Genomic DNA, 57671 nt, shown 5'->3' with positions numbered 1-57671 from the left:
GACCGGTCGGACCGCTCGAGCTCGTGCAGTGCGGTGGTGAGGAGGCGGGCACCGGTCGACCCGACGGCGTGACCGAGGGCGATGGCGCCACCGTTGACGTTGACCTTGGACATGTCGGCGTCGAGCACCTGCGCCCACGACAGCACGACCGAGGCGAACGCCTCGTTGATCTCGACGAGATCGATGTCGTCCAGCGTCATCCCGGCCTTGCCGAGCACGTGGCGGGTGGCGTCGATCGGGCCGTCGAGGTGGTAGTACGGGTCCGACCCGACCATGCCCGAGGCAACGATCCGGGCACGGGGCCGCAGGCCCAGCTCCCGGGCGCGCTCGGCGCTGGTGAGCAGGACCGCGGCGGCGCCGTCGCTGATCTGCGACGCGGAGCCCGCGGTGTGGATGCCGCCCTCGACGACCGGCTTCAGCGCGGCCAGGCCTTCGGCGGTGGTCTCGCGCAGGCCGCCGTCGCGGCTGACGACGGTGGTCTCGCCGGTGGGCACGCCGTCGACGAGGACGGGCGCCTCGGTGGGGACGATCTCGCGGTCGAACCGGCCCTCGGCCCAGGCGGCGGCGGCGCGGCGCTGCGACTCGAGGCCGAAGGCGTCGGTGTCGCCGCGCTTGATGCCGCGGTTGGCGGCGATGCGCTCGGCGGAGGTGAACTGGTCGCCCATGTCGATGGTCCAGTCGTCCGGGTAGGGATTGCCGGTCTCGGGGGTGAGGGCCTGGCCGAGGAACACCCGGCTCATGGATTCGACGCCGCAGCCGATGCCGGCGGTGATCTGGCCGGAGGCGATGAGGCCGGCGACGATGTGAACGGCCTGCTGGGAGGAGCCGCACGCGCAGTCGATCGACGTGGCGGCCGTCGTGTAGGGCAGGCCGGCGTGCAGCCACGCCTGCCGGGTGATGTTGTTGGACTGTTCCCCGGCCTGGGTGACACATCCGCCGACGACCTGGCCCACCTGGTCGGCGGCGAGGCCGGCGCGCTCGAGGACGGCGCGCTGCGCGGTGCCGAGCAGGGTGGCCGGGTGCAGACCGGACAGGACGCCCCGGCGGCGGCCGACGGGGGTACGGGCCGCGTCGACGATGACTACGTCGGTCATGAGCTGGCTCCTCGGAACATGAGTGCTGGGCAGGTGTCGATGGGACGCGCCGGTGCACAGAACCGGAACGCGTTCACTTTTGGAATGTATTCCATTTCTTACGCCACGGCAATGGCCCATTTCGGACCCGATGCAGGTCTACGCCACACAGACAGAATAAGAATTCATTCCAGTTCTGGAGGCATGCCACGGTTCGAGACACGGGTGCGCGACCGGGGAGGTCAGACGGAGGGTGCCGGGCTCGCGTTCGCCGGGCTCGCGTTCGACAGGCCCGCGAGCAGCAGCTCACACGCCACCCGCAGGTCGGACTCCGCGTCGGGAACCGAGATCCGGCCGTTGAGACTCGACTGGATGATCCCGAACCACGCCTGCTCGAGGACCCGCACGAGCGTCGCGTCCCGTTCGGTGACGTACTCGAGCCCGGCCGCCCGATAGAGCACCTCGCGGAAGCGGTGGTCGATCTTCGCGACGTCGGGAATGGAGGTGGCCTTGGCGGTGCTCGTGGACTGAATCATCGCCGTCGCCAGCAACGGCCGTCGCCGCAGCGCCCGCGTCGCCCGCACGAGCGCCTCGTAGACGGCCTCCTGCGGGGTGGCGTCCGGGTTGGTGCGCTGGGCCATCCGCTCGCTCATCTGATCGATCTGATCGACCATGACCGCCACGAACAGGTGCGTCTTGGACGGGAAGTACCGGTACAGGGTGCCGATGGCGACGCCGGCCATCTTCGCGACCTCGTGCATCTGCACCCGTTCGAGTTCCTTCTCGGTCGCCAGGCTCGCAGCGGCGTCGAGGATGCGCCCGAACCGCGCGCGTTGCTCGGCGGACGTCGGCTCCGCGGCGTCCCGCGCTTCGGCAACTCTGGGCACGGGGGTCCTCCTCCGTCGTCTCGTCTCTGCGGCGATGCCGCGCCGCCCAGCATCCCGCGTTCCGCGCCGAGCCGCCGGAGATCTTCCGCTCAGTGGGACGCGCGCGTGCTCGGCGCACGAGAGGGAGGATACAGCGATCCCGGGCACCCCTCGTTCCAGCAGGTGGCGGCTCAGATCAGGTTGTCCTCCACCGGCAGGCCGAATGCGCCCCGTCCGTACATCGCGAGGGCGCGTTCGGGATCGTTGGCGACGTGCACGCTGCCCGCGTGTGCGTCACGCCACGCCCGCTCGACGGGGGTCCCCCGGCCGAGCGAGTTGCCGCCCGAGGTCTTGAACAGCAGATCGATCGCCTCGACGGCCCGCTCGGTGCCCCGCACCTGGTCTCGGCGCAGCCGCAGCCGCAGCCGCGTCGGCAGCGGCTGCCCCGCCACCGCCAGCTCGTACAACTCCCGGATGTTGCGGTCCGTCTGGAGGATCGCCGCGTCGATCTCCGAGGCGGCCCGGGCGACGGCGACCTGCGCGAACTGGTCCTCGGCGAACCGGCCCCCGCCCAGGCTCAACCGCACCCGGCTCCGCATCGCGCCCAGATACTGCTCGTAGCACCCGGCGACCGTTCCGATCACCGGCGCGGCGACGGCGGTGGTGAAGATCGCGGCGAACGGCAGCCGGAACAACGGTCCCGGGTTCACCGCGTGGCCGGGGGCCCGCAGCTGCGCCAGGTCGTAGTTGCGCACCGTGCGGTGGTGCGGCACGAACGCCTTGTCGACGGAGATCTCGTTGCTGGCGGTTCCGCGCATGCCCACGACGTCCCACACGTCCAGGATCCGGTAGTCGCTGCGCGGCACCAGGACGGTCATGAAGTCCACCGGCCGGCCCTCGGCACCGACGACGAGTGCCCCGAGCAACGCCCAGGTCGCATGCTCGCACCCGGACGAGAACCGCCAGTTGCCCGACAGCCGGAATCCGCCGTCGACCGGGACGAGTTCGCCGACCGGCGCGTACGACGAGGACAGCAGCGTCGAATCGTCCTGCTCCCACACGTCGTCCTGGGCCTGCGGGTCGAACAGGCCCAGGTGCCAGGAGTGGACCCCGAGGATCGACGTCACCCAGCCCGTCGACCCGCAGGCCCCCGAGATCTCCCGCACCACCTCGTAGAAGCGCACGGGGTCGCATTCGAGACCGCCGTACCGGGCGGGCTGCAACATCCGGAACACCCCCGCCGCGGCCAGGTCCTGCACGGTCTGGTCCGGCACCCGGCGCGAGTCGTCGACCGTCTGCGCGCGCTCCGCGATGGACGGCAGCAGTTCGCGCACCTTCGTCAGCACGTCGTCGGGCATCGGCGTCACTCCTTCGTGACCGGGGCGGGTACGGGCTCCCCATCGTGCGGCGCCGTCGCCGCGGCCCGCCGGAACGTGTCCCGGACAGTGGGATCGCCGCACCCCCGGTGACCGGCCTCACCTAGCGTCGATCCCACAGGTCGCAGGCGGCTGCCGTCCCCCGGCCCACCCGCGCACAGCACCGAGGTGCTCCATCCGATACGACATTTCCTCCGAAAGGACGGACGACAGTGAGCTCCAGCAAGTCCGACGACGTCGAAGTTCGCGAGATCGTGGCCGGTGCCGCGCCCACCCGGTTCGCCCGGGGCTGGCACTGCCTGGGCCTGTCCGAATCCTTCAAGGACGGCAAGCCGCATTCGGTCCACGCCTTCGGCACCAAGCTCGTGGTCTTCGCCGACAGCAACGGCAACCTGAAGATCCTCGACGCGTACTGCCGGCACATGGGCGGCGACCTCAGCCAGGGCACGATCAAGGGCGACTCGGTGGCCTGCCCCTTCCACGACTGGCGCTGGGGCGGCAACGGCCGGTGCACGTCGATCCCCTACGCGCGGCGCGTTCCGCCGATCGCGAAGACCCGCGCGTGGCACACCCTCGACCAGGACGGAATGCTGTTCGTCTGGCACGATCCCGAGGGCAACCCGCCGCCCGCCGACGTCACCATCCCCCGCATCGAGGGCGCGACGAGCGACGAGTGGACCGACTGGGTCTGGTACACCACCGAGGTCGACACCAACTGCCGCGAGATCATCGACAACATCGTCGACATGGCGCACTTCTTCTACGTGCACTACTCGTTCCCCACGTACTTCAAGAACATCTTCGAGGGCCACGTCGCGACGCAGATCATGCACGGTCAGGCGCGGGAGGACATGCGGCCGCACGCCGACGGCCAGCCGAAGCTCGTCGGCAGCCGCTCCGAGGCGGCGTACTTCGGTCCGTCGTTCATGATCGACGACCTGCAGTACAAGTACGAGGGCTACGACATCGACTCGGTGCTGCTCAACTGCCACTACCCCGTCACCGAGAACAAGTTCGTCCTGATGTACGGGATCATCGTGAAGAAGTCGGACGCCCTCGGCGACTCGGCCGACGAGACGGCCCGCAAGTTCGGTGACTTCATCGCCCGAGGCTTCGAGCAGGACGTCGAGATCTGGAAGAACAAGACGCGCATCGAGAATCCGCTGCTGTGCGACGAGGACGGCCCCGTCTACCAGCTGCGCCGCTGGTACGAGCAGTTCTACGTGGACGTTGCGGACGTCAAGCCGGAGATGACCGAGCGGTTCGAGTTCGAGATGGACACCACCCGCCCGGTGGCGGCGTGGATGAAGGAGGTCGAGGAGAACCTCGCCCGCAAGACGGCAACCGAGGAGGCGGCGACCAGCGATGCAGCCCCTGCAGTGCACTGAGTGCGGCGCCCGGGTTCTCGTCGCCAAGAACAGCTGGGAGCACACCTCCGTCCAGTGGAACGAGCAGGCGCGGTCCCGGTGCCCGGAGATGCGTGAGCAGGGTGGGCAGGACTCCCGGCCCGGGGCGCCGCGCCGCGGTTGCGCGAAACTCGCCGAGACGATCACGTGGGCCGCGACCGAAGGCCGCCTCACCGTCCTCGACGACACCCCGGTCCCGGGACCGATCGTCCAGTAAGTCAGCCGGAAAGGAACTTTCGTGATCGACGTCAAGCAGTACGGCCCCTGGGCCGTCATCGCCGGCGGCTCCGAGGGCGTCGGTGCCGCGTTCGCCGACGAGCTGAGCAAGGCGGGGCTGAACCTGGTGCTCGTCGCCCGCAAGCCCGGCCCGCTCGAGGAGACCGCCGAGAAGGTCCGCGGCAACGGGGTCGAGGTGCGCACCCTCGCGCTCGATCTGCTCGCAGACGACGCGGTCGAGCAGCTCCGTCAGGCGACCGCCGACGTCGAGGCGGGTCTGCTCATCTTCAACGCCGGCGCCAACAGTTACGGTCACGAGTTCGTCTCCGGCGACCTCGACGGCTTCCGGGGCGTGATCACCCTCAACATCGACCGGCAGCTGGAACTTTCGCACCTGTTCGGGTCGAAGATGAAGGAGCGCGGACGCGGCGGCATCATGCTGCTCGGCTCGCTCGCCGGCTACATGGGGTCCGAGCACCAGAGCATCTACGCGGCGTCGAAGGCGTTCAGCCGGGTCTTCGCCGAGAGCCTGTGGCTCGAACTCGCCCCGCACGGGGTGCATGTCGTCGAACTCGTCCTCGGTGTGACCCGCACCCCGGCGATGATCCGCGCCGGGCTGAACTTCGACATCCCCGGCATGCTCGTCGCCGAACCGGAGGAGGTGGCCCGGGAGGGCCTCGAACACCTCACCGACGGGCCGGTGTGGGTGGCCGGCGGCAACTACGACGCCGCGGTCAAGCGCAGCGGGTTCCCCCGCGACAAGCTCGTCCGGGGCGCGGCCGAGGCGATGCGCAAGCTGCTGAACAGGAGCTGACCGAACGGATTTCCGGGGCGTCGGTGTGAAAGCACCGCCGCGGGGGTACCTTACACACGATCGGGTCGGCCGGACTGCGCACATTCCATGACAGTCGGTCCACCGTCGACTTGCTGCGCAGGACGGCCGGCCCGATCGGTTCTCGTATCCGCACTGCCCACCCGCCGAGCACGGCGGGTGGGCAGTTCGTTTCTGTGCGGGTCGAGCGCCGGCCGGGTCGACGGCCGCGCCGGCGGGACCTGCGAGCTCGGTGCGTCGTCGGTAGGCGCGGACCGCCACTGCGTTCCGAGCAGAGCGCCGACGATCCTGTCCTGCAGGCGCACCGGGGTCATGGCGCAGCCGTAGCCGACGATCACCACGAGCCATGGCAGGTCGCGGCGGGCGCACCGCCGGGCAACAGCACCGACAGGTGCGTCACGAGCAGCGTCTCGACGACGCCGAGCAGCACGGCGGGAACCATGCGAGCGGGTGCGGCCCTCCCGCGGTTTCGATTGCGATGCCTAGTCGAATCTAACGCCCCGGGAGAGACCACTGTGAAGTCTGACGGAGAACTCATGGACATACACAATGCCTACGATCTGACCGGCTCGTACCGTGCCGCCGCGCAGCTGTGCGGCTGCTCGCACAACACCCTCAAGAAGGCCGTCGAGGACCGGGCTGTGGGTTTGCCGCCGACAGTGCGGCGCGCCCGGTTGATCGACGACTGGCACAACGTGCTGGAGGGGTGGGTGGCCGAGTCCCCAGCAGGATCCGCGGCGACGTCTCGCGCCGGCGGTTGCAGGCGCTCGGCTATACCGGCACCGACCGTACTCCCGGGCGAGCTGGCAGAGATCAAAACCCGATGGTGACTCGGCGATACACGGGTGCACCGCCCGTGGGTGACCGAACCGGGGTGGTGGCTGCAGTACGACTTCGGGGGACGGCCCGGTCGTGGACGACCGCAAACTGGTCCTGCTCGTCGCGTAGCTGGTGTGGTGGCAGTTCCGGGTGGTGCTCGTGTTGCGGGACCGGACCGCGGACTCACCGAGGCCGCAGAGCACCGAGCGGCAATTGCGGTGGCGATCGCCGAATTGGACCGTACCGATGCGCTGTTGACCGCCGTCGACGAACGCGTCGAGGAACTGGGTTCGCTGCTGAAATCGGTGGCCGGCAAAACGGTCGCGGCGCTCGATCTGCTCGAGTCCGAACCGCTCGACCCGCAGGCACACGCCTCCCGCCTCCAGCAGGCCCTGACACTGGTCGTCGCCGTTCGCGACATCGCCGCGACCCCGGTGGTCGACGAATCCGGCGAGCTGACCGAGCACAGCGCGACCCTGACCGTGCGCCACCGACCGATGACCAAGGAGACTCCCCATGCCTGAACCCAAGAAAGTGCCCGGACCGACCGTGCATGTCGGGGAAATGCTCGATCCCGCGCGGGGGCACTGTCGGCCGTCGACGGTTTCGCCGCCTTGAACCAGATGGTCACCGCCGCGCAGGACTGCCTCCGCCTCCACGCCCTCGAAACCACCAAACGGGCCCGGCTCAAGGCCTACGCCGACACGGAAGTCGCGCGGATCAAGGCAGCCGAGTCCATCCTCAAGGACTACTTCGAGCACGCGTTCGCGGACCGGCGTGCCACCTTCGACGGCCTGTTCACCCGACTCGACCAGGCTCTCGAGCAGGAGAACGCCGACGCCGTCAACGCGGTCCTGCGCGGCATCGTCGACGTCGCCCGCACCTCCCCACTGGCCGATCTCGGGGACCTCAGCCAGATCCGGGCCGCGCTCGACGACCCGGACCAGGTGTGGGAGCTGTAATCTTGATTCAGCATTCTGGTCCAGACTCGGGGCCCTGCGCCGCCTCCGACGTCGGAGCGGATTCGACCGTCCCCGATTCGCTGTCCATGCCTCGGGGCTGGGCGTCCTTGCGCGGCAGAGAGCAGTAGGTGAAGGTACCGCCGTACAAGCCGACCGAACATGATGGATAAGCACGATTATCCATCAAGATCGCGTCGGGAAGGGATGTGGAGGTAGGTCGCGTGTACGGGTGTCCGGCGCCGACGTGCTTCCGGTGCGGCCGCTACCTGAAACGACAACCACTCCGAGCGGAACCCGCACATGGGTGTGCACGGCATAAGACACAGGACCACGGTGCGCGTACTCCACCCGGCACCGCGCGTCGCCGATGCCGCCGTCGGAGCGACAGTCCGGCCGTCGACGGGAGCTTGGTGGACGGCCCGAGGGCGATGCCCCAGCCACGGATCGAGCGGCCGCATCGATCGGTGATATCGATGTGCAGGACATTGACAATGTGCGGATGGCCGGTCAGTCTGCGCGGCTGCGCGCTGTTCCCGAAGGAACCGCGCCCGATACTGCTCGTCGAGGTCGGCGTGAGGACCTTCACCGCCACCGTCCGGTCCAGCGAGGTCTGCGTGCAGCGGTAGACGACGCCGAAACCACCCCGGCCGATCTCGTGGGCATCCTCGAACCCGGCCGCCGCGAGCTCCGCCACGACCGAACCTGACACCTCACGCTGCGTCGCGGACGGATCGACATCGGCCATCGCTATGCCAATTCATCCGGACCGGGCACTACCGAGGAAGGCACGGCTGCTTACCTTTCGATGAGGTACCCCTACAGTATCGTCGACAGCGGGCACCCGACCGACGTCTCCATCAGATTGCATGACACCGGGAAATCAGATCGACCCTCGCGCGGCTCGCCCCTGCGGCCACGAGCCGGAGCCCGGCAGTGCCTCCGCGAAGCTCTAAGCCCCATCGCGCGCTAAAACGATGCGCCAGAAAAGGCCCCAATACTCCCGGCAATCCTCTCGTACACCTCAGGTATGGAGGTCGTCGAGCTTGGTGAGAACTTGCAGCATCACTTCGTCGGCACCACCGCCGATGGACGTCAGGGCCATGTCCCGAAGGAAACGGGCAGTCCAGGTTTCCTCCATGTAGCCGAGACCACCGTGGTACTGCAGACAGGTCGCGGCCACCTCCCGGGAGAGCCGGCCGATCTCGAGCTTGGCCACCGTCGCATAGCGGGTCGTATCCTCGCCACGCATGTAGGCCTCGGCGCAGGCGTAGTTGTACTGCCGCAGCATATCGAGACGGGCATACAGCTCGGCGAGCCGGAACGCGAGGTGCTGGTTGTCGATGAGCGCCTTGCCGAACGCAGTCCGGTGCTTGAGGTAGTCGCGGGTCCGGTCGAGGGCTTGCTGCAGGCCGCCGACCCGGTCGTAGGCCGCGCTCATGCGTTCGTTCTGGAACTGGGTCATCTGCTGTTGGAAGCCACGCCCGATCTCACCGATGGTATTGGCTACGGGGACCCGCACATCCGTGAACGTCAGCTCGGCGGTGTCGGAAGACCGCATTCCCAACTTGTCGAGCTTGCGGGACACCGCGAAGCCCGGAAGGTCGGTCGGTACCACTATTTGAGAGAAACCCTTCGCGCCGGGCTCGTCGGAGGTCCGGGCGAGCAAGCAGATCCAGTCCGCCTGGGTTCCGTTCGTGATGTACAGCTTCGACCCGTTGATTACCCAGTCGTCGCCGTCACGCACTGCGCGGGTGCGAAGCCGTGCGACGTCCGATCCGGCGTCGGCTTCGGTCACGGCGATCGAACACACCGCCGTGCCGGCGATTGCGGGCGCGAGATACGTTTGTTTGAGTTCTTCGCTTCCGAAGCGGTGCAGCGACGGGGTGGCCATATCGGTCTGGACTCCGATCGCCATGGCGACTCCGCCGGCGTCGATCCGGCCGAGTTCTTCACGCAGGACGACCGTGTACAGGTGATCGGCGTCCTGCCCGCCGTAGGCGCTGTCGTATTCGAGACCGAGCAGGCCGAGGGCGCCGAGTTTGGAGAACAGCTCGTGTGCCGGGAAACCGCCGGCTGCTTCCCACTCGTCGACGTACGGCTGGATTTCCTTGTCCACGAACTGGCGGACCATCTTGCGGAACGCGATGTGTTCCTCGGTGAACATCACCATGTGGGTGATTCCTCTCTGTCTGCGTCGATCACTGATCGACTACCAGCAGGTGCCCGGCGTGGCGGAAGGCGGCAGCCGAGCAGGGGCCGGTCGAGCCTGCCGGCCGTTCGTCCGGCCCCTGCTGCGGTCGTCTAACTCGTCAGGCCGAGCCGATCGCGGAGCCACCGACCCGCGCGGGCGATCGTGGTGTCGGCTTCGGCGGATTTGCCGGCCATGAAGAGGTAGACGTGCTGTTGGCCGGATTGAATCTCCAGCGTCACGTCGACACCCGCGTCGCGTGCCTTGTCATGAAACCGTTCGGCATTGTCCTGCAGCGTTTCCGCGTCACCCGCGCTGACGAAGACGGGCGGCAACCCGTCCAGATCGGCGTACAACGGGTTGGCGAGCGGTTCGGTCCGCGGGGTTTCACCAAGGTAGAGCGAGACCATCAGCTCACTGACGTCACGGGAGACCAGGGCCTCACTGTCGGCGTTACTCTCCATCGTCTTGCCCAGGTTTTCCATATCCAGCCATGGGGAGAAGCCGATTATGGCGGCCGGCAGCGGTTCGCCGAGCTCGCGCAGCTTCAGGACGGTAGTGATAGCAAGGTTTCCCCCCGCCGAGTCGCCCGCGGTAGCGGTGTTCTCCGGCCGGTAGCCCTGCGCACGCAACCACTTGTGCACGGCGATGAGGTCGTCGATTTGGGCGGGAAAAGGGAACTCCGGCGCCAGTCGATAGTCCGGAATGATCGCTTGGACTCCGGCGGCCTTGGCGACGTGCGCGGCAAGCTTGCGGTGGCTGGCTGCGGACCCGGTCACGCAGCCTCCACCATGGGCGTACACCAGGATGTGGTCCTTGCTTGCGCCAGCTGGCCTGGCGAGGATGGCGGACACGCCTCCGGCGTCGATGCTCTCGTACGTGACATCGGTTGGCTCGGCCGAGAGGGACTCCAGGCTGTCGAGCATATTGCGGAGCGTCGCGATGTCCATCTCCGGATTGGCTGCCATGCGAGCGGACATCGCGGTGTAGCTGTCCTTCAACGCATTAGGAAGAGCGGTACCCATGCTGTTCTCCTGTTGCTCGGTCACGATGTCTTGGTCAGAGTGAAGCCTTCGAAGCCCTCGTCGATGCAGGCTTGGCATTCCTGTCGATAGGCTCCGGCGCCAGCGAAGTAGAACAACACCGCGTGCGGCTTTCCGGGAATGTTGTCTCCGAGCCACCAGATGCGCTCGGCCCTGACCAGAACTGTCGCGTTGACGATGTCGTCGAGGTGTTTGCGCCATTGTTCGACCGCGCCGGGTTCGGCCTCCATCCGTTCGATCCCATTGTCGTGCATGTGCTGCAGGGCAGTCCCGATCCACTCGACGATCCCCTCGGCCACAACGGGGATATTGGCGAAAGGTGTCTGTGGTCCGCATACCATGAACATGTTGGGAAAACCGTCCACACCGATCCCGAGGTGCGTGCGCGGTCCGCGCTCCCACTTGGAGCGCAGCTCCACGCCGTCGCGGCCCCGGATGTCGATCTGATTCAAGGTCCCGGTCACCGCGTCGAATCCGGTGGCGAAGATGATGATGTCAGCCTCGTACTCGTCGTCACCGACCCGGATCCCCTTGGGCGTGATCCGACTGATCGGGGTCGTGCTCACGTCCACGAGTCGCACATTGTCGCGATTGTAAGTCTCGTAGTAGTAGTGCCCGAGCGGGGGCCGCTTGCTGCCGATCGGATGGTCTTTCGGGCAGAGCAGTTCGGCGGTGGCCGGATCCTCGACGACCGTACGGATCTTGTTCCGGACAAAATCCGAGACGATCTTGTTCGTTTCGTCGTTGACGAGGATGTCGTCGAAAGTCTCGAAGAGGAATCCGAACCCCCCGATCTCCCAAGCGCGTTCCAGAATCCGCTGCTGCTCTTCCGGGGTAACGTCGGACCCGGTACGCCCGGCGAGGTCCATGGGGAAGCCGTAGAAGTGCTGGCGCGCCTGCTCCCAGATGGCGTCGTAGTTGGCCTTGATCGCGCGGTCCTCGAAGTCGGTGAGGATGTCGTTGCGTGCGGGTAGGGCCCAGCTCGGGGTGCGCTGGAAGACGGTGAGCTGTGCAGCCTCACGCGCGACCAGGGGAATGATCTGCACCGCCGTGGCCCCGGTACCGACGACGGCGACCCGCTTGCCGGCGAAGTCGACGCCCTCCTTCGGCCACCGTCCGGTCAGGAGCCACTGGCCCTCGAAATCGGCGAGCCCGTCGAAATCGGGCAGGTAGGGCTGCGACAGCGGTCCCGTGGCCGTGATGAAGTATCGGCAGGTGTAACTCTGCCCCCGGTCGGTGGTGACGGTCCAGGTGGTGCTGGCGTCGTCGAAGACGGCCGACTCGACCCTCGTGTCGAATTCGATGTCGCGCCGCATGTCGAACCGGTCGGCCACGTGTTCGAAATACGACAAGGTTTCGGGCTGGGTCGGATACCGCTCGCGCCACCGCCAGTCCTGCTGCAACTCCTCGGAGAAAGAGTAAGCGTAAACCCAGCTTTGACTGTCGGTGCGGGCTCCGGGGTAGCGGTTCCAGTACCACGTTCCGCCGACGTCGGAGCCGGCTTCGATCACTCGTGCCGACAGGTCCAGGCCACGCAGCTCCTGCAACATCCGCAACCCGCTGAAACCTGCGCCGACGACCACCGCATCGAAGTCGGTAGACCTCGGCTGGGTGGCATCTCGGTGCGGGTCGGTCTGTATCGACATGTCTGGCTCCGTTTCCGTCCGTGCTCGCGGCGCAGGCGCCTAAGAATGACTGTGTTCCGGGGATCAAATCGACCCCAGCAATTTTCGGGGGTGTCAGCTCGCGGCTGAATGTGCTGTTGACGCTGCCCGCTGAGCACTGTGCGCGTCAATAACGCAGAGGTCGTTGGGTGATAGGAAACCCAGATCGGGTGCTACTCAAATGATGTCTAGCTTCGGTAACTCTCGGACACGAGACTTCGGATGAGGGCCCGGTCAATCGAGCCTCCCTGACGAATAGGAGTGAGAACGATGTCCCTGCGTCCGGAACTCGGTGGTGTCGCGCCCTTGACCATCAATCTCGTGCAGCGCGTCTGCCTCGGTGATCTGCCGACACGCGCGACGCAGCAGTTCCCGCACCGACCAGCGGTCGTCGACGGTAACGCCGTGCTGACCTACAGCGAACTGGAGGCCCGGTCGAACGCCGCCGCCGCTGGACTGCTCGACCTCGGTCTACACAGGGGCGACGTGGTGGCGATAATGATGCCCAACTGCTGGGAGTTCCTGGTGACGTTCTTCGGCTGCGCGAAGATCGGCGCGGTGTGCATGCCGGTCAATACCGGTCTCACGGCCGAGGGCGTGGCATTTCAGTTCGACGACGCCCGTCCGGCCGTGGTTGTCGTCGAGGAATCGCTCGTGGCACTGCTCGAAACGGCCCTTGCCGCGTTCCCGACGACATCGTCGGTACAACGCGTCGTGACGGCACGTGCGGACAGTCCGCGCTCCGAGCTCGCCGGCATCCCGGTGATGCCGTTCGCGGCGCTGATAGACGCGACGGTTCCCCCGGTCGAGGTCATAGTTGAGGACCGAGATATCGCCCAGTGCCTGTACACCTCCGGTACTACCTCGCGTCCCAAGGCCGTCCTGACCAGCCATGTTGCAGTGATGATGGCCGCGCTGAGTACTTGCGTGCAATTTCGACACGAACGGGGAAATAGTTGCTCGGTTTTCCCCATCGTGCTGCCTCTATTTCACGTCACTGCCCTGAACTGTCTGACGTTGCCGGTGCTGCTTACGGGTGGGACCGTGGTGCTCCATCGCAGCTTCGATCCGAATGCACTTCTGCATGATCTCGCCACCAGACAAGTCACTCATTTGATGCTGCTGCCGGTCATGTGGGGTCAGCTGGTGGACGCGGCGGGCAAGGGAGCGCCCGGCAGGGAGAACGTACGGATGGCGATCTATGCCATGGCTCCGATGAGTCAGCAGCGTCTGGATGAGGTGCGCGAGGTGTTCCCGAACGCCGATGTCGTGCTCGGATCTGGCCAGACCGAGTTCATCCCGCCGTCGGTGATGCAGTGGCCGTCGCACCAGTGGGACAAGAATGTCTCATGGGGCACCGCCGTCATCACAACCGACGTGCGCATCATGGGGCCGAACGGCGAGCTGCTGCCGCGCGGGCAGGAAGGCGAGATTGTCTACCGCGGCCCGCAGGCGATGCAAGGCTACGGCAACAATGAGGCGGCCAATACGGCTGCCTTCACGCACGGGTGGTTTCACAGCGGCGACGTCGGCTACCTCGACGACGAAGGCGTCTTGTGGTTTACCGACCGGATCAAAGACATCGTCAAGTCCGGAGGGGAGAACGTCTCCTCTGTGGAGGTCGAGCGAGCCCTGCTGGGCCATCCGGACGTGGCCGATTGTGCGGTCGTCGGGATGCCGGATGACCGGTGGGGCGAGAGCGTGACAGCAGTAGTGGTCCCGGTCCCCGGGCGAACAATCGCCGACGACGCGATCCGCAGCTTCGCGAAAGAGCACCTGGCCGGATACAAGGTACCGAAACGCGTTGTCGTGGTCGACGGACTGCCCAAGACCAGCACCGGCAAGATCCAGAAGCACCGAGTGCGCACGCAGCTCGAGTCTCGGTCTCAGTCGTAAAGGCAGAGTCTGCTGACTTCCTCGAGATAACCGGAGATCGCCAGAAGGTGCGGCACGTCTCGCTCGGACGCGGCTCATCGGGCGAACGATCGAATCGGTTCACCGCTAAACGATTCCGCTGTCTTCTGCTGAACCAGACTTCATCGCAGCCGCTGACCACCCTTGTCAGGCATCGGCTCTCGCGCGAACCGCAGAAGATCCGCCCGGCTATGAAGAAGCCTTCGGGGACGCGGCGACGGGACGAGTGCGTAACACGACCCTTGAACCGTAACTGCCGTCAAGGTCGAACGCATTCGGTCACCGATGCGCCGACAGATCACCTCGGCGTTCTCGGCAAATGCGATCTCATCATGTCGTGTCTGGCCAGGCTGACTGGCGACGGTGATCGTTGACGGCGCCCACGCCGGTCAATGGCACGATCCTTGGGGCAGGGTCCCCGAGAACCATCAAGCGCTCCGCGCGGCGGCATCACCACCTCCTCGAACCCCGCCGTGAACTCCTATCTGTCCACGGTTTCCACCGGCGGGGGACGCACATACGACCCGACCCGTTCGTCGCTGAGGCGCCAGAAATCCATCGTACCGCGGCCGGCAAGTTCGACAATCGGCTCGTCGCGCCGATTGCATCAGCTTGAGAGATGTGGCCTCCGCCAGGCGATGGTTGCGACCGGCACACAACACTCATCGATCATCGAGCAGAGGCTTGATGTCCAGCGGTCATCGGATGCAGGTGGGCGAACGAGTGGCCCGTCCATCTCACCGTCGTCGGGCACGCTTAGGGGATGTCTCATTTGGGGAGCTTCTTCCAGCAGGTCAGCGCGGCGGCGAGTTGGAGGAAACCGGCGAAGTGCTCGCCGTGACGTTCGTAGCGGATCGTCAGCCGGCGGTAGCCGGTCAGCCACGCCAGGGTGCGTTCGATCTTCCACGAAACTTGATCGACGATGCCGCATGTGTGTCGCGGAAGGGGCTTAGCGGCGGCTCGAACAGCTTCCCGGTGGCATGTCACCCCCCGGAGGAGCCCCACCGTGATTGCGCGGCCGGCCTCAGCGGCCATGTGAACCAGCTGGACCGCCTGCGCCAAATCGCGAATGACGTTCAGGGCTTCTCAATAAACATGTGTTCGACCGGCTGAATTCGAACTCACGCGGCGAGCGGTTCGGCAGAATCGCACCGACGTCACGTCCAGTCGGGAGGATCTGCGACAGCTGCGGCTGCAGATGTAGAGCTTCGGCGCTGCGCGACAGAGACGCCTTCTTCGGCGGCGGCAACAAAGATCCGCTGTGACCGCGGACCAGGTAAGTCGACACGGTTACCGCGGTGAACCAGAGCATACGGAGCGGACCGCACCTGAGGAATAGGCTTGAATTGCTCATTCGTAACCCGATTGAATGAGACGAAATCCCAATAGCCCGATATGAATTCGAGCACTGGCATGACTCGGCAGGCGACATAGCATCGTTGTATCAATCGATACGACGACAATGAGGTCACTGATGAGTCGAATGGATGGAAAAGTCGCTTTCATTACTGGTGCCGGCCGGGGGCAGGGCCGAGCACACGCGCTACGACTCGCTGAGGAGGGGGCCGACATCATCGCCCTCGACTGCCCGAGCCAGGGCGCAATCCCCCACCCCCTGGCGACCGAAGACGACCTGAACGAGACCGTGAGATTGGTCGAAAAGCTCGACCGGCGCATCCTGGGCGTCGTGGGAGACGTTCGAAATCAGGCCGATCTCGACTCAGCAGTCGAATCCGGCTTGGCCGAGTTCGGTCGGATCGACGTTGTGGTGGCCAACGCCGGAGCATGGAGCACCGGCCCGTTCTGGGAGATTCCCGAAGAGCAGTGGAGGGACGTTGTCGACATCGATCTGCTCGGTGTGATGCGCACCTTGAAGGCGGTGACCCCGCACATGATCGAGCGCGGCGCCGGTTCCATGATCGTTATCGCGTCGGTGAACGGCCGGGAGGCGGGGACGAACTACGCGCACTACGTCAGCGCCAAGCACGGCGTCCTCGGCCTGATGAAGGCTGTGGCGCTTGAACTCGGACCGCACGGCATCCGCTGCAACGCGGTGCTGCCCGGTGTCGTCAGAACGCCGATTCTGGACTGGCAGGGCGGGTGGGACCTGATGGCGGGCGGTCCCGGACTGGGAACCAGGGAAAGCATGGAATCCGGCGGCAAGGCGTATGCCCTACTGAAGGACGTCGGAATGCTCCCTCCGGAGGCGACCAGCGAGGGTGTGCTCTGGCTGGCCTCCGACGAGTCGCGCTATGTCTCGGGTCACGAGCTGGTGATCGACGGTGGACACATGCTTCTGCCGGGACTGAACATGGCCAATATCGCTGCAGCGGCCGCCGAGCAGAGCTGACGCCTGGGCGCAAAAGGTCGTCCGGTGTGGGCTCATCGCTACCGACGAGCCCACACCGGTTATCAGTGGCGGGCCCACGGATTCCATGATCTGATCGACATGTACCGGTAACTGTCTATTCACTCGCTTCGAGACCGAATCCGAGCAGTTCCTGCTCGCTCGCCGGGCGATGCTCGACGCCCTCGCTTAACCCGATGCCACCGCCAAGCAGGTGCGTGCCCTCGACATCGCCGAGCGCAACGGCTGCCCACGATCACGCTCGTCGAATCCGGTGGCGCAAATCTTCCCCGTTAGATCGACATCTTCGTGCCCGGCGCACGGACCTTCCTTGAACTCACCCGCCTCACGGCCGCCGGAATCCCGACCGTTTCCCTCGCCTTCGGCAGTTCCACCGGCGATGCGTACGTGCCGAGGATGAGTCAGTACACCGTGCTGGTCAACCTCTGCTGACTCGGAAGTGCCTTCGCACGCTCAGCAGTCGTGTGCCGGCTCCGTTGAAAAACATACTTACCGAGAAAGTTCGCAGAGATTGCCGCCGGGAATACGATCGATCATGAGGCGGCTGATTTCCTGTGCGCAGGCTGCGAAGGCACGAAGTTCGGGCCTCGTCTCCTCCTGATTGAATGCCACAGCGATCTCGGATGGCGTGGCATCGCGGAGCGGAATCGCCCTGAGCGATGGGTCTTCAAGGCCCATACGCCAAGTGCTCCCCGCAATCGGCATGAGAACATGCTCGAACATCAGTGTGAATTTCAGTTCAGCGACCGTCACCGCGGGTGTGCTGCAGGTCTGACCGGGCTCCTGACGAATGTCGTTCAGAAGCCAGAAATCAATCCAGCTACGAGGAACATTGACAAGATCAATCATGGGTTCGTAGAGGATGTCTTCGACAGACAAGCTGCTGGCGTCCGCTAGGGGGTGAGCTTTACTCATGCACACCATTCGGGGTTCGCTGAAAAGCGGCAGAACAGTAAGACGATCGTCGGAGCACGGTGGGCGCACAAGCGCGATGTCAACATTGCCATCCGCCAGCCCGCTGAACTGTTCGTCGAATGTGCACTCATGAATTTTGATTGGTACGCCAGGATGTGCGTCCTTGAATGCCCTCACGATGGGCACGGTCAGTTCTGCTGCTGCAATCTGTCCAGCCATCAGACCAACGACTAGCGGACGCGTTACCGCAGTGTCCCGCACTTTCTCGACCGCGTGATCGAATCTGCGAATAAGGTGCCGCGCTTGATCGAGCAGAACGAGGCCGGCGGGGGTCAGCTCAACTCCGCGGTGCGAACGTTCGAAGAGGTCCACACCGATCTCTCGTTCCAGCCTACGAATGACCTGCGAAACTTGAGGTTGGGCGGTGAAGCACTTCTGAGCCGCGCGGCGAATGCTGCCTTCTTCAGCTACGGCAACGAACATCCTCAGGTGCCGTACGTCCATGTCCATCTACGTGTACTCCTGACTGCCTGGACGACCGTGGCGCTAGCGACAATCATCCCGTCTATGTGACCTATCTTACGGACAGCCGCTTGGGTCAAGCGTGAGGTGGGCCGCGCATCAGTCGGGGTTGCGTCCATGAAGATGGCGTACGAACCGGACCGGAACGAACTGGCCGGCGTGTCGTAACCGGACGAAAGACGGTCACCGCGTGATTTGTGAGTGTGTGTCGTAGCGATTCGATAGGGAATCGCTGTCAGGATCGGTGCCGATGTCTGGAACTGACTCACGCGTGATTTGGCCACCCGTCTGGGTGTGCCGTGCGAAGGACCCGTCGTTCCGGGCGTCGGCACCGGCCCGCTCCGCCTGCTGGCCTGATCAGAAGCCTGTCCGTGCCGAACCGCACGTGACCCATCACAGATATGCCGTCGGGTGGTTCGCCCCGGGCCGGTGCCGCCCCTGACCCACGCACCCGAAGGAGCGCGAAGGCCCATGACCATGCTGGCAGAAAGTGTGGACGCCGTCATCGGCGGCGACACCCACCGCGACACCCATGCACTGGAGATGACCGCACCGAACGGCACAACACTCGCGACACTGATGATCACCAACGACACCGCGGGATTCGCCAATGCGCTGGCCTGGACCGCCGAACATGCACCGGGCCCACGAATCGTAGTGGGGCTCGAAGGCACCCGAAGCTACGGGATCGGGCTCGCGCGGGCATTGAGCACCGCCGGGATCACGGTCGTCGAGGTCGAATGCCCGCGCCGCCGCACCCGGCGACGCGGCAAATCCGATCCAGGCGATGCCCGCCTGGCCGCACTCGGAGTCCTGCGCATGCCAGAACACCGGAAAGCCCTGCCTCGCAGTGACGGGGATCGGGAAGCAATCCGCATCCTGCTCGGTGCGCGACACGAGCTGACCGTCACGCGCACTGCTCAGATCAACCGACTGCGGGCTCTGCTGCTCACCGGCACCGACGAGGACCGGCAGTGGGCGCGGGCCTCGATGTGTGAACGCACTCTGAGTGCGATCAGACGCCGCCGCGGACGCACCGGCGACGACGTCGAAGCGCAGGTTCGGCGACAGGAGGCGCGCCGCCTGGCTCTCGCCATCGGTGAGGGCACACGAGCCCTGGCGGCGAACACACAACAGCTGGCCCGGCTCGTCGAGACCTTCGCCCCGGGACTCCAGGACGTTCTCGGTGTCGGTCCGGTCAGCGGCGGCCAGTTGATCGCGTCGTGGTCCCATCACGGCCGATGCCGGCACGAGGCTGCCTTCGCGGCCCTCGCCGGAGTCAGTCCGGTCCCGGCGAGCAGCGGTCGCACCCACCGTCACCGTCTCAACCACGGCGGCGATCGACAGCTCAATCGGGCACTGCACGACATCCTGCTCACACGGTGGCGGATGTGTCCGCGTACCCACGCCTACATCACCGCAAGCCGTGCACGAGGCAAATCCGACCCGGAGATCCGCCGCTGCCTCAAGCGCTACATCGCCCGGGAGCTCTTTCGTGTTCTGAACGCCTGTGCTGCCCATTGACATACATAGAAGCGTCCTTCGAGAGAGCTACCAACTCGACTCGACGAAAGAGCACGCGATGACCACTGCCCACGATATCGACCTCCGCCAGCTTGTCGAAGACCGACTCACCGGCGCCAGCCCCGACCTGCTGCGCGAGCTGCTGACGATGTTCATCCACGCCCTGATGGGCGCCGAGGCCGACGCCCTGTGCGGCGCGGGCTACGGCCAACGCTCCGACGAACGCACCAACAGCCGCAACGGCTACCGGCACCGCGACTTCGACACCCGCGTCGGCACCCTCGACGTGGCCATCCCCAAGCTGCGGCAAGGTTCGTACTTCCCGGACTGGCTGCTCGAGCGGCGCAAGCGGGCCGAACGTGCCCTGACCTCGGTCGTTGCGACCTGCTACCTGCTCGGCGTCTCGACCCGCCGGATGGAAAAACTCGTCGATACCCTCGGGATCACCTCGCTGTCGAAGTCCCAGGTCAGCGTGATGGCGAAAGATCTCGACGCCCAGGTCGAGGCCTTCCGGAACCGACCCCTCGATCAGGGACCGTACACCTTCGTCGCCGCCGACGCCCTGGTGCTCAAGGTCCGCGAGAACGGGCGGGTGGTGAACGTGCACGCCCTGGTCGCGGTCGGGGTCAACGCCGACGGCTACCGCGAGATCCTGGGGCTGGACGTCACCTCCGCCGAGGACGGCGCCGGCTGGCTGACCTTCTTCCGCGGGCTGGTCGCCCGCGGGCTGACCGGGGTGAGACTGGTGACCTCCGATGCCCACGCCGGCCTCGTCGCGGCGATCGGCGCCACCCTGCCCGGCGCCTCCTGGCAGAGGTGCCGCACCCACTACGCGACGAACCTCATGGCCGTCACCCCGAAGTCGTCGTGGCCCTGGGTGAAGACACTGCTGCACTCCGTCTACGACCAGCCCGACGCGGATTCCGTTCACGCACAATATGATCGGATCATCGATGCACTCACCGAGAAGCTGCCGAAGGTGGCCGATCACCTCGACGCCGCACGGTCGGATCTGTTGGCGTTCACCGCGTTCCCGAAGCAGATCTGGAAACAGATCTGGAGCAACAATCCGCGCCTCAACAAGGAGATCCGCCGCCGAACCGACGTGGTGGGGATCTTCCCGGACCGCACCGCTCTGATCCGACTTGTCGGAGCGGTGCTGGCCGAACAGCACGACGAGTGGATCGAAGGCCGCCGCTACCTCGGCCTCGACGTACTCGCCCGCTCCCGCACCGACAAGCCCGCCGACAGTGTCACCGAGGACACCGAGGAGGTGACACCGGCCTTGACTGCCTGATCCACCGACGAGGAATCACGCGACGACGTCGTACACCACCTCACGGGACTTGACCCCGCGCAGCGCGGTCGGTCTTGGCCCACCGGTGATACTTGATCTGCGTCCGCGCTACCCGATCCCGGGCGAGTTCCGCCCGAGGCCCGGCGCCGGAGTTCACCGACGCGTCTTGCGCCATCGCAGTACCTCCTATCCATCGTCGCTGCCGCCCTTCCCGATGTGTCCGGCTCTCCCGGACTCGCAGTACTACGGCGGCTCCGCCAGCTCCCGGATCGATCGGTGGACAACGCACCCAGCCACCCCGCAGCACCGGCTGCACCACGGTCGTGGCAGATCCGAGAACCTTCCCGTGTTCACTCGCTGTTCGCTCACCGAAGGAGGCACCCGGCTATCTGCCTGCGGCACCCACCGGCGACTACTCCGTAGTCATTCGCCGCCGGCCCCGCCCGGGGAAAGTAACTCGTCCCCCGGAGGGTCTGCCTGCCCGTCACTCCGGCAGACAGCTCACCGCGCCCGCCCCATATCCGCAGGGTTTGGAGGCGGTTATACGTCAAGACAGGTGATGACACCGGTTCCTCGCGTATACCTCTTCGGCATCGCTCGCCGCGCCCACGCCATCCAGCGGTGCTGACGCGACACGGCTTTGTCGGGGCTGCTCCCACCCTCCCGGGCGTCTCCCCGGTTCCCCGGTCAGGCTGCCCCCAGCTACATAGACTCCTGGCTACGGCCAGGCTCAAGGCAAAGGTCTCTCACCTCCGCTCGAACAGCAAGCGCCTCACGGCGCACCGTAACGTCGTAGAGCAATAGGTTCAGGTCGCCCGCGGCGGCGGCGTGTTCGAAGCAGCGCTGCGCGATCCGGTCACGGTAGCCATGCTCGGTGCAGCGCTGCAGGGTCCGCACGAACGTGTTGCGGTGTGCGGGGACGATGCCGATCTCGCCGAGCACGCGACCCGTGTCGCTGACCGAGGTCGCTTCGACGATGCGGGCTGCCAGCAGCTGGAAGAACGCCTCGTTGTCGATCACATCGAACCCGAGGTGCTGCCACGCGGTGTCGATGACCTCGATCAGCCAGCGGGAGCGCTTGCCGGTGATCACCGATGCCCCGCCGGTACCCGCCCCCAGGTCGAGATCGAGTTGCTGCTGGCCGGCAAGAAGTTTCTCGCGGGCGGTCTCGAGCAGAGCGGCGAGTTCACTGTCGGTATGCGCCGAGCCGAGGTGCTCGAGCACCTTGTCTCGGCGGCCTTGCTTGGCTGCGATCTGCTCCGCGGTCGCGCCCGACGCGGTGCGGACTTTGCGGATATAGGCAGCCACAGAGCGGGAGTCTACCGATCCGTTAGTGTGCCATTTCCCGAACCCGCACCGCTTTCACCAGCACAAACGCCGGATCCGTCCCGAGAATCGGCCAACCTGGTGCAACTCAGGCCAGACACCGGACCGGGTCTCCCCCCGGGTGCTGGGGGCGTTGTGTGCCATCTTCGCGTGCGAACTCGAAGACCTGCTCACCTTCACCTATGCGGAGCAGACGCCCCGTCGCGCCGCGACCGGGACGTCGGTGATCGATCTGAACACCGTGGGGCGTCCGCGGCGGGCCCGGATCATCCGAGATGACACGGACTGACGCCGGGAGCGGCACGCCCGCCGGCGGACGACGAGGTCGGCCGCGCAGCCCCGGAGCACACCACTGCGACCGATGCCGGCACTCCACCAAGAAGATCGTGGCCCGCTGGCCCGACGGAGCGATCTGCTACCCCTGCTACTCGGCGGCCACCCGCACCCACGGCACCTGTCCCGGATGTTCGGCCGTCCGGATGCTGCCCGGACGTGACGCAGCCGGCGCCGCCATCTGCGTGGACTGCGCGGGCATCGCCCTCGACCTGCACTGCCACCGCTGCGGGCACGAGGAAGAGCGCTACCGCGCCAAGCTCTGCGCCCGCTGCGCTCTGCGCGAGGACCTCCAGGCGATTCTGCATCCCACCGACGCCCAGGACACCCGCCACGGGCTCGTCGAGGCCCTGAGCTCCGCAGCCCGCCCGCAGAGCATGCTCACCTGGATGCGGGGTCGGCAGGCAGCGGCGCTTCTTCAGGCGCTCGGGACCGGTGAGGTGGAGCTGAGCCACGACGGTCTCGACCTGCTGCCGCCCGGACGGCCCGTCGAACACCTCCGGGCGCTGGCGGTGCACCACGGACTCCTGGCCGAACGAGATCCGCACCTTGCCCGATTCGAGCGGTGGCTCAGCACCGCCCTCGGCCGCCGCGACGGACAACTCGGCCACACACCCCTGACCCACTTCGCCCACTGGCATCATCTGCGCCGGATCCGCCGGCTTCCGAGCCACAACACAGCCGCCGCTGTTCGCTCAGCGAAACAGGAAATCACCGTCGCAGCAGCGTTTCTCGACCACCTGAGCGATCAGGGTGTCGACCTCGAGAGCGTGAGCCAACGACACATCGACGGATGGCTCGCCCCCGGTCCGACCACCCGATACCACGCCCGGACCTTCGTCGTGTGGGCCGTGCGGCACAAGCATCTCCCCCACACTGTCGAGTTCCCGCACCGCCGGGCCAGAACACAACCGGCGATGGACGACGAGAAGCGCCTCGAGCTGATCCGCCGCTGCCTCGACGACGACCACGTCACCTTGAACACGCGTGTCGCGGCGATTCTCCTGCTCGTCTACGCGCAACCCCTGGTCCGCATCGCCGCCCTGCGGTGCGACGACGTGGTCGTCGATCCCGAAACCGGGTGCACTCTCATCAAGCTGGGCGAACCGCCCGCACCTGTGCCCGAGCCCTTCGCGAGCGTGCTCCACCAGCAACGCAACAACAGGCTCAACCTCAACACCGGAACCACCGACAGTCCATGGCTGTTCCCCAGCACCCGCGCCGGTCAGCACATCTGCGCGAACACGATCTTGCACAAGCTCCGAGACCTCGGGATAGACCGGAAGGCGGCACGCGTCGTCGCGCTGCGGCACCTGGTCACCCGAACCCCGCCAGCCGTCGTGGCCACCATGCTCGGATACAGCTACCAAGTGACCGAACGGCACGCCGCTCAGGCAGGCGACAACTACGCCAGATACGCGACGCTGATCAACGAATAACCCCTCCCCCGTTCCGCCTGCAAGCGAAAACCGGACGCAAGAAAACCGGAGGGCACCAGTAAAGGTTTGACTCCTCACTGCCGACATATTCAAGTCGCGTGGTGGTGATGAGAGCCGCGTTGATCCAGCCGCCAGGGTTGATCTGGTTCCCCCGACGGCTGACAGGTCGTCGGTCGGAAGGCGGTGACTGCGGGCCGCGAAATGGACGCCGCCAGCCCCTGTAGGCTGCTCGAGGGCGCTTTTCCCTTTCTCCGCGACAGCGGCATCGATTCGATACACCCGCTCCGCAACGAAATCAAAGTCGAGGTCGAAGCCCTCATCGAAGGTACCTATGCAGAGGGGATGCCCGATCCGGCCGATCGGGCATCCCCGTGTGGTCCGCATGTCGTGCCTGCTGGTGCGCACCCAGGACAGCGGTGCTCAGATGGCAGCGCGGAACCGTTCTATGGAGGCAGGCGTATATCGTTACTCCGGATTGTCCGAGGCTTCTGGCGCCATTGCAGATCAGGGGTCTCCCGATCTACGGGGTCAATCATCGATGCTAGCTACCAGACGCTGGCCTTTCACCCCGCGGGCGAGTTCTTCCAGGCCGGCAGGAATGTCGTGGAATCCGATCGTCCTGGTGGCGATCGTCAGGCCGCCGGAAGCAATGAACTTGATAACTTCGACGGTGTCCGCTGGGGTGCCGCCCACCGAACCGACCAGATCCAAGTCCTTCATCGCCAGCAGATACGTGTTGATCGTTGCTTCCTGCCGACCGACTCCGACCTGGACGATCCGGCCGCCGTGTCGGACCGCCTCGATGGCGCCGGCCGTGGTCGTTCCGAAGCCTGCAAAGTCCACGATCAGGTCGAGACCGAAGGGGGCCAGTTCCGTGACGTCGTTGACGACCTGCTTGACGCCCCGCTCGAGGCCTGCGGCGTGGACTTCCGCATTGATCTCGGCGGCATAGACTTCGGCACCGCCGAGAACTGCCATGCGAGCCCCGGTCATGCCGAGTCCACCAAGGCCGATGATGCCGACCTTCATGCCCGGACGCAGACCACCGCGGACGAAAACCGCATGGTATGAGGTCATTCCTGCGTCGGTTGCTGCAGCGGCCTGGACGAACGGGACCCCGTCGGGGATGGGGATGAGTTCGCTCGCCGGGGCGATCGTCTTCTGTGCGTACGCGCCGTGGCGTCCGATGCCGATCGTCTTCTGGCCGATGACGCCGCTCTGTCCGTCTCCCATGGCACTGATCGCGACGCGGTCGCCGATCGCAGCATCGGTCACGCCCTTTCCGACGGCAGAGACGATGCCGGCGGCCTCATGTCCCAGGATGATAGGAGTGAACCCGAGGACTTCCGTCAGGGTGCCGTCGGTGATGCCGACATCGCTGTGGCACAGGCCCGCGGCCTTGAGATCGACCACGACTTCACCGGGGGCCGGCGTGGGGTCCGGCAGATCGACGAGCTCGAGTGGAGACCCGAGACCTTTGAACATCCAAGCTTTCATGGTGGCCTTCTTTCTTGTTGAGCGACATAAGTGACGTGGTCGCGGATGTGTCCGGATCCCGCGGTGCCACAACCATCGATCGATGCGGCGGCGGTGTGGTGGCGGTCGGGGTGGTGTGGAGGGGTGCGGTGGCGTACCGCAGCCGCGTCCATGGCCGCGGTACGCGCCGACTTGGGGCGAGGAAGCACACCTGTCTTTGCGCAGATGATCGTCAGATGAATTCGCTGGGATCGGTTTCCCGTTCGTCGTCGACAGTTAGAAAGGTGATCGACTGTCGATCGAAGACCTTCTCTTCGTCCGCGCCGATGACGGCGGCTGTTTCCGGTGAAGTCAGGTGTGCCATGCCGACATCGAAAGCCGCACGATCGTCGAACCAAATCTCTGTGACTACATCGTATGGCGCCTCCATGTCCGACCGGTAGGTGCCATTCTCCCAATTCCGCAAGTAGTGCCGAACATATCTGCGCAAGCCCGGAACCATTTTGACAGCCAGGGGGGCATGCTTGTTCTCGTAGTAGGTGATGAAATCCTCGAGCGTGGTCCCTGGCTTCCTTTTGATCATGACGTAAGCCTTGAACATGCCATCTCCATTCACTATTCGGCAGCGGTGGGAAAACTTCGGTCGAGCTGTGTTGTTCTTGCCCTGACCAGCCCCGCCATTCACCGATGGATCCCCAAGGGGAAGTGAGCCAGTACGGGAGGGAGCTCCATCACCCGCTGTCACGGATCGTGCTGTCGACTCGAAGTGAGCGCTCCGTCTGCTCGAGTCCGGGCCTGGTACCCCCGAACCGGCGTCGGCCCGTCCCCTCGCACTGGACTGTCCCAAGTGATAGGAATCCACCTCGAATACGTTCTGTCTCAGGACAGTTGACAACTTCAGGGGCACCTCTGGATCCGGCTGATGCGGTCGCTCGTGGCCGGTGCGCTCGCAATCACGGGTGCCCGTTGCACAAGACGATCGGGGTCGCTCAGGTGGCGAGCCCCCCGTCGACCATCAGGCGTTGCCCGGTGATGTATGAGGCCTTGCTGGAGGCCAGGAAAGCGATCGCCTCCGCGATTTCTTCGGGGAGCGCGAGGCGCGCCAACGGCGTCTGTCCCACGGCAAGCTCCAGAAGGTCGCGCGTGACCTGGTCGGCATCGCGCATCGGCGGAACCATTCCACCTTCGACCACGCCGGGGCCGACCGCGTTCGCCCGGATGCCGTGGGCGGCTTCTTCGGTGGCCAGCATCCGCATCATCATGGCGACCGCCGCCTTGGGCGTGGCGGACAGTGCGTCCGTGGGAACCGTGCGGTCCACCGCTGTGGTGATCAGTGCGGTGATCGAGCCACCGCCTCCGGCTCGCAGCGCGGGCACGGTTGCCTTGGCGATATTGAAGAAGCCGAGAACATCGGTCTGGATTACGCCGGCGAATTCGTCGTCGGTGAACTCGATCAACGGCCGGGTGCGGAAGACCAGGCCGGCGGCCGACACCACGGTGTGAATCCGCCCGTGCTCGGCCAGCGCGGCGTCCACGACAGCTGCCACGGACTCCCGATCGGTCACATCGCAGGACAGCGCCGTCGCGTTGCGTCCCAGCTCCCGAATCGATGTGGCGAGTTTCTCCGCGTCCGCTTCTCGGGATCGGTAGGTCAGCACGACATCACAGCCGCGTTCGGCGAGCAAGCCCGCCGTGGCGGCACCGATTCCCCCGGTGGCGCCGAACACCACCGCGCAGCCGGTCGACGGGAACTCGGGCGTGTGAACTCCGAATGATGGCATGTCTGCTCCTGACATTATCGATTGAGCCGGTCAAGGCCTCTTGGTGCCGACGCGCCGGGTGGGCTGCTCGAACGTCTCGGGCTCGTTGCGCCTCTACCGCCGAACGTCTACAGCGTCAGCGACATCACCATCTCCCATAAATGACAGGAATGTCAGTGATTTGGCTTGATCGTGTGAGACTGATCCGATATCACCGCAGAAGAACAGCCATAATCCGGACATGACATGGGAATCACGACTTATGAACCGTGGACACGGTATGCGCGAGGACCGACATGCTCGCGGTGTGGGCCCGCGTCGTGGCCGAGGTCAGACCCGTGTGCTCTGTTCCGTCCCGGTCTGGGGTGTCTGCTCCACGAACTGACCAGGCGTCCGCCCGTGCCCGGGGGGGCCCGCGTAGGCCTGACCGATCGTCATCCACGCCCTGGCAATCGGCCCGGTGGTGACCAGGGCGGTGTCGGCGACGTGGCGCCGGCGGGTCAGCACCAGGCAGAAGTCCTCGATCGGTCCACTGACCGAATCCTCGAGGTGCTCGTCGCCGAACTCCCATGTCCGGTCCGGGGCGACGGACAGGGACACGCGCACGCCGGTGGCCGGCACCGGCACGCCACGATTGACGAAGCTGAAAGGAAGCGCAAGGCACGCGATCCGGGCGATGTGCTCCAACCGCGACGTCACCGGCCGCACGGCGCCGACGGTATCGGCGATGTCCTGCCCGTGCGCCCAGGTCTCCATCAGCCGGGCGGTGACCATCGACGCCAGGCTCATGGAAGGCCCGTACCAGGGGTGACGCGCGCCGGGCGTGGCCGAACGGAACGCGTGCAGCAGCGATCGGCGACCCCGTCGCCACGTTTCGAGAAGTTGTGCCGAAGACAGCTCGAGCAGCGGTTCGAGCACCGCGATGCTGTAGGCGTCCGGGTCCTGATCTGCTCGGTGTCGCTGTTCGGCGAACGCCTCGGGATCGGTGAGTGACATCTCGGCTGCGGCGTCGAAGAAGGCGAGGTGAGCGATCTGATGCCGACTCGTCCATCCGTCCGCAGGGGTGAGACGGGTCCATTCTGTGTCGCCGAAGGCTGCCACGACGTCGTCGAGAGCCGCCTGCTCGGCGTGAAGGTCGTCGATGAGGTGCGCGAATGTGCTCACGATTTCGGTCCTGTCGTTTCGTCGGTCATCGGTGCGTTGGGCTGTGCAGCGCGAGTAGACGCCGCGTTGTCGATCTTTCGCTGAAGGCGTCGCATGCCCTGCAGCCATCGATCGGGTTCGGTGGCGCGCGTGGCGTAGTACTGCGCCACTTGGGGGTGCGGGAGGATGTAGAAGCGGTCGTCGCCGAGGGCGTTCAGCACCTCGTCGGCAACCTGGTCGGCTTCGAGAACGCCCTTGCCGAATACGACGTCGCCGACCTCGTTGGTAGGCAACATCTGGGTCCGAACACCTTGAGGGCACAGGCACTGGACCGTGATGCCGCGGTCCCCGTAGGTGGCGGAGACCCATTCGGCGTGCGCGACTGCTGCGTGTTTGGTGACCGAGTACGGTCCGGAACCGAGCATGGTGAGCAGCCCTGCTGCCGATGCGGTGACGACGAAGCGTCCTTTCCCCTGCTCCAACCACTCGGGCAGGAGTTCGCGCAAGGCGCGCACGTGGGCCATCACGTTCACGTTCCATGATCGATCCCAGGCAGGTTCCGCATCGTCCGCACCTGTCTCGATGCCTGCGTTGGCGAAGAAGACATCGATCGAGCCGATCGCCTGCCGTGCCTGCACGACCAGATCGTGTACGGCACTTTCGGCTGCCGCATCGCCCGGTACGGCGTATCCGCCGACTTCCTCGGCGACGACCATGCATGCGTGCGGGTCGAGGTCGTTGACGACCACCCGCGCTCCGGCGCGGGCCAATCGATGCGCGAGCGCGCGTCCGATGCCGTTACCGGCGCCGGTGACGACGATCCCTGCGCCCTGAAGCCAGGGCGGGTCGTTGCGAGGGTGCATATGTTCGAGACCTTTCGATTGACGAAGGAGCGCACAGAAGCGCACAGAAGGTGCCTGCACAGGACCGACATCTATTTGACATCTATGTCAAGTACATGGTCAAGTGTCCGCGTCCCGCAGGACCACGATTGGACGCCCGCCGCGTCCATCCCGCAGACGGAGGCTCAGACGCTGCTGGTGGCGTTCGGAAGCAGAGCGATGTTCTCCGCGGCCGCCGTCGCCGCCGCCTCGAGGAAGGACCGAACAACCGGTCTGGTGTCCCCGCGCCGGTACGCGACCCCGATGATCGACGGGCTCGCGTCGGGCAACTCGATGGCCCGAATCAACGGCGACGGGGCAAATCGCGCCATCGTGGCACAACCGGTCACAACAAGCGGGGCGGCTGCCAGCGCCAGCTGGATGCCCTGCACCGTCGACACCGGTGGGAGTTGCGTATCGACCAGGGAATGCCCGCGTTCGGGGTCCAACTGCCAGAAACTCGAGAACCACTCCGGCGCATCGAGGCCGAGCATCGGATACTCGATGACGTCGTCCACGGAAAGAGTTTGCTCGGACGCCAATTCGTGTGTGCTCCGCACGAAGAGCGCCCGTGGCTCCGCCGCAATCGGGATAACCTCGACGTCGTCGTGCACGACGGGGCAACGCACGAGCGCCACATCGATCACTCCGCTCGCGACCAGGTCGACCTGATCGGCGAAACTGGTGTCCCGCAGTCTGACGGTGACATCGGGGTGCAGCGCCCGGAACGCCTCGAGGATGGGCCTGGTGAGCTCGCCGGCGGACAACGGTCCGGCCACCGCCCCGATCCGCAAGGTCGCGCTGTCGTCCGGGGCCGTCGCCTGCACCGCGAATCTGGCGTCCTCGACCTGGTGCAGGATCTCGCGGGCCCGGCCGACGAGTTCTCGGCCGGCATCGGTGAGAATCACGCCCCTGCTGGTCCGCGTGAAGAGTTCGACACCCAAGTCGCGTTCGAGCCGCAGCAACGCTTGCGACAGAGGTGGTTGCGCCATGTAGAGACGCCGGGCCGCCCGGCGCACGCTACCTTCCTCGGCGACGGCAACGAGGTACTGCAGCTGTCGCAGGTCCATCGCACCTCCGTCTACCCCGCCCCGCTCATATGGTACAGATCACAATTCCGGGCAGATGCCGCCTGCTGCTCGACCAACGGTCACTCGTCGGACACGGATCCCACCGCGTTCGACCACAAAGTGGTCAGGGTGTGGACGACGACATCCTCGTCGTACGGCTCGCCCTGGATGAACGACGCCCGGGCCACCTGCTCGATCATCCCGCCGAGGAGCCGGGCAACGACCTGCGGATCGAGTTCCGGGTCGAGCCGACCCACCTTCTGTTGATGGCGCACGCCGTGTTCGATCCGACCCAGGAACAAGCCGCGAATCCCTTTGAGCAGCTCCTGTGAGTAGGAGTCGTAGGGGGCGACCTCCTCGATCAACCCCATGATCCGGGCGTTGCGCGCATATGCCTGCAGGTAGCGCCGATTGGCCGCCGCCAAACGGTCCCGCGGGCTCGAGCCCGCCGCGTCACCGACCGCAGACGCCTCGAACATCTCCCCGGTCACCTGCTTGACCACTTCCCGGAAGATCTCCTCCTTGGACTCGAAGTAGGTGTAGAAGCTGCCGTAGGAGACTTCCGCACGCCGTGTGATGTCGGCGACCCGGGCCTCGTTGAGGCCAACCTCCTCGAAAGCGTCCCGGGCCGCTTGGATGAGCGCGGCACGGGTTCTCTTGCCGCGCGCCGACAGCGACTGGACCGGCACCGGCTGGCCGCCGCCACCGTTGCCCTTGCTGTCAGCCGCAGCCGCACCCTCGCTGCCCGAAGATGCCGCTCGCACGGGCTGTGCCATTGCCTGTCTCCTTTCCGGGACGGCTCCGCCGCTCGCCGGGGCCACGCCCGTTCGTCGATGATATGACACGCGAGTCATCCGGCTGTGGACGCCGCCGAATCACGAGGACGGAAGCGGTCTGACGTGGCACACCGATCCGATGGGTCGGCCGATCATCTCTCACGGGTCAGCGGTGCACGGTCGCAGCCACACCGGTGAATTGCTCCCTCAGTGTGCGCTTGAGGAGCTTTCCCGTTGCGGTGTAAGGCAATTCCTCGACAAACACCACCCGACGCGGGCATTTGAAGTGTGCGATGCGGTTGCGTGTGTAGTCGATCAGCTCTGCTTCGTCGATGCCGTCGCCCTCGGGTACCACCACCGCCACGACCGTCTCCCCCCACTTCTCGTCCGGGACGCCGATGACGGCGACTTCCGAGACTGCGGGGTGGCGGTAGAGGACCTGTTCCACCTCGATCGGGTAGACGTTCTCTCCCCCGGAGATGATCATGTCCTTCTTCCGGTCCACCAAGGTGATGAAGCCTTCGGCGTCGGCCCGTCCGAGATCACCGGTGTGGAACCAGCCGCCCCGGGTGGCTTCGGCTGTCTCCACCGGTCGGCCCCAATACCCGGCGAAGATGTTCGGTCCGCGCAGGACCAGTTCGCCGACCTCACCGACCGCGACATCGTGATCCTCGTTGTCGACGATACGTACGTCGACGTGCATGAACGGTCGGCCCACCGAACCGGCGTGCGAGACCACCGACTCCTCGTCCAGCAACAGCGTGTTCGGCGAAGCCTCGGTCATCCCGAACCCTTCCAGGAACATCCAGCCGCGCTGCTGGTAGAACTCGATCACCGGAAGCGGGCACGGAGCGCCGCCGCAGAGCACGTACTGCATCGACGAGACGTCGTGGGAGTCGAAATCCGGCACCTTCGACAGCGCCGCCCACATCGCCGGAACCATGAACTGGGTCGTGGTCTGGTACCGCTGCATCAACTCCAGGGTCCGGTGCGGATCGAACGCGCGAACCGTGATCACGGTGCCGCCGGCGTAGAGGATGGGCAGCACGGACAGGCCCAGCGCACCGATGTGGAACATCGGCGCCACCGCGATGGTCGCCGTCGAACTCGACAGCCCGCTGCCCACCGTGGCCATGTTGAACGCATTCCACTGCATGTTTCCGTGCGTGAGCATCGCGCCCTTGGGGGAGCCGGTGGTGCCGGAGGTGTACATGATCACGCACGTGTCCTCGGCGCGAACGAGCGGATCAGGACCCCGCCGAGCCGCAGTGAGCAACTCGTCGAGCCTTGAGACAGGGTAGTCCCCGATCGGCGCGCCGGCGGTTTCGACGAGGATCCGCCGGACACCGTGCCCGCCCTCGGCCAGGGCATCGGTCGCAAGGTCCCGGAATCTGTCGGACACCGCGAGCACGAGGGCGCCGGAGTCGGCGAGAATGTACCGGACTTCTCGGGCGTTGAGCCGAAAGTTGACCGGGACGACGATGGCGCCGAGATTCGCCGCGGCGAACAGCACGCGCACGAATTCGATGGAGTTCTCCATCAAGATCGCGACACGGTCCCCGCGGCGCACTCCGAGTTCGTGCAGTGAGGCCGCCGTGGCGGCCACGTCACGCTCGAGGTCCACGTACGGCACCGTCCGGCCGCTTTCGCCGTCGATCAGTGCGGTCGCGTTGGGTCGGCGATGTGCACGCCGTGCGATCCAGTCCCCGATTCCGCCTTGCATTTCATCTCTCCTAGGTCTTGGTGTCACTGCCCCGTCGCTGCGAGGTGACCGCTCAGCTGTGCGGAGCCCATGTCGGGCGGCGCCGCTCGGCGAATGACCGCATTCCTTCTCTGGCCTCGTCGGACCGGAAGTACCTCGCCGACACGTCCTGCATCGTCGACAGCTCGTCGGCAATCGACGGGATATCGGACCGGAGAACTTGCTTTGTTCCGGTCCATGCCCTCGGAGCGCTCATCAGCAGCATCTCGACGAGGCGATCGATTTCGCCCTCGAGGGCGTCGGGCGGCGCCACCGCACTGAGCAAGCCGATGCTCGCCGCGTGATGAGCATCGAATGTGTCGCCGGTCAGGAACAGCCGATGAAGCGCATGCGGCACGACTCGGTGTCGCAGCGGCACCGAGATGACCGCCGGGACGACCCCGATCCGCACCTCGGTGAAGGCAAAGGTGACGGTATCTACCGCGACGGCGAAATCACATGCCGCGACCAAACCGGTGCCGCCGGCGCGTGCTGGGCCCGCGAGGCGGGCAACCACCGGCTTCGGGGAGGTCCACAACAACTCGAGGACGGCGCAGAAGTCCCGCGCAGCGGCACCCTTGCGTTGCGGGTCCTCCTTCAGATCCGCGCCGGCGCAGAACACCGGTCCGGTGTGGGTTACGACGACGACACGGACCTCGTCGTCCTGCAGGGCCGCGGTCAGCTGGGCGAGCATCTGCGAGCACAGGTGCGAGGACAGCGCGTTGCGGTTGCGGGGGGAATCGAGCGTCACGGTGGCGATGCCCCGGGTGACGTCGCTGCGCACCAGCTCTTGCCGGCTCATCGGCGTGGCGGCCGTCATCGGTCCGCCCGGGGTGCGCCCAGCAACCGCTTGGCGATGATCTCGTTCATGATCTCGTTCGTCCCCCCGCCGATACCGAGGATGCGCGAGTCACGATAGTGCCGCTCGACCTCGGTCTCACGCATGTAGCCCATGCCACCGTGGATCTGTACCGCCTCGTCGACCACGAAGTCACAGGCAGCGACCGCGGTGTTCTTCGCCATCGCGACCTCCGCGCCGACATCCTCACCGGCCGCCCACCGAGCGGTCACGTCGCGGACGTAGGTGCGTGCCACCATCGTCTGTCGCTGCATCTCCGCGAGCTTGTGGCGGATCACCTGCCGTTCGGCCAGGGGCACGCCGAACGTCGTGCGGACCGTCGCGTGCTCCTTCGCCAGGCCGACGCAGCGTTCTGCGGTCGCCACCGCCTGCACTGCGAGCGTGAGCCGCTCGGATTCGAAGCGCTGCATGATCTGGAGGAAGCCGGTGTTCTCCTGCCCGATGAGGTTACGGGCGGGCACCCGCACCTGGTCGAAGACGAGTTCGGCGGTGTCCGAACACAGCCACCCCATCTTCTTCAGCCTTGATGCGACCGTGAAGCCCGGGCGATCGGACTCGACGATCAGCAACGAGACCCCGCGATGGCCCGGGCCGCCGGTGCGGGCGGCGACCGTGACGAAGTCCGCGCGGGTTCCCGAGGTGATGAAGGTCTTTCCACCGGTGATCACGTACTCGTCGCCGTCACGCACCGCGCGAGTGGTGATGGAGCCGACGTCCGAGCCGGTGCCGGGCTCGGTGACGCCGAGAGACGCAATCTTGGTGCCGGCAACGACGGGACGGACGAACTCGTCGAGTTGCCACGGGTCACCGGCGGCCGCGATATGCGGCGCGCCGATGGTATGGGAGAACAGTGCCGAGGTAACCCCTGTGCTCCCGCCGGCGAGGATGATCTCCTCGTTGGCGACCATCAGATCGATGAAGTCGCCCTCACCGCCGGCCTTCTCGGGGAAATCGAATCCCAGCAGGCCGAGCTCGGCGGCCTTCTCGTGCAGGGATCGGGGTAATTCGCCGGCTTCCTCCCATGCCGGCAGGTTCGGCGCGATTTCGCGACGGGTGAAGCCGCGCACGGCCTCACGGAGGGCGCGACGCTCGTCGGTGTACCAGAGCTCGTTCGCGGAGGTCATCGGGTCTCCAGGGGCAGTAGGGTGGTCGGGATGTCGACGTGTTTGGCGCGCAGATACTCCCCCAGGCCCTTCGCCTGGGAATCGAGGTGTGGATTGGCGGCCACGCCCCGGCCGAGCAACCCGACGATGGTCACGCCGCAGGCGCGCAGAAGCGGAAGCTCCCACATTCGCAGCTCGCAGCCTGCCGCTTCGGGCAGCAACTCCCGCACGGTGTCCTCGCTCCACCAGGAGCGCAGCCAGGGGTGGCCCTCGTCGTTGCGGGCCCACACGCCGAGGGTGGCGTTACCGGCCTTGTCGCCCGAACGTGCGCCCAGGACCGCGCCGAGCGGCAGCCGCTGTGTCGGTCCGTGGTACGTCTTCGTGCTCGGCGGGGTGGGTGGGTGGATGTCGGGCAGTTCCGCCGACGCGGGGGCGCCGGGCACGGTCCAGGTGCGCGCGCCGAGGGTGACGCGCTGGTCGAACAGCTCGGACCGCATGAGGGTGGGCCAGAACACGGTGAACTCGGTGCCGGTTCCCGGAGGGGCGGTGAAGTACGTGCCCGGATAGGTGGCCAGTCCGATCTCCACGGCGGCTCGGGAGAACCGACTCACTCGCTGGCGATCCGTACCCGTGACGGTGATCGTCAGCAGCGCGACGGCCTCTTCCATCGTGGCCGGGTCGGGCCGATCGGTACGCAGCAGCCGCACGGTTACGCTGTCGAATGCCTTCTCGCCCTCCGGGATACGTTTCCACAGTGCATCCTGGACGACTCGGGCCTTGTCCTCGATGTGGGTTCCGGTCAGGACGAAGGTGGTGTCGTTGCGCCATCCACCGGAGAACACCGCACCGACCTTGACGGTCGCCGGGGCCGGTTCTCCCCGGACTCCGGACAGGCGCACCCGGTCGGCACCGACCGATTCCACGTGCACGGTGTCCAGTCGGGTGACGACGTCGGGGTTCGCGTAGCGGGGGCCGTCGATCTCGTACAGCAGCTGCGCCGTGACCGTCTCGGTCGTGACGGCACCGCCGGTTCCGGGGTGTTTGGTGATGACCGAGGAGCCGTCCGGGTAGATCTCGGCGATCGGAAATCCGACCTCGCTCATCTCGGGGATCTCGGTGAAGAACGAATAGTTGCCTCCGGTGGCCTGTGCACCGCACTCGATCACGTGGCCGGCGGCGACCGCGCCGGCCAGCGCATCCCAGTCCGTTCGGTCCCAGCCGAAGTGCCATGCCGCGGGGCCGACGATGACGGCGGCGTCGGTGACGCGGCCGGTGATCACCACGTCGGCCCCTGCCCGCAATGCCTCGACGATTCCCCAGGCGCCCAGGTAGGCGTTGACGACGATCGGGTCGACGTCAGTGGGAAAGGCCTGACCGGAGTCCAGATGCGGAGCGTCCCAGCCGCGGGCGCGTTCCCGTGCGAACAGCTCGGTGGCGTCGTCACCGTCGACGACGGCTACTCGAACGGTGCGGCCGAGTCGCTCGGCGATCGCGGTGATCTGCGCGGCGCAGCCGTGCGGATCGAGTCCGCCGGCGTTGGACACGATCTTGATTCCTCGGTCGAGGCAGTCGCCCAGCACGTCGTCGAGTTGGGTGACGAAGGTGCGGGCATAGCCGGATCCGGGGTTGCGGAGTTGCTGTTTGGCCAGCAGTCCCATCGTCAGTTCGGCCAGCCAGTCACCGGTGAGCACGTCGATCGGGCCGCCGTCGATCATCTCGCGGGCTGCCGACAAGCGGTCACCGAAGAAGCCGGAACAGTTGGCGATGCGTAACGGTGTCGTGTTCATGCTTCCCCCTCGGCGCCGATTGTCACCAGTTCGGTCTGCGCGTCGACGTACTGGCCGACCGACACGTTGATCTTCTGGACCACTCCGTCGGCGCCGGCCAGCGCGGGGTGTTCCATCTTCATGGCTTCGAGTACGACCAGTTTCTGGCCTGCCGCGACGGTGTCGCCCTCGCTAATGAGGACGGCGACGACGGTCCCGGGCACCTCACTGACCGGGCCCGCCGCGGACGCGGCCAGCACGGTGCGGTCGGGCAGACGCGGTTCCGGTACCCAGCCGGACTGGCTGGTCGCATCGTTGATCCAGATCGAGCCGTCCCGATGGGTCGCGACGGCACACGGGTAGTCCACGCCGTCGTATCGCACCCGGACCGTGTCGGCACCGAGATCGATCAGGTCGAAGCGATGGCGGGTGCCGTCCAGGTCGAGAACGAGTTCGGTGTCGCCGGACGGTGCGGCCAGGCGGTAGGCCACCGGGATGGGCTCTCGCCCGAAAGGCTGCCACACCGCGGAGGTCAGCATCTCCGCGACGAGCGTCCGGAATCCGGGGGCGGCGAACCCGGTCGCCGGGTTCGCGGCCCGCCGACGAGAGACCGATGCTGCCAGCCCGGCAGCCAGGTGGACCACCGTCGGGGTGGCGGGAGCAGGATCGAGAAGGTCCTGGTGGTGGTCGAGGAAGTCGGTACACGTTGCGCCGGACAAGAAGTCCGGGTCACGAAGCAGGGCCGCGAGGAAGCTGCGGTTCGTCACCAGACCGTGGATTCGCGTGGCATCCAGCGCCGAGGCGAGCGCGGCGGCCGCCTCCTCGCGGCTGTCCGCACGGGCGATGATCTTCGCCATCATCGGGTCGTAGTAGGCCGAAACCTCGCCGGGCGCGGACACACCGACCTCGTAGCGCAGACCCGGACGCTCCGGGTACTCCAACAGATGGAGCGGGCCCGGGGTGGGCAGAAAACCACGGGCGGGATCCTCGGCGTAGAGCCGGACCTCGATCGCGTGGCCGCGCGGAACGACGTCCGCCTGTTCGATCCCCAAGGCCTGACCCTGTGCGACACGCAGCTGCAGCGCCACCAGATCCAGGCCCGTGACTTCCTCAGTCACCGGGTGTTCGACCTGCAGACGGGTGTTCATCTCGAGGAAGAAGAACTCGCCCGTGCGGTCGTCGAGCAGGTACTCGACCGTACCGGCGCCGAGATAGCGGAGTTCGCGGACCAGAGATACCGCGGTCGCGCCCATCTTCTCCCGGAGCTCGGGCCCGACGACCGGTGACGGCGCCTCTTCGAGCACCTTCTGGTGCCGGCGCTGCACGGAGCATTCACGTTCCCCGAGATGCACCGCCGATCCGTGTGCGTCCCCGAACACCTGGATCTCGATGTGCCGCGCCTTGTCCAGATACCGCTCGAGGAACACCGTCGCATTGCCGAACGAGCTGGCGGCCTCCCGACGGGCACCGGCGACGGCGTCGACGAGAGTGTCGAGATCGTCGACCCGGCGCATTCCCTTACCGCCCCCGCCCGCGGTGGCCTTCACCAGCAGTGGGAAGCCGACCTCGCAGGCTGCCGCCGCCCAGGCTGTGGGGTCGTCACCGGTGATCTCGGCATCCGGCAGCACCGGAACTCCGGCTCGTCGCGCGATCGCCTTCGCCTGGTCCTTCAGCCCCATGCTGCGCATCGACTCCGGTGAGGGGCCGACGAACAGGATGTCGGCCCGGCGGCAGGACTCGGCGAACTCCGCGTTTTCGGACAGGAATCCGTATCCGGGATGGATCGCATCGGCACCCGCTCGACGGGCGGCGTCGATGATCTTGTCGGCGCGCAGGTACGAGTCCGCGCTTGCGGTGCCACCGAGGGCAACCGCGAGATCGGCATCGAGGACGTGGGGTGACCGAGCGTCCGGGTCCGAGTACACCGCGACGGTGCGAATTCCTAGGGCGCGTGCGCTGCGGATGATCCGTCGTGCGATCTCCCCCCGGTTGGCGACGAGAAGGGTGGTGATGCGGTTACTGCTCACGGTTGTTTTCCTCACATCCGGAAGGGGGCGAATCGGGTCGCACCGACGACGGGGGCCGAGTGCGTAGCCGACAGGGCCAACCCCAGCACGGTGCGGGTGTGCCGCGGATCGATGACGCCGTCGTCCCACAGGCGCCCGGTGGCGTACACCGCGCTCGACTGGGTCTCGATCATCTCTTCGATCTCGCGGCGTACCTGGGCGTCCTGTGCATCGTCGTAGTCGGCGCCCGACCGTGCTGCCGCTGTGCGCCGGATGATCGACATCACCCCTCCGAGCTGGGGGCCGCCCATGACGGCGATGCGGTGGTTCGGCCAGGTGAACACGAAGCGCGGGTCGTAGGCGCGTCCGGACATGGCGTAGTTGCCGGCACCGTACGAGGCGCCGACCATGAGGGTCAGATGCGGAACGGTCGAGTTGGAGACCGCATTGATCAGCTTCGCCCCGTCCTTGATGATGCCGCCGCGTTCGGCCGCGGAGCCGACCATGAAGCCGGTGATGTTCTGGACGAACAGCAGCGGGATGCCGTGGGCGTTGGCGAGCTGAATGAAGTGGGCTCCCTTGTTGGCCTCCTCGGAGAACAGGATGCCGTTGTTGGCGAGGATGCCGACCGGGTAGCCGGCGATCGAGCCCCAGCCGGTCACCAACTGGGTCCCGTAGAGCGGTTTGAATTCGTCGAACCGCGAACCGTCGAGTATCCGAGCCAGGATTTCCCGTACCTCCACCGCCCGTCGTGGGTCGGCCGGCGCGCATCCGAGCAGCTCTGCCTCGTCGTAGGCCGGCGGATCGGCAGGCAGTGACGGGGCAGGACCGGCCTTGCGCCAATGCAGGTCGGCCACGATCTGGCGGCCGATGCGGATGGCATCGTGCTCGTCCTCAGCCAGGTAATCTGCCAGCCCGGAGACTCGGGCGTGCATCTCGGCCCCGCCGAGGGATTCGTCGTCGATATCTTCGTTGATCGCCATCTTCACCAGCGGTGGGCCGCCGAGATAGACCGAGGCGGCGTGTTTGACGAGCACCGTGTATTCGCTCATGCCCGGCATGTAGGCGCCGCCGGCGGTCGAGCTGCCGAATACCAAGGAGATGGTGGGAATGCCGGCAGCGGTCAGCCGGGTCAGTTCACGAAACGTCCGCCCACCGGGAACGAAGATGTCCGCCTGCGTCGGCAAGTCGGCGCCGCCCGACTCGACCAGTGTGATCAGCGGCAGCCTGTTGCGTTCGGCGATCTCCAGCGCGCGCAGCTGCTTGGCCACGGCATCGGGGTTGAGCGATCCCCCCTTCACCGTCGACTGGTTGGCGAGGATCATGCATTCGACGCCGTTGACCGTGCCGACACCCGTGATCAGACGGGCACCCGGCTGGGATCGGGGATCGTGGGCACCCGCGTAGCAGGACAGTTCCAGAAAGGGAGCGTCCTCGTCCAACAGCAGATCGACACGCTCACGTGCGAGGAGCTTTCCCCGGGAACGATGACGGTCGACTGCTTTCCCGCCCCCCGCCTCGAGGACCTGCACCGCGAGCTCCTCGAGGGGCCGCAGCGCGGCGAGCATCGCTTGTCGGTCGCACTCGAAAATCTCGGACTTCGGATCGAGCTTCGATTCGATCACAGTCATCAACACACCTCATTGCGCTAAGAGTTCGGCGGCAGCCCGTACCGCTGGTTTCCGCGAAGCGTCGTCGGCCGGTTCGACCTGGTTCGTGGGACTGTTCGATTACAGCCCTTCTTTGACAAGTATGTCAAGTGTTGAAGGCGGTATTTTCACAGTTGGAGTGCAGACAATAGCCGTTTGCTAGCCATAGAGCTCATCGGTAGTTGACATGCTGATCTGCAGATGTCTACTGTCGCGCCAGACGAGGTGGACACCGCCTCGTGGTACGTCGCTCGACCGCCGCGCCGCCGACACGCCCGATCAGCAGCCGAACGGAAACGCGTCCGAGTAGGTGCCCATTCGCGGGCTCGGGACACGAACGGCTGCGGTGCCCTCCGTAGGCAGAACCTGGTAACGGCCGTGAGAGAGGCGTCGCCACCAGGTGGACGCTCGCCCGCCCGAGCAACACGTACATGCGCGCTGTTGCCGCGGCTACGGCAAGCGCTGCCACGCCGGCAGAACACGAGGAGATATCTTGACCACCCAACACCGAGGGCTCGAACTTCCTGCGCTACAGAACTTTCTCCGCCGATCGGGCATTCCCTCGACGGAGATCTACGGGCAGAGCTGATTTCGGGAGGCAAGTCCAACCTGACCTACCACATCGTCGACGACTCCTCGCGCTGGATTCTTCGGAGGCCCCCGACAACGGGACGGACCCCGTCCGCCCATGACGTGGCACGGGAATTCCGCATCACATCCGCGCTGCAGCGCACAGACGTCCCTGTGGCCACACCCGTCATCCTCTGCGAGGACGAGACGGTCCTCGGGGCTCCGTTCACCCTCGTCGAGTACGTTTCAGGCCAGGTTCTCCGGACCGGGTCGGACGTCGAGGCGCTGTCCGACGACCAGATCGACGCGTGTATGACCGGTCTGATTCGAGTGCTCGGCGCACTTCACAACGTCGACTACCAGGCGGTGGGATTGGGCACGCTCGGCCGGCCGGACGGGTATGTCACACGGCAGATCGACCTGTGGGCAAAGCAGTGGGACCGGGTCAAAACCCGGGACTCGGTCGACGTCACCAAACTGTACGATGCGCTCACCGACCTCGTACCGACGCACACGGACGCGTCCATCGTCCACGGTGACTACCGCATCGACAACACCATCCTGGCCTCCGAGGACGTCGGCACATTGGCCGCCGTGGTCGACTGGGAACTCTCCACTCTCGGAGATCCACTCACGGATGTCGCCTTGATGTGCGTGTACAGGCATCCGGCCTTCGATCTCGTTCTCGGAGAGCCCGGTGCCTGGACAAGCCCTCGACTTCCGTCGATCGACGATCTGGCTTCGCGCTACGCCGCGGCCTCAGGCCGAGTCCTGGACCACTGGAACTTCTACATGGCACTGGCCTACTTCAAGGTCGCCGTCATCGCCGAAGGCATCAATTACCGCTACCGCGTGGGCGCGACCGTGGGAGCCGGATTCGACCGTGCCGGTGAATCGGTGCCCGAATTCCTGGCAGCAGGACTCGGCTCCTTGACGTGACGAACTCCGTGAACGTTCCTCCCGCCTCCCCGACGGTGACGAATCCACGAAGCATCGGCGAACCGACCAACCTCCCGCCCAGCTCGCTTCCGCGACGAATGCCCTCGAACGCCGTTGGCCGCGTCCGCTCCACCGACGACTGCACGGTATGACCAACCGGCTCGGTCTGCGAAGGCCCAGCCTCGAACTCCCAAGGAGCATGTGATGCCCGAAGCTGTGATTGTCTCCGCCGCCCGTTCTCCCATCGGGCGGGCAATGAAGGGGTCGCTCAGGACGGTGCGCCCGGACGACCTGGCCACCCAGATGGTCGCGGCCGCCCTGGCGAAGGTGCCGGAGCTGGACCCCGCCCGGATCGACGACCTGTTGCTCGGCTGCGGCCAGCCCGCCGGCCAGTCCGGGTTCAACATCGCCCGCGTCGTCGCGGTGCAGTTGGGCTACGACTTCCTGCCCGGCGTGACCGTCAACCGCTACTGCTCGTCGTCGCTGCAGACCACCCGCATGGCGCTGCACGCGATCAAGGCCGGCGAGGGCGACGTGTTCGTCTCCGCCGGTGTCGAGTCCGTCTCCAGCTTCGTCACCGGCAACGCCGACGGCCTGCCGAACACCAAGAACCCGCTCTTCGCCGACGCCGAGGCCCGCACCGCCACGCTCGCCGAGGGCGGCACCGCGTGGACCGACCCGCGCAGCGAGGCCCTGCTGCCCGACGTGTACATCGCGATGGGCCAGACCGCGGAGAACGTCGCCTCGATGACCGGCATCTCCCGCGAGGACCAGGACCGGTGGGGCGTGCGGTCGCAGAACCGGGCCGAGGAAGCCATCAAGTCCGGCTTCTTCGAGCGCGAGATCAGCCCCGTCACCCTGGCCGACGGCACGGTCGTGACCACCGACGACGGGCCGCGGCCGGGCACCACCTACGAGGCCGTGAGCCAGCTGGGGCCGGTGTTCCGCCCCGACGGCACCATCACCGCCGGCAACGCCTGCCCGCTCAACGACGGCGCCGCGGCCCTGGTGATCATGTCCGACACCAAGGCCAAGGAGCTCGGGCTGACCCCGCTGGCGCGGATCGTCTCGACCGGCGTGTCCGGCCTGTCGCCGGAGATCATGGGTCTGGGCCCGATCGAGGCCGTGAAGAAGGCTCTCGCCCACGCCGGCAAGACCATCTCCGACATCGACCTGTTCGAGATCAACGAGGCGTTCGCCGTGCAGGTGCTCGGCTCCGCCCGGGAGCTCGGCATCGACGAGGACAAGCTGAACGTCTCCGGTGGTGCGATCGCCCTCGGCCACCCGTTCGGCATGACCGGGGCGCGGATCACCGCCACCCTGCTCAACAACCTGCAGACCCACGACAAGCAGTTCGGCGTGGAGACCATGTGCGTCGGCGGTGGCCAGGGCATGGCGATGGTGCTCGAGCGCCTGAGCTGACGCGGCCGTCATAGGCCGACCTCACAAGGCAGAGCGGATGCGACGGTGAAAACCGGGGCGCGATTCGCCACCGAGATCCGGTTGTCTCCGGCTGCGGTGTCGGACGAGAGTCTGTGCAACCTCAGCGTTTCGGGGCCTTGGCGCAGCGGCGGGACAACAGTCGAGGCGGGCACCCTGGGCGGGACACGACTCCCCGGCAATCCCGAGGGGCCTCCCGTCGGTTCTGCCCCAGTCTGCCGGTCGACCGCGTGGGCGACCTCCTGGCGTTGTCGTATCGGTTCGGTGGACCGGCCCCGCTCGGGGCCGTCACCGTGGATGCCCCACTGCCGCCGCTGCCCAGCCCTCCGCGCCGGAAAGCGGCTCCATCTGCACTGAAGATCGTCCGCCTCAGTCGTGGACCGAGCAACCGCCTGCCGCAGGACGAGGCGCTCCCATCTGCCGGATCGGGGTCATGTCATGTTGGATTTTATGGCTCTCTTCTGCGGTGATATCGAATACGTCTCGCCGAGGACGGGCTGATTTGTTGACATGCATGTCATCGGACTGCGACGGTGATTCCCATCACACCCTACGTTTGTTTGGAGGAGCGATGTCCGCATCAGCAACCGGTGAGATCACCGCACAGCAGCCGGGTCGGGAAGTAGATGCCGTGGTGGTCGGGGCCGGGTTCGGTGGGCTGTACATGGTGCACCGGCTGCGGGAGATGGGACTGACGGTGCAGGGCTACGAGTCCGCTCCGGACGTAGGGGGAACGTGGTGCTGGAACGGCTACCCGGGCGCGCGGACCGACTGCGAGGGGTACTACTACTGCTACTCGTTCGACCCGGAGATGCTGCAGCAGTGGAACTGGACGGAGCGGTATCCCACCCAGCCGGAGATGCGGGCCTACTTCGGGTACGTGGCCGACAAGTTGGATCTGCGGCGCAGTTACCGGTTCGGGACTCGCGTCGAGGCGGCGGTGTTCGACGAGGACTCCGGGCGGTGGCAGGTGCGCACCGAGGCCGGTGAGCGGACCTCGGCGACGTACCTGATCACCGCCGTGGGAATCCTCTCGGCCCCGAACCTGCCGAACTTTCCCGGCGTCGAGTCCTTCGAGGGGCAGTGGTACCACACCGCGTACTGGCCCGAGGAGGGCGTGGACCTGGCCGGCAAGCGAGTCGGGATCATCGGCACCGGCTCGACCGGAGTGCAGGCCATCCCGCTGCTCGCCGAACAGGCCGAGCACCTGACCGTGTTCCAGCGGACCCCGAACTATGTGATCCCGGCCCGCAACCGGCCCGTCTCACAGCAGGAGATGGACGAGGTCAAGGCGCGTTACGACGAGGTATGGGCCAAGGTGCGCCGGCACTGGTTCTCGTTCCCGTTCGACATGGCCAACATGCTCGCGGGCTCGACGGACGAGGAGGAGCGCACCCGGATCTACGAGCAGGGCTGGGCAAACGGCGGATTCCCGTTCCTGTTCACCTTCGACGATCTGCTGTTCGATCCCGTCGCGAACGAGTCGGCAGCGGAGTTCGTGCGCACCAAGATCCGTGCCGCGGTCGAGGACCCGGCCGTCGCCGAGTTGCTGTGCCCGCGCTACCCCTTCGGTGCCAAGCGTCCGCCGTCGGGCACGGGCTACTACGAGACGTTCAACCGAGACAACGTAGCCCTGGTCGACGTGGCCACCAACGCGATCGCCGAGATCACCCCCCGCGGAGTCCGGTTGGCCGACGGCACCGAACACCAGGTCGACGTCCTCGTCTTCGCCACCGGCTTCGACGCATCCACCGGAGCACTGACCCGAATGAACATCGTCGGCCGCGACGGACGCGTTCTCGCCGACAAGTGGGCCCCCGGCCCGAGCACCCACCTGGGCATCGGTACCCACGGCTTCCCGAACATGTTCATGATCACCGGACCGCAGAGCCCGTTCACCAACATCCCCCCGTGTGCGCAGAACACTGCCGACTGGATCGCCGAGGCCATCGCCCACCTCCGCCGCGAAGGCGCGACCCGCATGGAAGCCACCGAGGCAGCCGAGCAGGCCTGGACCGAACAGATCACCGCCATCGCCGAACAAACCCTGCTCACTGCCGGTAAGGACGTGCACTCCTGGTTCACCGGCACCAACGTCGACGGCAAGGCCGCCGTCATCAACGTCTTCTTCGGCGGCGCCGACAAGTACATGGACATCTGCGAGCAGGTCGCCGCAGACAACTACTCCGGCTTCGAGATCACCACCACCGAGCCCGCCTACGCCCGCTAGCCCATCTCTAGTAATCAGGAGTACCGACGATGACGAACGACGTGCGCACCGACGCTCTGCGCGATCTCTACGGAAGCTGGGCCAAGCGGGCCGCCGACAACCCCGACATGGACCTTGCCACCATGCGCGACATCTACGAAGAAGCGCATCTTCTGGCAACCGAACCCGAGGACGTCACCTACCGCGAGGTCGACGCAGATGGCGTCAGCGCGATGTGGATCGTTCCTGCGGGCGCACCCGACAACGCCGCCATCATCTACACCCACGGGGGCGGATGTTCGGTGATGTCGATGCACAGTCACCGCAAACTCGCCGGCCACCTGGCCAAGGCGGCCGGTGTGAAAGTGCTGAACGTCGATTACCGTCGCGCACCCGAATACCCGTACCCCACCCAACTCGACGAGGCACAGAAGGTCTACCGGTGGCTGCTTGCCCAAGGCATCGAGCCGACACGCATCGCCACAGCAGGGGACTCGGCCGGCGGCAATCTCGCCACCACCCTTGTCCTGGCTCTGCGCGATGCCGGTGAACGCCTTCCGGCCGCGATTGTCGCGTTCTCGCCCTGGTACGACCTGGAACACAGGGGCACCACCCTCGAAACCAATGCCGGCACCGACGCTCTCATCGACCGGGCCGTCGTGGAGATGATGGCCCAGATGTTCCTCGGCGAGAACGGGTCACCCACCGATCCGTTGACCAACCCCCTCTACGCCGATCCCGCCGGTCTGCCGCCGATGTACCTGACCGCCGGCGGCTACGAAACGCTTCGGGACAACGCGGAACGCTTCACCGATCTGGCACGCGGCGCAGGGGTGGAGGTGACTCTGGAGATCACACCGGAAATGCAGCACGTCTTCCAGTTCATGGCTGGACGGTCTCCGGAAGCCGACGCGTCCATCGCGGCGGCAGGCGCCTTCGTCCGTCGACACCTCGACCTCTGATTCATCAGCGACATCTCACACACCTACCTGTGGCCGGCGGGGGTCCGATATCGATTCGGACCCTGCCGGCCGCAGGTGCGGCCTCCGTGGTCGCCGCAGCCAGACAGGAGCCCCGGTGAGCGTCTTCGAACTCTCCGAACGCACTCAGCACTACCGAGCCGAACTGCTCGACTTCATGGACTCGCACATCTACCCCGCCGAGTCCGTCTACGACCGGCAGATGCGTGAGTCCGGAGATCCTCACTTCCAACCCCCGATCCTCGAAGAACTCAAAGACGAGGCACGGCGGCGCGGACTGTGGAACCTGTTCCATCCGCATCCGGAATGGGGACCGGGATTGACCAACCTGGAGTATGCCCCCCTCGCCGAAATCATGGGTCGCAGCCACATCGCATCCGAGGCCTGCAACTGCAGCGCACCGGACACGGGAAACATGGAGGTGCTCACACTCTTCGGCACCGACGAGCACAAGCGGACATACCTCGAACCGTTGCTGGCCGGGGAAATCCGCTCCGCCTTTGCCATGACCGAACCCGCAGTTGCCAGCTCGGACGCGACCAACATCGAACTCCGGATGGAACGCGACGGTGACGTCTATGTGCTGAACGGCCGCAAGTGGTTCGCCTCCAACGCCATGCACCAGAACTGCCGCGTGCTGATCGTGATGGGAAAGACCGATCCGTCCGCGCCACCGCACCGGCAACAGTCGATGATGGTGGTGCCGATCGACGCCGAGGGTGTCACCGTGGTGCGTAACCTCCCGGTCTTCGGTTATGTCGACCGCGAGGGCCACGCCGAGGTGCTCTTCGACAACGTCCGCGTACCGAAGGAAGACCTCCTCGCCGGGGAAGGAGAGGGCTTTGCGATAAGCCAAGCGCGACTGGGCCCCGGACGAATTCACCATTGCATGCGTGCAATCGGAATGGCCGAACGAGCACTGGAGTTGATGTGTACCCGGGCGCTCACGCGCACGACCTTCGGAGAACCACTCGGCGAACGTGCCAACATTCAGGACTGGATCGCCGAGGCTCGCATCGACATCGAAATGGTCCGTCTGCTCACCTTGAAGGCGGCTCACATGATGGACACCGTCGGCAACAAACAGGCCCGAACCGAGATCGCCGCGATCAAAGTGGCCGCGCCCCGAATCGCCCTGAAGATCGTCGACCGTGCAATCCAGGTGCACGGCGGCGCCGGTGTCACCGACGATTTTCCGCTGGCCATGGCGTACGCCCACCTGCGCACACTCCGGATCGCCGACGGGCCCGACGAGGTCCACCTGCGTGCCATTGCCAAGGGAGAACTGAAGAAGTACAGGTCCGCCACCTGGGACCCGGTGAGGCCCGACACTGCGAAGGTCGCAGACGTCCGATGAGCCCATACGAGTTGAAAGGACGCACCGCGCTCGTCGTCGGTGCCTCCCGTGGCATCGGATTGGCCACAGCGCAGGCGTTCGCTGCCGCCGGCGCCGACGTCGTACTCACATCCCGCTCCGCTCAGTCCGCTGACGCCGCTGCTGCAGAGGTCGGGGGGACGGCGATCGGGGTAGGCGTGCACGCCGTCGACGAAGACGGTGCCCGGCGGTGCATCGACGACGTCATCGAGCGATTCGGCGGTCTCGACATCCTGGTGAACAATGCCGGCACGAATCCCGCCTACGGCCGGATGACAGAACAGGATCATGGGCGATTCTCGAAGACGTTCGACGTCAATCTCTGGGCACCGTTGCTGTGGAGCGGTCTCGCCGCGAAAGCATGGATGGCGGACAACGGTGGCGCGATCGTAAACACCGCCTCGATCGGAGGCATGGTCGCCGAGAGGGGAATCGGCGTGTACAACGCCTCGAAGGCAGCATTGATCCATCTCACCAAGCAGCTCGCAATGGAACTCGCACCGGCGATCCGCGTCAACGCCGTAGCGCCAGGAGTGGTGCGCACCAAGCTCGCCGAAGCGCTATGGGCGGAACAGGAACAATCGGTGGCCGCGGCCACCCCACTCGGAAGGATCGGTGAGCCGGACGACGTCGCATCGGCGATCCTGTTCCTCGCCTCCGACGGTGCCCGCTGGATCACGGGCGAGACACTGGTCGTCGACGGTGGTCAACTCCTCGGAGATGCAAGGAACTTTGCAGGATAGACCGCGGCCTCGACGGTGTGCCGGATGTCAGCGGCCGAAGACGAGCTGTTGTCGCCCGGCCGATCGTGTGGTCGAGCGCTCCGCACCGAAGACGTCGACTGCAGCAAATGGACCGTGCTCCACCAAGGGGGGGTACTGAACGGCAGAGGCGACCTCATCACGCTCAAGGCCGGAACCCCCGCCGATCCGGATGAGGTGACCGCGCAGGCCGCGCCCGTACTCCGGACGTGGTGGACTCCTGGCCCCGTGATGTTCCAGCCCCGTGGAAGGAGAGTGGTACCGCAGGCTCGGTGTCTGCTGACGAATCGTGGGGCGGGAGGAGCCAATCCCACGATTCACCGCGCGAATGCGTCCACCGTTCGTCGCACTGGCGCATCCGTCGGCACTGAAGCTCCGCATCTGGGGCGACTCCCCTTCGAAACGGATGCTGTTCGGGAAGAGCCCATCAGACTGGGATTATCGCGATCGCAGGTGCCGAACATGTGCTCTGGCACGCTCTCATGGCCTCGTCACGAGTGACAGGGCTCGCAAAGGGCTCAAGTCATGAAATCGTTGTCAACTACTGTAAGGAGACCAGTGGTGTCATCCCCGCTCAGATGCAAGCAAATCGGGAGCGTGCTGGTCATTACTCTCGATCGACCGCAGTTGAAGAATGCCATCAATCGCGAGATGGCCGAGTCGTTGGCCGACGCCTTCGACCGACTGGACGCGGACGACAGTCTCAAAATCGGGGTTCTTACAGGCGAAGGTCCCGACTTCTGCGCCGGCATGGATCTCAAAGCCTTTGCCGATGGGGTGATGCCGGAAACACGAGAGCGCGGCCTTGCTGGACTGACGCGCGTGCCTCCGCGCAAACCGTTGATCGCTGCCGTCGAAGGTCATGCAGTGGCGGGTGGCTTCGAACTTGTCCTGTCCTGCGATCTCGTTATCGCCTCGGAAACTGCAAGATTTGGGCTACCCGAGGTGAAAAGAGGCCTTATCGCCGCGGGTGGTGGAATCGTCCGTCTGGCGCAGATGGTCCCGCGTAACCAGGCAGCCCACCTTCTCCTTACCGGAGATACTATTCCGGTAGGTGAAGCAAAGGAGATCGGCGTCGTTAATTCGATTTCCTCGGCGGGAATGGCCTTGGACGACGCCATCGATCTAGCACACCGAATCAGTCGAAACGCGCCCCTTGCGGTCGCTCGAACGAAAGAACTGTTCACCGCCAGTCTGTGCCTAACCGCTGAGGAAGCCTTCGACATGGTCGACCTTGCTGCGCCTCAAATTCTCTTCTCGAACGACGCACGCGAAGGCGCCACAGCCTTCAGGGAGAAGCGTCTACCGAGATGGTCGGGATCGTAAAGAAGACCGGACGTGAGGAGTCCGGAGAAGGCCATCATCGATCACTGCGACGTGGAGAAGGATGCAGGAGCAATTATCGCTAGTGCTCAGCATCGCCGATGGGCACCGTTCCATAAGCCACGGGCTCGCCGCCTGTAATACTCAAAGCGCGACGCACCATCAGCTGTCGTCGCCGCTAAGCGATGCACACACATCGGATACGCGCCGTACTGGTAACCAGGCCTTATGTAAGCCAAGCACGGCATATTGCATCCAGTGACCGATCCGGTCAGCCGATCTGCGATTGAGAACTAGCTACCAGCGTTCCTCAGCGAGAGTCACTGTGTCGATCTGCTGTTCGATGCGGAACGGATCTAGACAAAATTTGAAGGACAGCGTTCTTGAGCTACATGGCATGGTGCGGACGTATGCCCTCTTCCGCCCCATCCCTGTGTTCCCGCGGGGCGATGTAAGGTCTTGCGACCGGTCAGATGAGAACGTCCGGCAGACCTAGAGGAAGAGCAGAAACAGTGACGCTTGTACCGTCGTTGGAGGTATCTACCGCAATTTCAGCGTGGTCGATGCTGGCCACCGCAATCATCGCCCTGATTGCCGGCATCGTGGCACTTAGCCAGTTGTGTGAAGCGCGTAGCAACAGGCGACAGGCAAAGGATTTGGCGTACGACTCGGCGCGCCCATATGTGGTGGTCTACATGGAGCCCAGTGCAGCGACTGAGCAGATCATTGATCTTGTTATCAAGAACATCGGCCAGACGTGGGCCTCCCACGTTTGCGTACGGATTTCGCCCCATCCGCAGGAAAGCTCATCGGACCAGGGAGAAGGCATAAAAGATGTGGTGATCCCCACGGTCATCCCGTTCCTCGCACCGGGCCAAGAGTGGCGAGTGTTCTGGGACTCAGGCTTGACCAGGAAGGGCAGCGGACTTCCGGATTCGCATGTAGCGATTGCTACGTACAGCAGTTCGGTGAAGACCCATCGGGACACCTTCAATCTAGATTGGAGCATCTACCAGGGGCGGAAGTGGTCCAACGTCCTGGGTGTCCATGACGTGGCCACCAGAATGCTTGATGTCAAGAATTCTCTCAATTCGTTCAAGGCGATTATGAAGGACCGGATGGAGGTGCACACCTGGGATGGACAGACGCAGAGAGTGACGCTTGCCGAACAACGAGAAGGAGATAAGAAGGTTGTTGACGACGCGCTACGAAGAGCAGGCGTGAAGAATGTTGGGGAATAGCTCAAAGTTCGCGGCCCTCCCCTGGGCCGTCTGAAGCAATTTCTGTCCACGACAATGGCCTCGACCGCAGTTCCGCAACCTTATGAGGGGCACCTGCGGACGGTGGATCGGCGGAGATGCCCTATGCGTCCTCGTGGACAACGTCGTCCTCGGGGGACCACCGTGACCGCAAACCACAGCGGTGTCTGGACAACGACCCGCGCGGCCTACACAAAAAGCCGGCACGTCCGTGATATCCCTTACGAACCAAATGACCGGCTCTGACCAGTAGGCCGGCCCGCGTGAAACGGACCGCCAGTGAACCATCCCGATCCCTTCCCCGGCGACGGCCCCACCTACGACCCCTACGCCGAATACCGGGACAACAAGCCGGTGCACCGTCAGCATCGGATGGCCCCGCGCCACCGCACCGAGCCGGAACTCGAGCCGGTGATCGACGTGTCGACACCGGAACCGGAGCCTGGACGGTTCTCCGACGCCCCACCGGGGACACCGGCATGGCCGGTGACGCCGACACCGGAGCAGGTGGCCGCGCAGCGCGCCGAGGAGGAGCGGCAGCGGCAGTGGGCGCGATGGCAGGAGAACGTGCGGCGGCAGGCGTGGGAGGAGGCCCAACGGCAGGCCGCCGCGCAGTACGCGAACCGGCAGTCCCACGGTCCGGTCCAGCAGGTCACCGTCAACAACAACGTTCGTGCCGGCGGCGGGTGCCCGCACGGGCTGCACTTCATCCTCACCCTGCTCACCTGCGGGTTGTGGCTGCCTATTTGGATCATCCACGCGATCGTCGACGCGTTCCGCTAGGAACTGCCTGCCTCCGGCACGACTCGAACTGCCGGACTGGATATCGGCCGGAGGTGCCCGGTCCCCGGCCGCCTGTGCACCCGGCGGAGGGGGCGCGACTGACCTCGTGCATCCTCGACGCGCATAAACCCTCGCGACCCGCTCGGGGTTCCGGTCGTAACCGAGGCGGCCGGCGTAGTTGCCGTCGAGGACCCGATCCTGCTGGCTGCGTTGCGGAACCGAGTCCCACCACCGGTCCGCCTGCCGGAGCGCCTACACGGCATCGGGCTCGAGACCAATTAAGGTCGACCAATCACTCATTCAGGACAGGACACTCGACGTTGATTTCCAGAAGTACCGCTGTCGCTGCGGCAGCCGTGGCCCTTGCCGCTCCCTCGGTGATGCTCGCCCCTCCCGCCGCAGCGTCACCGGCTCCGGTGATCCAGCCTTTCGGCACCGTGATCCGTGGCAGTGGGGACGGCACCATCGCCCTCACCGAGTACGCGACCGCCCCGAACCTCACCGTCTTGGGCATCACCTTCACCCCCGGTGACAATGCGCTCGAGGGATACTCCATCTCGACGCCGACCCTGACCTACGGTGCGCGCGGCTATCGCGCCGACGTCGACTACTCGCAGTCGGATGCGTTCTTCTCCGGGGTCGTAGCCCCCCACACTTCGGTCACCCTCGACTACGCGTACGAGGTGGACAAGTCGCAGCTCAATCCGGCCACCCTGACCGTGCACATCGGACTCGAGGACTTCACGTGGACCGGGGATCTGGCCGGCAAGCTCCTGCCCCCGCCGCCGCCGCGCTTCGGAAGCAGCTGATCGATTCGTCGGACGCCCCGATTCCTCGGACCGGGGCGTCCGACATCACCAGTCCCTCCGGTTCTACCGAGGCGGGACATGCCGGCGGTGCCGCTCACGGTGAGGTGCCGGCCCGTGCGGGCGTATCCCCGCCTCGGTAACGAAACCGGAGGCCGGGGCGGTATTGCGGGGGTGAAAACACTGCGTTTGCTGCCGATCCTTGCGATCGCACTTGTCGTGTCCGGTTGCGGGGACGGTGATTCCAGCTCCCCTGCCGCCACCACACCTGCTCCGTCCGCGGTACCGGTGTCGACGACGAACGCGGCGGCCAGTTCGACGACCGCGTCTTCCGTCCCGGATTCGACTTCTGCGGAGATCAACCCTACCGCCACCGAGACCGTGGCGGAGGAACCGATGGTGGTCGAGCCCGTGGCCGACGAACCGGTGGTGGTCGAGGAGCCCTACATCGTCGACTGCCAGCTGGGGTTGGGACCGATCGTCACGTACTGGTCCGACGGCACGGTGACCGGGTATTCAGACTACTGTCAGTCGATCCATGACCAGGTCCTGGCAGACGAAGTGGCCGCCAACACGCCGGTGTGCGACGGCACCACCTGCCGATACCCTTCCGGCGCAACCCGACCGGACACGAATTCATCGCCCCGGTCCCCCTCGCCTTGGGTGCAAGGCCAGCTCGACTGGCAGGCATGCAAAGAAGCGGGAAACACCGACGAATACTGCCGTCTGACTCTCAATTGACGAGGGAGCCCCAGTGGCAGCATCTTCGTGGTGGCTGTGTCTGAATTCTTGGACAGTACGCACCGCTCCCAGGAGAGCAGAACGCCTACAGCTCCTCTAGCACGGTGAGCAGTTCCTCGAGCAGGGTGTCAGCGCGGGCTTCGATCTCGTCGAAGAGGTCGCCGAGATCGTCCAGGCTGTCGCGGGCGTGGCGGCGGGCAGCGACACCCCGTTCGTAGTAGTGCGGATCGAGATCGATCTCCGACTCGATCCACGCGGTCAGCCCCTCGTTGCGGTCGCTCTGCTTACGCAGCGGCAGCGGCGCACGGGCCCGCACCCGACCGGACAGATGGTCTCGCACGATCGCAGCGACGGATTGCGCGGTCATCGGTTGCGGCATCAGCGGCAGGTGTCCCCAGCGGTCGATCGGGGTCAGCAGGGGTTGCCGGGCCTGCCGGTCGGTGAGCACGCCCTGGTCCACGTCGACCGGATCGGTCAGGTGCTGGGCGAGCAGGTCGGTGTTCGGGTACCGATCGAGGAACGCCTGGACCTCCGCCCACCTGCCATACACCGCCACCGCCGCGCTCTCACCGGCGGACTCCGCTGCCAGGCAGAACCCTTCCCCGTCGGTCGTGGTGGCAACGAGGGTGCCGGCATCGAGGTGGATGTCGCCGCGGCGCAGCCGGGCCAGCTGGGCGAACGGCATCCCGGTGGCGGCCAGGGTCAGCAGGAGGGCGTCGCGGCGGCCGAACAGCCCGCTCGGCCAGCCGGTGGCCGGCAGCTCCGTTGCCCTGCGCAGTAGGAGCGGGGCGAGGCGGTCGAGGCGGGCGGCGCGGGCGGCATCGAGGCGGCGGCGGACGGTTTCGCTGCGGCCGGGCGGCGGGTGGCCGCGACCGGTGTGGACGGTGTTGATCGCCGAGACCCGGCGGCGCTGCGTGGCGGGGGCGGCGGGGTGCTCGTGCAGGAACAGCGCGAGTGCCTCCGGGGTCGTGGGGAGCGCGAGGTGGTCGGTGGCGGTGCACCAGTCGGTGAACAGGGCCCAGTCGTGCCGATACCGCGGCGGGATCCGCAGGCCCGCTGTCGTTCCCGAAGAATCACCGAGTCGCTCGGTCGAGGTGCTCATGGCGTTCAGAGACCCAGGTTGGTGACAGCGTTCCCGAGCAGCGGGGCGTGTTCGCGGGCGTAGACCTCGAGCATGGCGGGGGTGGTGTGTCCGGTCTGGCGCATGATGGCGTGCGCGCTCGCGCCGTTGCGGAAGGCCTGGGTGACGAACCCGGCGCGCAGCGAATGCCCACCCAACTGCGCCACGATCTCGGAGTCGTAGCCGGCGAGTGCGGCGCGGCGGCGGATCGCCGCATGGACTGCCGCCCCCGAGAGCGCAGTGGTCGAGAGGTTGCCGTTGCGGCGGATCGCGCGCAGCAACGGCGCCCCCGAGGTGGTGCGGGGGCGGGGGCCGCGGCACACGTGCGCCGCGAACGGCTCGGCAATGCGGAGCAGCCGGATGACGGCGGGGCGGCCGCCGGTGTCGTGGGCGGCGACGATCTGGGCCCACCGCATCCACGCGCACGGCGGACAACTGGTGTGCGACGCGGTGAACGGCAGGGCGCGGACGGTGCCGCGGCCCTCCTGGTCGGTCTTCGATTTCCGGAGTTTGATGTGCAGGCCGTCGAGCCGGTGCAGCGCGACGTCGCTGCAGGTGAGGGCGACGAGTTCGCTGCGGCGGAACGCCCCGGCGAACCCCAACAGGAGGAGGGCGGTGTCGCGGCGTTCCACCACTTCGTCGGCCCAGTTCTCGCAGTCGGCGCGGGCCTTGTCGACGATCGCGACGATGTCGGCGGTGAGCAGCGGCGCCCGCGGGCTGCGGGGCCGCTCGCCCGTGGTGGCGTAGCCCCGGCGAATCCCGGACATCGCCTGGCGGACCAGATCGTCCCCGGTCGGACTGGGGTGCCCAGTCTGGCGGTGGTGGTGGGCGATCGCGGCCAGGCGGTGCGCCAGGGTGGCCGGGGCGTAGGCCCGCTCCCCCGCCTCGGTGACGGTGTCGGCGCAGGCGACCAGGTAGGCGGCGACGGTGACCGGATGCGCCGGCAGCGCGGTGTGGCCCTCATTGGTGCACCAGGTGGTGAAGGCCCGCCACGCCGAGGCGTAGGTGCGGCGGGTCCCGGCCGCCCGCGCCGACGCCACCGACTCCGCGATCCGCGCCGCCGCGCCCGGCGCCAGACCCGGCACTGCGGGCCCGGAAGGGGTCCCGGGCACCACGATCTGCCCGTTCTCCGCGTCGTCCGTCTCATCGTCCACGGGTGGGCACGGTACCGGACGGCCCCGACACCGTCCCCGCAACCCGAAAGTGTGCTCACCTCGGGGTTCGCGCAGATCGCTGCGTAAATGGGAATTTGCACGCCCTATGATGTTCTGCGATCGAAGCGTCGGACCGACGGCCGCACCCCCTTCTGCCCGACAGGATTCCAACGCGTTCGGGTGACGGGCGGTTCCGTACGAGCGAGTCGCTGTCGTAAGACCGGTCAACACCCACGAAACTCGATGTCGTGGCAGCGGTGAGTCCACCGACGCCAGCAGGTCTACCCCCTACGGCCGCGACACCACTCGACCGGAAGCTACGGCATGGGACTGATCCATATCGAACTGTTCGCCACCCTCGACCTTGTTGGACAGGCACCCGCGGCCCCGACGAAGACCCGGAAGGATTCGACTTCGGCGGATGGCAGGCACCCCTCCTCGACGACGTCACCGGCGAGCAGATCGGGGCCGCCTACGAAGGCACCGACGCCCCGTTGCCCGGCCGCCGGACCTACGACATCTTCGCCGCCTTTTGGCCGCACCAGGACGGCGGCGCGGACAACGCGATCGCCACGCTCTTCAACCGCGCCCCCAAGTACGTGCGCACCAGCTCGTCGGGCACCTGCGCGGCGGTCGTGGACAGCACCCGGGCCAGGTTGCGCCGCAACTGAATCGGCCCACCACGGCGGCCCGCGCCGTCGGCGGCGACCTCGAACATGCGCTTCACCGACCGCTGCGGCAGTGCGCGCACCACCCGCCACCCCGCCGCGTCACCGAGATCGAGTGCTCGCACCGTCGGATTCATCGCCCACCTCCGGCCGCCGCCGAATCTCGCACGCTGTCCCGCACAGATCCCCACGTGAGTAGACAACACGCCCTTCGACGTGTCCGACCAGCGAGACGCAGAACCCGGCCTCCGATCCAGCCCCTTCCGTGTGCGCTCCGGGGCTCTCTTCTCCACCGGACATGACCGCCCGCGCCCCTCCTGATCCACGCGCCAGCGGACCACGGAGCACAACTCCCTGGGCGAGAAGCACGAAGACCCGGCCGGGGGTGATCCCCGGCCGGGCCTTCGTCGTGTTCCCTCTGCGAGCTAGGACTTCGGGCTGAACGCCGCCAACGGCTCGGACCCGGACCAGTCGTGGCCCCAGTAGCTGTCGGCGGTGATCTCCTCGGCCGTGTAATAGGTTTCGTCCACGAGCATGCCCTCGGTGCCGAACTCGAGGTCCCAGCCGCCGGGGGCGCGCACGTAGAACGAGACCATCTTGTCGTTCGTGTGCCGGCCCAGCGTCGAGGAGATGGAGAAGCCGAGCTTGCGCACCCGGTCGAGTGCCTGCCCGACGGCGTCGAGGGTGTCGACCTCCGTCATCAGGTGCACGAGGCCGGGTTCCTCGGTCGGCGGCGCCGGGCACAGCGCCAGGCTGTGGTGGCGCTGGTTCACCCCGAGGAAGCGCACGCGCCGCGCCGGGCCGGGCGCCTGGAGGCGGATCGCGCCACGCGGCAGGAAGCCGAGCACCTCGGTGTAGAAGGCGTAGGCCGCGTCGAAGTCGGTGGCGGGCAGCACGACGTGGCCGAGGCCCTGCTCGCCGGTGACCCACCGGCCGGCGTGCGGAGTGACCACCGGGCTGTGATCGAGCACCGGACCGAAGAACACCTCGACGCGGGTGCCGATCGGGTCGTCGAACGCGATGACCTGCTCGGCATCGCGGTAGTCGCACTCCTCCTGCGAAAGGACGTCGACGGTGACCCCCGCCTTCTCCACGGTCTCGCGGACACGCTGGAGGGCGAACTGATCGCGCACCTCCCAGCCGACGGCGAGCGCCTTGTCCGATTTGCCGGGCAGGACGATCAGGCGTGCGCGCCGCTCGTCCACTCGCAGGTAGAGGCCGTCCGCCTCC

Annotated in this window: 46 protein-coding genes and 5 pseudogenes (2 of these 51 cut by a window edge); 24 read left to right on the top strand and 27 right to left on the bottom strand. The window is 66.2% G+C overall.

Annotation, left to right across the window (positions count from 1 at the left end):
- From ACWPOB_RS17355 to hsaA, 3 genes are all read right to left on the bottom strand, one after another.
- Nucleotides 1-1094, bottom strand: the 5' portion of a protein-coding gene (locus tag ACWPOB_RS17355) for a steroid 3-ketoacyl-CoA thiolase (protein ID WP_455401588.1). Its footprint begins 67 nt before the window's first position; the window shows 1094 of its 1161 coding nt (coding positions 1-1094); it begins with the start codon at nt 1092-1094; its stop codon lies off the left edge, out of view.
- Nucleotides 1095-1315: 221 nt separating this feature from the next.
- Nucleotides 1316-1960 (bottom strand): TetR family transcriptional regulator, encoded by a 645-nt coding sequence (locus ACWPOB_RS17350; RefSeq protein ID WP_010596079.1) that lies wholly within the window; start codon nt 1958-1960, stop codon nt 1316-1318.
- A 170-nt stretch (nt 1961-2130) separates the two neighbouring features.
- Complete coding sequence (gene hsaA / locus ACWPOB_RS17345) at nt 2131-3297, bottom strand: 3-hydroxy-9,10-secoandrosta-1,3,5(10)-triene-9,17-dione monooxygenase oxygenase subunit (protein WP_455401587.1); 1167 nt, start codon at nt 3295-3297, stop codon at nt 2131-2133.
- 230 nt (nt 3298-3527) lie between these two features.
- On the opposite strand from hsaA, the gene ACWPOB_RS17340 reads away from it, so the two are divergent.
- The 6 genes from ACWPOB_RS17340 (at nt 3528) to ACWPOB_RS17315 (ending at nt 7550) form a co-directional block, all read left to right on the top strand.
- The gene (locus ACWPOB_RS17340; protein WP_455401586.1) at nt 3528-4703 is read left to right on the top strand and encodes a Rieske 2Fe-2S domain-containing protein; all 1176 of its coding nucleotides are present in this window, start codon (nt 3528-3530) and stop codon (nt 4701-4703) included.
- Nucleotides 4681-4938, top strand: coding sequence for a hypothetical protein (locus ACWPOB_RS17335; protein WP_006935124.1), 258 nt, complete (start codon nt 4681-4683; stop codon nt 4936-4938). The genes ACWPOB_RS17340 and ACWPOB_RS17335 overlap by 23 nt, the downstream gene beginning before the upstream one ends.
- A gap of 21 nt (nt 4939-4959) precedes the next feature.
- Nucleotides 4960-5751: an SDR family NAD(P)-dependent oxidoreductase gene (locus ACWPOB_RS17330; protein ID WP_455401585.1), complete on the top strand. Its 792-nt coding sequence runs from the start codon at nt 4960-4962 to the stop codon at nt 5749-5751.
- A gap of 554 nt (nt 5752-6305) precedes the next feature.
- Nucleotides 6306-6599, top strand: coding sequence for a hypothetical protein (locus ACWPOB_RS17325; protein WP_455401584.1), 294 nt, complete (start codon nt 6306-6308; stop codon nt 6597-6599).
- Between the two features lie 123 nt (nt 6600-6722).
- On the top strand, nt 6723-7112 hold the full coding sequence (locus ACWPOB_RS17320) for a hypothetical protein (protein ID WP_165038356.1): 390 nt from the start codon (nt 6723-6725) through the stop codon (nt 7110-7112).
- Between the two features lie 99 nt (nt 7113-7211).
- Nucleotides 7212-7550 carry a hypothetical protein gene (locus tag ACWPOB_RS17315; protein ID WP_455401618.1) on the top strand — a complete coding sequence of 113 codons (339 nt, stop codon included), beginning with the start codon at nt 7212-7214 and terminating at the stop codon, nt 7548-7550.
- Between the two features lie 460 nt (nt 7551-8010).
- Here ACWPOB_RS17315 and ACWPOB_RS17310 read toward each other — a convergent pair.
- The 4 genes and pseudogenes from ACWPOB_RS17310 to ACWPOB_RS17295 form a co-directional block, all read right to left on the bottom strand.
- Nucleotides 8011-8295 (bottom strand): annotated as a pseudogene (locus tag ACWPOB_RS17310) (protein kinase domain-containing protein); the annotation flags it as partial.
- A gap of 276 nt (nt 8296-8571) precedes the next feature.
- Complete coding sequence (locus tag ACWPOB_RS17305) at nt 8572-9717, bottom strand: acyl-CoA dehydrogenase family protein (RefSeq protein WP_346772954.1); 1146 nt, start codon at nt 9715-9717, stop codon at nt 8572-8574.
- Nucleotides 9718-9851: 134 nt separating this feature from the next.
- Complete coding sequence (locus ACWPOB_RS17300; protein ID WP_346772953.1) at nt 9852-10787, bottom strand: alpha/beta hydrolase; 936 nt, start codon at nt 10785-10787, stop codon at nt 9852-9854.
- Nucleotides 10784-12364, bottom strand: coding sequence for an NAD(P)-binding domain-containing protein (locus tag ACWPOB_RS17295; protein WP_165042400.1), 1581 nt, complete (start codon nt 12362-12364; stop codon nt 10784-10786). Before ACWPOB_RS17295 ends, ACWPOB_RS17300 begins: the two co-directional genes overlap by 4 nt.
- A 351-nt stretch (nt 12365-12715) precedes the next feature.
- Here ACWPOB_RS17295 and ACWPOB_RS17290 point away from each other — a divergent pair, with 351 nt between their 5' ends.
- A complete protein-coding gene (locus tag ACWPOB_RS17290) occupies nt 12716-14341 on the top strand; it encodes a class I adenylate-forming enzyme family protein (RefSeq protein ID WP_165042398.1) in 1626 nt (541 codons plus the stop codon).
- A gap of 786 nt (nt 14342-15127) precedes the next feature.
- Here ACWPOB_RS17290 and ACWPOB_RS17285 read toward each other — a convergent pair.
- On the bottom strand, nt 15128-15394 hold the full coding sequence (locus ACWPOB_RS17285) for a hypothetical protein (protein ID WP_455401583.1): 267 nt from the start codon (nt 15392-15394) through the stop codon (nt 15128-15130).
- Between the two features lie 439 nt (nt 15395-15833).
- Here ACWPOB_RS17285 and ACWPOB_RS17280 point away from each other — a divergent pair, with 439 nt between their 5' ends.
- Both ACWPOB_RS17280 and ACWPOB_RS17275 read left to right on the top strand, forming a co-directional pair.
- Nucleotides 15834-16709 (top strand): mycofactocin-coupled SDR family oxidoreductase, encoded by an 876-nt coding sequence (locus ACWPOB_RS17280; protein WP_455401582.1) that lies wholly within the window; start codon nt 15834-15836, stop codon nt 16707-16709.
- A 240-nt stretch (nt 16710-16949) separates the two neighbouring features.
- Nucleotides 16950-17147: pseudogene (locus ACWPOB_RS17275) on the top strand (carboxyl transferase domain-containing protein); the annotation flags it as partial.
- A 69-nt stretch (nt 17148-17216) separates the two neighbouring features.
- Here ACWPOB_RS17275 and ACWPOB_RS17270 read toward each other — a convergent pair.
- Nucleotides 17217-18152, bottom strand: a complete 936-nt coding sequence (locus ACWPOB_RS17270; RefSeq protein WP_165042343.1) for a LysR family transcriptional regulator — start codon at nt 18150-18152, stop codon at nt 17217-17219.
- 483 nt (nt 18153-18635) lie between these two features.
- On the opposite strand from ACWPOB_RS17270, the gene ACWPOB_RS17265 reads away from it, so the two are divergent.
- Together ACWPOB_RS17265 and ACWPOB_RS17260 are read left to right on the top strand one after the other, a co-directional pair.
- Complete coding sequence (locus ACWPOB_RS17265) at nt 18636-19688, top strand: IS110 family RNA-guided transposase (protein ID WP_165042345.1); 1053 nt, start codon at nt 18636-18638, stop codon at nt 19686-19688.
- A 58-nt stretch (nt 19689-19746) separates the two neighbouring features.
- The gene (locus ACWPOB_RS17260; RefSeq protein ID WP_165042347.1) at nt 19747-20985 is read left to right on the top strand and encodes an IS256 family transposase; all 1239 of its coding nucleotides are present in this window, start codon (nt 19747-19749) and stop codon (nt 20983-20985) included.
- A 711-nt stretch (nt 20986-21696) separates the two neighbouring features.
- Here the strand turns inward: ACWPOB_RS17260 and ACWPOB_RS17255 are convergent.
- A pseudogene (locus tag ACWPOB_RS17255) lies at nt 21697-22293 on the bottom strand (IS1634 family transposase); the annotation flags it as partial.
- Nucleotides 22294-22697: 404 nt separating this feature from the next.
- Here ACWPOB_RS17255 and ACWPOB_RS17250 point away from each other — a divergent pair.
- A complete protein-coding gene (locus ACWPOB_RS17250; protein ID WP_455401581.1) occupies nt 22698-24083 on the top strand; it encodes a hypothetical protein in 1386 nt (461 codons plus the stop codon).
- A gap of 528 nt (nt 24084-24611) precedes the next feature.
- On the opposite strand, the gene ACWPOB_RS17245 is transcribed toward ACWPOB_RS17250, so the two are convergent.
- The 13 genes from ACWPOB_RS17245 to ACWPOB_RS17185 form a co-directional block, all read right to left on the bottom strand.
- Nucleotides 24612-25580, bottom strand: a complete 969-nt coding sequence (locus ACWPOB_RS17245; RefSeq protein WP_161995368.1) for a zinc-binding dehydrogenase — start codon at nt 25578-25580, stop codon at nt 24612-24614.
- Nucleotides 25581-25791: 211 nt separating this feature from the next.
- Nucleotides 25792-26160, bottom strand: coding sequence for an EthD domain-containing protein (locus ACWPOB_RS17240; RefSeq protein WP_165037730.1), 369 nt, complete (start codon nt 26158-26160; stop codon nt 25792-25794).
- A gap of 388 nt (nt 26161-26548) precedes the next feature.
- Nucleotides 26549-27289: an SDR family oxidoreductase gene (locus ACWPOB_RS17235; RefSeq protein ID WP_161995355.1), complete on the bottom strand. Its 741-nt coding sequence runs from the start codon at nt 27287-27289 to the stop codon at nt 26549-26551.
- Nucleotides 27290-27649: 360 nt separating this feature from the next.
- On the bottom strand, nt 27650-28483 hold the full coding sequence (locus ACWPOB_RS17230; RefSeq protein ID WP_206024566.1) for a TIGR03084 family metal-binding protein: 834 nt from the start codon (nt 28481-28483) through the stop codon (nt 27650-27652).
- On the bottom strand, nt 28480-29325 hold the full coding sequence (locus ACWPOB_RS17225) for an SDR family oxidoreductase (protein ID WP_165037729.1): 846 nt from the start codon (nt 29323-29325) through the stop codon (nt 28480-28482). Before ACWPOB_RS17225 ends, ACWPOB_RS17230 begins: the two co-directional genes overlap by 4 nt.
- Nucleotides 29326-29489: 164 nt before the next feature.
- Nucleotides 29490-30413 carry a LysR family transcriptional regulator gene (locus ACWPOB_RS17220; protein WP_165037728.1) on the bottom strand — a complete coding sequence of 308 codons (924 nt, stop codon included), beginning with the start codon at nt 30411-30413 and terminating at the stop codon, nt 29490-29492.
- A gap of 80 nt (nt 30414-30493) precedes the next feature.
- Complete coding sequence (locus ACWPOB_RS17215; RefSeq protein ID WP_202916715.1) at nt 30494-31189, bottom strand: TetR/AcrR family transcriptional regulator; 696 nt, start codon at nt 31187-31189, stop codon at nt 30494-30496.
- 166 nt (nt 31190-31355) lie between these two features.
- Nucleotides 31356-32912, bottom strand: coding sequence for an acyl-CoA synthetase (locus tag ACWPOB_RS17210; protein ID WP_165037727.1), 1557 nt, complete (start codon nt 32910-32912; stop codon nt 31356-31358).
- A 52-nt stretch (nt 32913-32964) separates the two neighbouring features.
- A complete protein-coding gene (locus ACWPOB_RS17205; protein ID WP_240918428.1) occupies nt 32965-33750 on the bottom strand; it encodes an enoyl-CoA hydratase-related protein in 786 nt (261 codons plus the stop codon).
- Nucleotides 33747-34913 (bottom strand): acyl-CoA dehydrogenase family protein, encoded by a 1167-nt coding sequence (locus ACWPOB_RS17200; protein ID WP_165037726.1) that lies wholly within the window; start codon nt 34911-34913, stop codon nt 33747-33749. The genes ACWPOB_RS17205 and ACWPOB_RS17200 overlap by 4 nt, the downstream gene beginning before the upstream one ends.
- Nucleotides 34910-36679: an acyclic terpene utilization AtuA family protein gene (locus ACWPOB_RS17195; protein WP_165037725.1), complete on the bottom strand. Its 1770-nt coding sequence runs from the start codon at nt 36677-36679 to the stop codon at nt 34910-34912. The genes ACWPOB_RS17200 and ACWPOB_RS17195 overlap by 4 nt, the downstream gene beginning before the upstream one ends.
- The gene (locus ACWPOB_RS17190) at nt 36676-38685 is read right to left on the bottom strand and encodes an ATP-binding protein (protein WP_455401580.1); all 2010 of its coding nucleotides are present in this window, start codon (nt 38683-38685) and stop codon (nt 36676-36678) included. Before ACWPOB_RS17190 ends, ACWPOB_RS17195 begins: the two co-directional genes overlap by 4 nt.
- 11 nt (nt 38686-38696) lie before the next feature.
- Entirely contained in the window at nt 38697-40295 is a 1599-nt protein-coding gene (locus tag ACWPOB_RS17185; protein ID WP_165037724.1) for an acyl-CoA carboxylase subunit beta, read from the bottom strand.
- Nucleotides 40296-40803: 508 nt separating this feature from the next.
- Between ACWPOB_RS17185 and ACWPOB_RS17180 the strand changes: the two are divergent.
- The 11 genes and pseudogenes from ACWPOB_RS17180 to ACWPOB_RS17130 all read left to right on the top strand — a co-directional run bounded on the left by ACWPOB_RS17180 (nt 40804) and on the right by ACWPOB_RS17130 (nt 53499).
- Nucleotides 40804-41822, top strand: a pseudogene (locus ACWPOB_RS17180) (phosphotransferase family protein).
- Between the two features lie 204 nt (nt 41823-42026).
- Nucleotides 42027-43244 (top strand): acetyl-CoA C-acetyltransferase, encoded by a 1218-nt coding sequence (locus ACWPOB_RS17175; RefSeq protein ID WP_455401579.1) that lies wholly within the window; start codon nt 42027-42029, stop codon nt 43242-43244.
- Nucleotides 43245-43833: 589 nt separating this feature from the next.
- The gene (locus ACWPOB_RS17170; RefSeq protein ID WP_165037721.1) at nt 43834-45492 is read left to right on the top strand and encodes a flavin-containing monooxygenase; all 1659 of its coding nucleotides are present in this window, start codon (nt 43834-43836) and stop codon (nt 45490-45492) included.
- 29 nt (nt 45493-45521) lie between these two features.
- On the top strand, nt 45522-46433 hold the full coding sequence (locus ACWPOB_RS17165) for an alpha/beta hydrolase fold domain-containing protein (RefSeq protein WP_161996151.1): 912 nt from the start codon (nt 45522-45524) through the stop codon (nt 46431-46433).
- Between the two features lie 115 nt (nt 46434-46548).
- The gene (locus ACWPOB_RS17160; protein WP_165037720.1) at nt 46549-47808 is read left to right on the top strand and encodes an acyl-CoA dehydrogenase family protein; all 1260 of its coding nucleotides are present in this window, start codon (nt 46549-46551) and stop codon (nt 47806-47808) included.
- Nucleotides 47805-48569 carry an SDR family oxidoreductase gene (locus ACWPOB_RS17155; protein WP_064066365.1) on the top strand — a complete coding sequence of 255 codons (765 nt, stop codon included), beginning with the start codon at nt 47805-47807 and terminating at the stop codon, nt 48567-48569. Before ACWPOB_RS17160 ends, ACWPOB_RS17155 begins: the two co-directional genes overlap by 4 nt.
- A gap of 579 nt (nt 48570-49148) precedes the next feature.
- Nucleotides 49149-49913 carry a crotonase/enoyl-CoA hydratase family protein gene (locus tag ACWPOB_RS17150; protein ID WP_165037719.1) on the top strand — a complete coding sequence of 255 codons (765 nt, stop codon included), beginning with the start codon at nt 49149-49151 and terminating at the stop codon, nt 49911-49913.
- 509 nt (nt 49914-50422) lie between these two features.
- Complete coding sequence (locus ACWPOB_RS17145; protein ID WP_165037718.1) at nt 50423-51151, top strand: hypothetical protein; 729 nt, start codon at nt 50423-50425, stop codon at nt 51149-51151.
- A 297-nt stretch (nt 51152-51448) separates the two neighbouring features.
- Nucleotides 51449-51952 carry a hypothetical protein gene (locus tag ACWPOB_RS17140; protein WP_240918426.1) on the top strand — a complete coding sequence of 168 codons (504 nt, stop codon included), beginning with the start codon at nt 51449-51451 and terminating at the stop codon, nt 51950-51952.
- Between the two features lie 437 nt (nt 51953-52389).
- The gene (locus tag ACWPOB_RS17135) at nt 52390-52761 is read left to right on the top strand and encodes a hypothetical protein (RefSeq protein WP_455401578.1); all 372 of its coding nucleotides are present in this window, start codon (nt 52390-52392) and stop codon (nt 52759-52761) included.
- A gap of 114 nt (nt 52762-52875) precedes the next feature.
- Entirely contained in the window at nt 52876-53499 is a 624-nt protein-coding gene (locus tag ACWPOB_RS17130) for a hypothetical protein (protein ID WP_455401577.1), read from the top strand.
- Nucleotides 53500-53584: 85 nt separating this feature from the next.
- On the opposite strand, the gene ACWPOB_RS17125 is transcribed toward ACWPOB_RS17130, so the two are convergent.
- Together ACWPOB_RS17125 and ACWPOB_RS17120 are read right to left on the bottom strand one after the other, a co-directional pair.
- A complete protein-coding gene (locus ACWPOB_RS17125; protein ID WP_165037715.1) occupies nt 53585-54601 on the bottom strand; it encodes a hypothetical protein in 1017 nt (338 codons plus the stop codon).
- Nucleotides 54602-54606: 5 nt separating this feature from the next.
- A complete protein-coding gene (locus ACWPOB_RS17120) occupies nt 54607-55773 on the bottom strand; it encodes an integrase (protein ID WP_455401576.1) in 1167 nt (388 codons plus the stop codon).
- A gap of 324 nt (nt 55774-56097) precedes the next feature.
- On the opposite strand from ACWPOB_RS17120, the pseudogene ACWPOB_RS17115 reads away from it, so the two are divergent.
- A pseudogene (locus ACWPOB_RS17115) lies at nt 56098-56375 on the top strand (dihydrofolate reductase family protein); the annotation flags it as partial.
- On the opposite strand, the gene ACWPOB_RS17110 reads toward ACWPOB_RS17115, so the two are convergent.
- On the bottom strand, nt 56285-56578 hold the full coding sequence (locus ACWPOB_RS17110) for an LpxL/LpxP family acyltransferase (RefSeq protein WP_165037713.1): 294 nt from the start codon (nt 56576-56578) through the stop codon (nt 56285-56287). The pseudogene ACWPOB_RS17115 and the gene ACWPOB_RS17110 overlap by 91 nt on opposite strands.
- A gap of 288 nt (nt 56579-56866) precedes the next feature.
- Nucleotides 56867-57671 carry the 3' portion of a biphenyl-2,3-diol 1,2-dioxygenase gene (bphC, locus tag ACWPOB_RS17105; protein ID WP_165037712.1) on the bottom strand. The gene runs 107 nt beyond the window's last position, so 805 of the gene's 912 nt are visible here — the last part of the coding sequence; its start codon lies beyond the right edge, outside the window; it ends in the stop codon at nt 56867-56869.

This window comes from Rhodococcus sp. 2H158 (assembly GCF_053764755.1).
Note: the sequence above shows the minus strand (reverse complement) of the source record. Positions and strands in the feature narration are given on the sequence as shown.

What these genes read in the sequence shown, in the direction of transcription:
- hsaA (WP_455401587.1), bottom strand. Translation starts at nt 3,297, where the DNA reads ATGCCCGACGACGTGCTGACGAAGGTGCGCGAACTGCTGCCGTCCATC.
- ACWPOB_RS17335 (WP_006935124.1), top strand. Translation starts at nt 4,681, where the DNA reads ATGCAGCCCCTGCAGTGCACTGAGTGCGGCGCCCGGGTTCTCGTCGCC.
- ACWPOB_RS17325 (WP_455401584.1), top strand. Translation starts at nt 6,306, where the DNA reads ATGGACATACACAATGCCTACGATCTGACCGGCTCGTACCGTGCCGCC.
- ACWPOB_RS17315 (WP_455401618.1), top strand. Translation starts at nt 7,212, where the DNA reads ATGGTCACCGCCGCGCAGGACTGCCTCCGCCTCCACGCCCTCGAAACC.
- ACWPOB_RS17290 (WP_165042398.1), top strand. Translation starts at nt 12,716, where the DNA reads ATGTCCCTGCGTCCGGAACTCGGTGGTGTCGCGCCCTTGACCATCAAT.
- ACWPOB_RS17285 (WP_455401583.1), bottom strand. Translation starts at nt 15,394, where the DNA reads ATGGCCGCTGAGGCCGGCCGCGCAATCACGGTGGGGCTCCTCCGGGGG.
- ACWPOB_RS17280 (WP_455401582.1), top strand. Translation starts at nt 15,834, where the DNA reads ATGAGTCGAATGGATGGAAAAGTCGCTTTCATTACTGGTGCCGGCCGG.
- ACWPOB_RS17270 (WP_165042343.1), bottom strand. Translation starts at nt 18,152, where the DNA reads ATGGACATGGACGTACGGCACCTGAGGATGTTCGTTGCCGTAGCTGAA.
- ACWPOB_RS17265 (WP_165042345.1), top strand. Translation starts at nt 18,636, where the DNA reads ATGACCATGCTGGCAGAAAGTGTGGACGCCGTCATCGGCGGCGACACC.
- ACWPOB_RS17260 (WP_165042347.1), top strand. Translation starts at nt 19,747, where the DNA reads ATGACCACTGCCCACGATATCGACCTCCGCCAGCTTGTCGAAGACCGA.
- ACWPOB_RS17245 (WP_161995368.1), bottom strand. Translation starts at nt 25,580, where the DNA reads ATGAAAGCTTGGATGTTCAAAGGTCTCGGGTCTCCACTCGAGCTCGTC.
- ACWPOB_RS17240 (WP_165037730.1), bottom strand. Translation starts at nt 26,160, where the DNA reads ATGTTCAAGGCTTACGTCATGATCAAAAGGAAGCCAGGGACCACGCTC.
- ACWPOB_RS17225 (WP_165037729.1), bottom strand. Translation starts at nt 29,325, where the DNA reads ATGCACCCTCGCAACGACCCGCCCTGGCTTCAGGGCGCAGGGATCGTC.
- ACWPOB_RS17220 (WP_165037728.1), bottom strand. Translation starts at nt 30,413, where the DNA reads ATGGACCTGCGACAGCTGCAGTACCTCGTTGCCGTCGCCGAGGAAGGT.
- ACWPOB_RS17215 (WP_202916715.1), bottom strand. Translation starts at nt 31,189, where the DNA reads ATGGCACAGCCCGTGCGAGCGGCATCTTCGGGCAGCGAGGGTGCGGCT.
- ACWPOB_RS17210 (WP_165037727.1), bottom strand. Translation starts at nt 32,912, where the DNA reads ATGCAAGGCGGAATCGGGGACTGGATCGCACGGCGTGCACATCGCCGA.
- ACWPOB_RS17205 (WP_240918428.1), bottom strand. Translation starts at nt 33,750, where the DNA reads ATGACGGCCGCCACGCCGATGAGCCGGCAAGAGCTGGTGCGCAGCGAC.
- ACWPOB_RS17200 (WP_165037726.1), bottom strand. Translation starts at nt 34,913, where the DNA reads ATGACCTCCGCGAACGAGCTCTGGTACACCGACGAGCGTCGCGCCCTC.
- ACWPOB_RS17195 (WP_165037725.1), bottom strand. Translation starts at nt 36,679, where the DNA reads ATGAACACGACACCGTTACGCATCGCCAACTGTTCCGGCTTCTTCGGT.
- ACWPOB_RS17185 (WP_165037724.1), bottom strand. Translation starts at nt 40,295, where the DNA reads ATGACTGTGATCGAATCGAAGCTCGATCCGAAGTCCGAGATTTTCGAG.
- ACWPOB_RS17175 (WP_455401579.1), top strand. Translation starts at nt 42,027, where the DNA reads ATGCCCGAAGCTGTGATTGTCTCCGCCGCCCGTTCTCCCATCGGGCGG.
- ACWPOB_RS17170 (WP_165037721.1), top strand. Translation starts at nt 43,834, where the DNA reads ATGTCCGCATCAGCAACCGGTGAGATCACCGCACAGCAGCCGGGTCGG.
- ACWPOB_RS17165 (WP_161996151.1), top strand. Translation starts at nt 45,522, where the DNA reads ATGACGAACGACGTGCGCACCGACGCTCTGCGCGATCTCTACGGAAGC.
- ACWPOB_RS17155 (WP_064066365.1), top strand. Translation starts at nt 47,805, where the DNA reads ATGAGCCCATACGAGTTGAAAGGACGCACCGCGCTCGTCGTCGGTGCC.
- ACWPOB_RS17125 (WP_165037715.1), bottom strand. Translation starts at nt 54,601, where the DNA reads ATGAGCACCTCGACCGAGCGACTCGGTGATTCTTCGGGAACGACAGCG.
- ACWPOB_RS17110 (WP_165037713.1), bottom strand. Translation starts at nt 56,578, where the DNA reads ATGAATCCGACGGTGCGAGCACTCGATCTCGGTGACGCGGCGGGGTGG.